This window comes from Mitsuaria sp. GD03876 (assembly GCF_029840635.1).
Lineage (GTDB): Bacteria > Pseudomonadota > Gammaproteobacteria > Burkholderiales > Burkholderiaceae_C > Roseateles.
Genome location: NZ_JAOCCU010000025.1, coordinates 1 through 56,062, shown reverse-complemented (window position 1 = coordinate 56,062; position 56,062 = coordinate 1). Strand labels below are relative to the sequence as shown.

Below are 56,062 nucleotides of genomic sequence, written 5' to 3'. Positions count from 1 at the left end.
CGCGCGTGCCCGGGACTTCCTGTCCACGCTGCGCGCCGACACGGCCGAGACCTTCGCCCGCCGTTCGCCGCTGGATCGCGACCGCCCCGCCTCGGGCCTGGCCGCCAGCCTGATCGCCGAACAGGCCGAAGCGCTCGTCCCCTGGCTCGCGCGGCATCGCAGCGCGCGCTGGCGGGTGATGCTGGTGCCGCCGCTGATCGCCGTCGCGGTCGCCGGCCTGTCGTGGACCGCGGCGCTGATCCTGGTGGTGGCGATGCCGCTGATCCCGGTGTTCATGGCGCTGATCGGCTGGCGCGCGCAGGCGGCGAGCGAGGCCCATCTGGTCGAGCTCGGCCAGATGAACGCGTTCCTGCTCGACCGGCTGCGCGGGTTGTCGACGATCCGGTCGCTCGATGCCGTCGACGCCACCGCGCGTCGGCTGCGCGGCTCGGCCGAGTCGCTGCGCGAGCGCGCGATGCGCGTGCTGCGCATCGCCTTCCTGTCGTCGGCGGCGCTGGAACTGTTCTCGGCGCTGGCGGTCGCGCTGGTGGCGGTCTACATCGGCTTTCACCTGCTGGGTCCCTTGAGCGGCACCGGCGCCTGGGGCGGCCGGCTGAGCCTGGGGGAAGGCCTGTTCATCCTGATGCTGGCGCCGGCGTTCTTCGAGCCGATGCGCGAGCTCGCCGCGGTGTGGCACGACAAGGCGGCCGGGGAAGCGGCGCTCACGCTGCTGGCGCGGTATCGCGAGACCGGGATGCCGCTGGTCGGCACGTTGACTGCGCCTGACATCGCCAGGACCGCGCGCGCCGCCCACCCCGCCGGCACGGCGAGCGCCTCGACGGGGCCCGACACCGAGGACCTCCCCACCGCGCGACCGGGCGGCACCGGCATCCTCGTGCGGGACCTGGCCTTCGCGCATGGCCACGAGGCGCCGGTGTTCGACGGCTTCTCGCTGCATGTCCGCGCTGGCGAGCATGTCGCGCTGGTCGGCCCCAGCGGCGCCGGCAAGTCGACGCTGCTGGCGCTGATCGCGGGCCTGCTGCCCGCCTCCGCCGGCGAGATCCGGTTCGACGGCGTCCGACTCGACGACGCGCAGGCCGACGCGCTGCGCCAGAGCATTGCCTGGATCGGACAGCGGCCGCACGTCTTCGCCGGACCGGTGCATCGCAACGTCGGCCTGGACCGTCCCGGCGTGCGCCGCGCCGACATCGTCGAGGCCCTCGCGATCGCGGCGCTCGACGGCGTGGCCAACGCGTTGCCGGAAGGCACGCTCGGCGAGCAAGGCGGCGGCCTGTCCGGCGGCGAGCAGGTGCGGCTGGCGCTGGCCCGCGCGGCCGCGCATCCCGGCGCGACGCTGCTGCTGGTGGACGAACCGACCGCGCACCTCGATCCGGCCACCGCCGCCTCGGTCATCGACGCGCTGCTGCGGCTCGCGCGGGGTCGCACGCTGATCGTCGCCACCCACGACCCCGCACTGATCGCCCGCCTGGACCGGTCGATCGCGCTGCTGCCGGTGGCTGCTTCGCACACCTCAGCGCCATCGGACCACTCGGAGACGGAGCCCGTCTCGTGGCCCGACCCATCGCCCGCCCCATCGCCCGCCCCATCGCTCGCCCCATCGCTCGCCCAAGCGATCGCCTCTGCGCCCGGCGACCCGTCCGCCAACCGCCTCGCCGCCTTGTCCGCCCCGGACGCTCCCCGGCGCGAAGGGAGCCCCGCATGACCCGCCGCGACACCGGATCGACGACGATCGCGCGCCTGTTCCTCGCCACCGCCGGGCGCCGCCTGCTGCTGGGCGCGCTGCTCGCGGTGTTGACGGTGCTGGCCGGCATCGCGCTGCTGGGCCTGTCGGGCTGGTTCATCACCGCGGCCGGCCTGGCCGGGCTGACCGCCGGCGCGCTCGCGTTCAATGTCTTCGCGCCGAGCGCCGGCGTGCGCCTGCTCGCGCTCGCGCGCACCGCCGGCCGCTACGGCGAACGCGTGATCACGCACGACGCGACGCTGGCCGCGCTGGCCGCGTTGCGCGAGCGGCTGTTCCGAGGCTGGGCCCGTCCCGGCGCCGCGCGGCGGCTGCTGCGCCGTCCGGCGCGGCTGCTGTTCCGGCTGACCGCCGACATCGACGCGCTCGAATCCCTCTACCTGCGCGTGGGCGTGCCGGTCGCCGCGGCGGCGGGCGCCGCGCTGCTCGCGGGCGTGGTGCTCGGCGCGCTCGATGCAGCGCTGGGCCTCGCGATCGCCGTGTGGCTGATGCTCGTCGGCCTGGGCGTGACGCGCCGCGTCGCGCGACGCGCCCGGCCCCTGGCGCTGCGCCGCGCCGCCGCGCTCGAACGGCTGCGCGAGCAGGCCGTGGACCTGGTCGCCGGCCAGACCGACCTCGCGATGGCCGGCCGGCTGCGCGCCCAGTGCGACGCGCTGCGCGCCACGGACGCCCGCCTGGCCCGCGCGGACCGCGCGCTGCAGCGGCTCGAGGCGCGCGCCGGCGCGACCTTCTCGATCGCCGGCAGCCTGACGCTGGCCGCGGTGCTGCTGGCCGCCGGCGCGCTGGTGGAGCGCGGCCGCATCGACGCGCCCGCCGCGGCGCTCGCGCTGCTGGTGGCGCTGGCCGCGATGGAGCCCTTCGCCGCGCTGCGCCGCGGCGCGATCGAAGCGGGCCGCGGCGCCCTCGCCGCGCGCCGCCTGGCGCCGGTCCTGCGCGAGGCGCCCGAGCCCGCGCCGGTGCTACCCGCCGAAGCCGACGATGCCGTCGCGCTGACCGGCGTGCGCGCCGCGCATGACGGCGCGAGCGGCTACGCGCTGCAGGCGCTCGACCTGCGCCTGCACCGAGGCGAGCGTGTCGCCGTCATCGGCCCGAGCGGCTCGGGCAAGTCGACGCTGCTGTCGCTGATCGCGGGCGAGCTCGCCCCGCTCGCCGGCACGGTGCGCGCGCCGGCAGCCTCGTGGCTGACGCAGCGCGTCGAGCTGTTCCAGGACAGCCTGGCGGACAACCTGCGCCTGGCCGACCCCGCCGCCCCCGACGACCGGCTGCGCGCGGTCCTGCGCGCCGCGGGCCTCCAGGCCGAGGTCGATCGGCTGGCCCGCGGACTGGACACCCCACTGGGCGAAGGCGGCCTGGGTTTGTCGGGCGGCCAGGCGCGGCGACTCGCGCTGGCCCGCTTGCTGCTGCGCCCGACCCGGCTGTGGCTGCTCGACGAACCGACCGAATCGCTCGACGCCGACACCGCGCGCGACGTGCTGGCCCGCCTGGCCGCACAGGCCGGCGACCGCACGCTGCTGATCGCCACCCATTTGCGCCGCGAGGCCGCGCTCGCCGACCGACTACTGGTGCTCTCGCACGGGCGCCTGGTCGCCGACCTGCGCCGCGGCACGCCCGACTTCGACCGCGCGCTGCACGCGCTGCGCGGCGACCGTCCCTTCATTTCCGTCGCAGGCACCGCCTGATCTTCCCCACATCAACCACAACATCCTCAGGAGGAACCCACCATGGAGCTCGACGTCGTCGGTCTCTCGCGACTGCAGTTCGCGATGACCGCCCTGTACCACTTCCTGTTCGTGCCGCTCACGCTCGGCCTGTCCATCATCCTGGCCATCATGGAGACGGTCTACGTGATGACGGGCCGGCCCATCTGGAAACAGATGACTAAGTTCTGGGGCGTGCTGTTCGGCATCAATTTCGCGCTGGGCGTGTCCACCGGCATCGTGATGGAGTTCCAGTTCGGCATGAACTGGAGCTACTACAGCCACTATGTCGGCGACATCTTCGGCGCGCCGCTGGCGATCGAGGGCCTGATGGCCTTCTTCCTGGAGGCGACCTTCGTCGGCATGTTCTTCTTCGGCTGGGAACGGATGTCGCGCCGCGCGCACTGCATCGTGACCTGGCTGACGGCGCTGGGCACCAACTTCTCGGCGCTGTGGATCCTGATCGCCAACGGCTGGATGCAGAACCCGGTCGGCGCGAAGCTCAATCCGCAGACGATGCGCATGGAGGTCACCAACTTCGCCGAGGTGCTGTTCAACCCGGTCGCGCAGGCCAAGTTCGTGCACACCGTGTCGGCGGGCTACGTGGTGGCGGCGCTGTTCGTGCTGGGCGTGTCGGCGTGGTACCTGCTCAAGGGCCGGCACGTCGACCTGGCCAGGCGTTCGATGACGGCGGCCGCGTCCTTCGGCCTGGCCTCGGCGCTGTCGGTGGTCGTGCTCGGCGACGAGAGCGGCTACCTGTCCTCCGAGCACCAGAAGATGAAGCTCGCCGCGATCGAGGCGATGTGGCACACCGAACCCGCGCCCGCGGCCTTCACCGCCTTCGGCCTGCCCGACCAGGACGCGCGCGAGACCCACTACGCGATCCAGATCCCGTGGGTGATGGGCCTGATCGGCACGCGCTCGCTGACCGAGCAGATCCCCGGCATCCTGGACCTGGTGAAGCTGGCCGAGCGCCGCATCCGCGAGGGCCAGCAGGCCTACGACACGCTGGAGAAGATCCGCGCGCTGCCGCCGGGCACCGCCGTGCCCGCCGAGCTGTCCACGGCCTTCGACGCGCAGAGCCCGTCGCTGGGCTACGCGCTGCTGCTCAAGCGCTACGTCGACGACCCGCGCCAAGCCACCGACGCGCAGGTCCAGAAGGCCGCGTGGGACACGGTGCCGCAGGTCGCGCCGCTGTACTGGTCGTTCCGGATCATGGTCGGCCTGGGCATGTTCTTCATCCTGCTGACCGGCGTGTTCTTCGTGCTGTCGGCGCGCCGGACGCTGGACAAGCACCGCTGGCTGCTGAAGGTCGCGGTGTGGTCGATCCCGCTGCCGTGGATCGCCGCGGAATGCGGCTGGATCGTGGCCGAGCTCGGTCGCCAGCCCTGGGCCGTCGAAGGCGTGCTGCCGACGGCGGTGGCGGTGTCGCACCTGGGCATCGAGACGGTGCTGTTCACGCTGCTGGGCTTCGTGGCGATCTACACCGTGCTGATCGTGGTGGAGATGAAGCTGATGCTCGCGGCGATCCGCAAGGGCCCGCAGGACGAGCCCGCGCCGTCCGCCACGCCGGACGTGCCGCTGGTGGGCAAGGTCCGCGCGGCCTGAAGAACGCATGAACAAGGCATGAGGAGAAACACATGATCCTTCACACCCTGCTGGACTACGACGTGCTGCGCGTCATCTGGTGGCTGCTGCTCGGCGTGCTGCTGATCGGCTTCGCCGTCACCGACGGCTTCGACCTGGGCGTGGGCACGCTGCTGCCCTTCGTCGCGCGCGAGGACGTCGAGCGCCGCGTCGTCATCAACACCATCGGCCCGATCTGGGAAGGCAACCAGGTCTGGCTGGTGCTGGGCGGCGGCGCGATCTTCGCGGCCTGGCCCCACATCTACGCGATGTCGTTCTCGGGCTTCTACCTGGCGATGTTCGCGGCGCTGTTCGCGCTGATCCTGCGGCCGGTCGGCTTCAAGTACCGCAGCAAGAAGGACAGCCCGGCCTGGCGCTCGACCTGGGACTGGTGCCTGTTCATCGGCGGTTTCGTGCCGTCGCTGATCTTCGGCGTCGCCATCGGCAACGTGCTGCAGGGCGTGCCCTACCACTTCACGCCCGACATGCGCATGATCTACGAGGGCTCGTTCCTCGCGCTGCTGAACCCGTTCGCGATCCTGTGCGGCCTGGTGTCGGTGGCGATGCTGGTGATGCACGGCGGCGCCTGGCTGACGACCCGCACCGAAGGCGCCGTCGCCGAGCGCGCGCGCGGCTTCGCGAGCGCGGCCGCGCTGGCGACGATCGTGCTGTATGCCCTGGCCGGCGTGCTGCTGTGGCAGCTCGTCGGCGGTTACGCGTGGACCAGCCCGCATGCGGGCAACGGGCCGTCGAATCCGCTGATGAAGACGGTGCAGGCCGGCATCGCCGGCGGCTGGCTCAGCAACTACGCCAACCACCCGTGGACGATCGCGGCGCCGGTGCTCGGCTTCGCCGGCGCGCTACTGGCCTTGCTGGGCTTGCGCGCGCGCTGGGGCGGCCCGACGGTGATCGTCAGCGGGCTGTCGATCGCCGGGATCATCCTGAGCGTGGGCGCGTCGATGTTCCCGTTCATCGTGCCGTCGTCGACCCACCTGCCCTCGGCGCTGACGGTCTGGGACGCGTCGTCCAGCCACCTGACCCTGTTCATCATGCTGGTGTGCGCCGTGATCTTCGTGCCGATCATCCTGGCCTACACGGCCTGGGTGTACAGCGTCATCTGGGGCAAGGTCCGGCCGCGCGACATCACGCACGGCGACCACGCCTATTGACCGATTTGCCGACGACTTCGAAGGGAACGGCATTTCCCGTTCCCGTTCAACGACTTGAAAGGAACACCTCATGTGGTACTTCGCCTGGCTCCTGGGCCTGCCGCTGGCGGCGGGCTTCGCCGTGCTGAACGCGATGTGGTTCGAGCTGATGGACGACGAGGCGCAACGCGCACGCGTACGCCAGGGCGGCGACGACTGACCGCCTGCCGAGCACGTCCGGCACGAATGCGCAAACGGGGGTGTGGAATCCCCTGAATCGGCGGTCGGACACCGCCAGCCGCGATTGCGGCGGGCCCGGGGACAGGTCTAGTATCGATCGCTCCCCCCCGGCACTTCGAGGCCCGCAGGCCTCGCGTCGGGAGCCCGCCGCGACGCGGCACCGTCAGCAGGAGCACCCCATGCTTGAACTGATCGGCGCGATTCTCGTGGGCGCGTTCGCGCTCACCTTCGGGGTCCTGTGCATCGGCCCCATGATGCTCAAGTCCGACGACCTGTGACCCGGTGACGGGCATCCGGCTTGCCACACCGGCAAGCCATGAAGGTCACCGTCCTCACCGTCAATCTGCACAAGGGCTTCGGCTTCTTCAATCGCCGCTTCATCCTGCACGAGTTGCGTGAAGCGGTCCGGGCCGTATCGGCGGACATCGTCTTCCTGCAGGAAGTGCTCGGCGAACACGAGTTGCACGCGGCCCGCATCCCCACCTGGCCGCAGGCGCCCCACTACGAGTTCCTGGCGGACAGCCTCTGGAGCGACTTCGCGTACGGCCGCAACGCGGTCTATCCGCAGGGGCATCACGGCAACGCGTTGCTGTCGAAGTTCGCGATCGCGCATCACACCAACCACGACGTCTCGATGGAGGGCCCGGAGCGCCGCGGCCTGCTGCACAGCGTGCTCCAGCTCGCGGACGGCCGCCAGTTGCATGCGATCTGCGTGCACCTGGGCCTGCGCGAATCGCATCGCCAGCGCCAGGTCGAGCGCCTGTGCCAGCTGATCGACAGCCTGCCGCCGGAGGACCCGGTGATCGTCGCCGGCGACTTCAACGACTGGCGCCAGCGCGCGCACCGGATGCTGAGCCGTTGCGCGGGGCTGGGCGAGGTCTTCGTGAAGGCCTACGGCGCGGCGGCGCGGACCTTCCCGTCGCGTTTCCCGCTGCTGGCGCTGGACCGCATCTACGTGCGCGGCGCGTCGGTGCAGCATCCGATCGTGCTGCCGCGCCGGCCCTGGTCGCACCTGTCGGACCATGCGCCGCTGGCGGCGGAGATCCGGCTGTGAAGCGACCTCACTGGACCGCGGGCAACCGCATCGAGCTGCTGGAGAACGGCGAGGAGTTCTTCCCCGCCGTCTTCGACGCGATCGAGTCCGCGCGGCACGAGGTGCTGGTCGAGACCTTCATCCTCTTCGAGGACAAGATCGGCATGGCGCTACGCGAGGTGCTGATCGCCGCGGCGCGGCGCGGCGTGCGCGTCGACATGACGGTGGACGGCTTCGGCTCGCCGACGCTGTCGGCGGATTTCGTGAGCGGGCTCACCGACGCGGGCGTGCGGCTGCATGTCTTCGATCCGCCGCCCAAGCTGTCGCGGCGGCTGCGGCCGTTCCGACGGCTGCATCGCAAGATCGTCGTCGTCGACGGCGGGACGGGCTTCATCGGCGGGATCAACTTCTCGGCCGACCACCTGATCGACTTCGGCCCCGAGGCCAAGCAGGACTACGCGGTGCGCGTGCGCGGCCCGGTGGTCGCGCAGCTGCGGCGCACGGCGCGCGAGATCCTCGCCACCGCGACGGTGGACGCGGCGCCGGCGAAGACGCCGATCGCCGCGGCGACCTCGCACCGCCGCTGGTGGGCGGGACGCGGAACCGCGGCGGCGCCGGACGCCGCCGGCGTCAACGACACGCCCTCGCCCGCCGGACATGCGAAGGCGGTGGTCGTCACGCGCGACAACCATCGGCACCGCGACGACATCGAACGCATGTACCGCCTGGCGCTGCATGCGGCGCGGCATGAGGTGATCATCGCCAACGCCTATTTCTTCCCCGGCTTCCTGCTGCTGCGCAGCCTGCAGCGTGCGGCGCGGCGCGGCGTCACGGTGCGGCTGATCCTGCAGGGCCAGCCCGACATCGCCTGGGCGCGCTGGGCGGCGCGCATGGTCTACGGCCAGTTGATGCGCGCGGGCGTGCAGATCCACGAGTACTGCGAGCGCCCGATGCACGGCAAGGTGGCGCTGGTGGACGACGCCTGGGCGACGGTGGGATCGAGCAACCTCGATCCGCTGAGCCTGTCGCTGAACCTGGAGGCCAACCTGATCGTCGAGGACCGCGCCTTCAACCGCGCGATGCGCGAGAAGCTCCAGCCGCTGATGCGCGACCGCTGCCGGCAGCTGACGCTCGAGGAGACGGCCGCGCAGCGCTGGTGGTGGCGGCTGGGCGTGGGGGCCTTGGTCTTCCACGTGCTGCGTCACTTCCCGCGCTGGCTGGCACGGCTGCCGCGCCAGGCGCAGCCGCTGATGCCGGCGGCGCAGACGCCGGTGGTGGTCAGCGCGCCGCCGACGGCGCCCGCGGAGGCCTGGCAATGGCACGCCGACAAGCGCTTGAGCAAGGAAACCGCGGAGTGAGCGCCGCGCGCGACGGCGACGCCGCCCGCCGGGACGGCCGCCGCCGCTGGGGCCGCTGGCTGAGCGGCGTCTTCGCGGTCGCGGTGGTCGCGCTGCTGGCCTGGGCCGCGCACAAGGTCGATTGGGACGAGGTCGGCGCGGCCTTGCGGCAACTGCCCGTGGGCGTGCTGGCGGGCGGCGCGGCGCTGTGCCTGCTCAGCCACCTGATCTACAGCGGCTACGACCTGATCGGCAAGCGCTGGACGCATCACGCGGTGCCGACGCGGCGGGTGATGCTGATCACCTTCGTCAGCTACGCGTTCAACCTGAACCTGGGCTCGCTGGTCGGGGGCATCGCGATGCGGCTGCGGCTGTACGCGCGCGAGGGCCTGAAGCATCCGGTGCCGGCGCAGGTGCTCGCGCTGAGCATGGCGTCGAACTGGCTCGGCTACGGGCTGCTGGCGGGCGGGCTGTTCCTGTTCGGATGGCTGGCGCCGCCGGCCGACTGGAAGATCGGCGGCGCGGCGCTGCGCGGACTCGGCGGGCTGATGTGGGTGCTGGTGGCGGCCTACCTGGCGCTGTGCGCGTTCTCGACGCGGCGCGAGTTCACGCTGCGCGGCCACGACTTCTTCGTGCCGAGCCTGCGCATCGCGCTGATGCAGTTGGTCATCTCGGCGGCCAACTGGCTGACGATGGGCGCGGTGCTGTGGGTGCTGCTGCAACGCGGCACGGACTACGGCCACACGCTGGCCGTGCTGCTGGTGGCGGCGGTGGCCGGCGTGGTGACGCATGTGCCGGCGGGGCTGGGCGTGCTGGAAGGCGTGTTCGTCGCCTTCCTCGGCCCGGTGCTGGGCCACGGCCAGGTGCTGGCCGCGCTGATCGCGTACCGCGCGCTGTACTACCTCGCGCCGCTCAGCGTCGCGGCGGTGGCGTACTTCATGCTGGAAGCGAAGGCGCGGCGCTGAGGCCGCGCGGGGTCATTCCAGACCGGGCGTCACCAGCATGATGTAGCTGGGTCCGGGCGCGGCGCCGTAGGCCGGCAGCTGATGGCAAGCGGGCGCCTCCGGGTACTGCACGGTGACGGTCAGGCCGGCGGCCACGGCGGCCTTCGCGGTGGCGAGCCAGCTCTTGCAGATCGACGGCGTGACGCCGTTCCAGGCGACCTCGGAGTTGCAGATCTGGGTCCAGTCGTTGCGGTAGGACGTGTAGAGGTGGACGGTGCCGTCCTTGTCCTGGAGCACGCGTTGGGCCTTGCCGGTGCACCACTGGGGCGCGGCCGACGCGGCCTGGACGACGACGAGCAGCGCCAGCGCGGCGCAGCGGAGGAAGGGACGATGCAAGGGCATGGGATCGGTTCCGGTTGAGGTGAGCGGGACGCGCCTGCGTCCCCGGCCCCGGAACGGCCATGCGGCACGCCGCGCCCTCGTAGGTGCGCGACGCGCGGCGGTGGATCCTCCCTGGGTGCCGGTGACTCCGGCTCGTTGTTATCGGCGTCGCCTGTCGACGCGCCGTCGCGACGATACGTCAAGTCGGAAGGCGCGGGCCATCCGAATCCCGTGACAGCCGCGTTCGGGCATCCCCCTTGCTCACGCACCCGCTGAGCATCTCCCGATGCCGCTCCACTCCGACAAGGACGCCGCCATGCGCCATTCCCTTCCCATCGCCGCGCTGAGCGCGTTGCTGCTCGCGCTGCCCCTGGCCCGTGCCGCCGACGACACCGGCAAGGGCACCGGCAACGAGCAGCCCAGCAAGTTCAAGACCGCCATCGCCAAGGGCATGGGCCAGATCCGGCTGGACGGCGACATGCTCGCGCTGCTGAAGGCGCACGAGGGTCTGAAGCCCAAGGCGATCGAGAAGATCGACGTGCCGGCCGCGCGCGCCAACCCGACCATCGCCGACGCCGTCAACGCGCTGCTGCGCCAGAACAACCGGAGCACCGATCCGGCACAACTCGTCCCCGGCGTCACCAGCGTCGACGGCACCGCGCAAGGCGCCGCCGGCGTGCTGCCCGCGCGCTTCTTCACGCCGGACGGCCCGGGGCCCTTCCCCGTCGTCGTCTACTTCCACGGCGGCGGCTGGGTGATCGCCGACAAGCAGGTCTACGACGCCAGCGCCCGCGCCCTGGCCAAGCAGGCGCAGGCCGTCGTCGTCTCCGTCGACTACCGCCGCGCGCCCGAAGCCAAGTTCCCCGCCGCCTGGGACGACGCGCTCGCCGCCTACCGCTGGACCATCGCGAACGCCGCGCGCTTCAAGGGCGACGCCAGCCGCGTCGCGCTGGCCGGCGAAAGCGCCGGCGGCAACCTCGCGCTGGCCACCGCGATCGCGGCGCGCGACGCCGGGCTGCAGAAGCCCGCCCACGTGCTCGCGATCTACCCGGTCACGCAGTCCAGCCTGAACACCGAGTCCTACCTCGAGAACGCCGTCGCGCAGCCGCTCAACCGCGCGATGGTCGAGTGGTTCATCGACAAGCTCCTCGACAACAAGGACCAGCTCAAGGACTGGCGGCTGAACCTGATCGACGCCAGGCTCGCCGGGCTGCCGCCGGTCACGCTGATCAGCGCGCGCGTCGACCCGCTGCGCTCCGACAGCGCCAAGATGGAGGACGCCTTGAAGAAGGCCGATGTCCTCGTCGAGCGCCGCGACTACGAGGGCGTCACCCACGAGTTCTTCGGCACGGCCGCCGTCGTCGAGAAGGCGCGCAACGCGCAAGCCTTCGCCGGCGAACGGCTGCGCAAGGCCTTCGGCGGTTGAGAGCCCCCCAGCCCCTCCCCGTCGAAGGCCCGCGCAACACTCGGTACGGGCGGCTACACCGCCCAGCGCAACATCGGCGCGGGCACCGGCACCTGCCAGTGCCCCGCCCCGTCGCGCGTCTCCAGCGCCTCCCGCTCGGGCGCGCTCAGCACGCGGTCGAGCAAGCGCTGCTCCAGCGCCGCGAACGCCGCGTCGCGTCGGCGCGGGCGCGGCAGATCCACCCGCAGGTCCAGCGCCAGGCGTCCGTCCTCGATCAGCAGCACGCGGTCGGCCAGCGCCACCGCCTCCGCCACGTCGTGCGTCACCAGCAGCGCGGTGAAGCGATGCCGCGCCCACAGCGTCTCGATCAGCCGCTGCATGTCGATGCGCGTCAGCGCGTCCAGCGCGCCCAGCGGCTCGTCCAGCAGCAACAGCCGCGGCGCATGCACCAGCGCCCGCGCCAGCGCGACCCGCTGCCGCTGGCCGCCGGACAGCCGCGCCGGCCATTCGTTGGCGCGATCGGCCAGGCCGACCTGCGCCAGCGCCTCGCGCGCCCGCTCCCGGCCCTCGGGACCCGACAGGCCGAGCGCGACGTTGTCCAGCACTCGCGCCCACGGCAGCAGCCGCGCGTCCTGGAACATGAAGCGCGTGTCCGCCGCGTCGCCGGCGTCGAGCACGCCGGCACTCGGCCGGTCCAGCCCCGCCAGCAGGCGCAGCAAGGTGCTCTTGCCGCAGCCGCTGCGTCCGATGACGGCGACGAACTCGCCGGGCGCGACCCGCAGGTCGATGTCGCGCAGGACCTGGCGGTCGCCGAAGGCCTTGCCCAGGCCCGACAACGTCACCCCGCTGCCGTCGAGTGCAGCCCCGGCGCCGGCGGTCGAGCCGCTCGCGGCATCGCGGCGGATCGCGGGGCCGCGGGCCGTCCTCGCCTCGGCCCGCGTCGAAGCCGACCCGCGCGCCCGTCCGCGTTCCTGGTCCCCGCCATGCGGCGACACCGCCGGCTGGGAGTCCTGCCAGTCGGTCAGGATGTCGATCTCGGTCACGCTCATCATGTCTGGTACCCCGGATGCCAGCGCAGCCAGGCGCGCTCCAGCGCCTGGGCCGCGACGTCGGCGAGCTTGCCCAGCAGCGCGTAGATCAGGATGCCGACCAGCACCACGTCGGTCTGCAGGAACTCGCGCGCGTTCATCGTCATGTAGCCGATGCCGCTCTGCGCCGAGATGGTCTCGGCCACGATCAGCAGCACCCACATCAGCCCCAGCGAGAAGCGCAGCCCGACCAGGATCGAGGCCGTCGCGCCGGGCAGGATCACCTGCCGGTACAGCGACCAGCCGCTCAGCCCGTAGGAGCGCGCCATCTCGATCAGGTCGCGGTCCACGCCGCGGATGCCGTGGAACGTGTTCAGGTAGACCGGGAAGAACACCCCCAGCGCCACCAGGAACAGCTTGGCCGTCTCGTCGATGCCGAACCACAGGATCACCAGCGGGATCAGCGCCAGCGGCGGAATGTTGCGCAGCATCTGCAGCGTCGTGTCCAACGCCGTCTCCGCCCAACGTTGCGAGCCGGTCAGCAGCCCCAGCAACAGGCCCAGCCCGCCGCCGATCGCGAAGCCGATGAAGGCGCGCCCGGTGCTCACCGCCAGGTGGCGCCAGAGCTCGCCCGACAGCGCGAGCTCCCACGCCGCCTTCGCCACCGCCGACGGCGCCGGCAGCACCCGCGTCGACAGCCAGCCGGCCTGCGCGCTCAGCTGCCACAGCGCGAGCACGGCCACCGGCACCAGCCACGGCACGAACCCCTGCCACAGGGTGTCGCGCGCGGCGCGCTTGATCGCGGCGGCGCCCATCTCAGCTCGCCGCGGCCAGCTTGGCCGGCCCCGGCACGTAGTTGTTGGCGACGATCTCGCCGAACGGTCCCGTCAGCTTCGGCGCGGCGAGTTTCTCCCGCAGGTCCAGCGGCAGCAGCGGGAACACCAGCTCGGCGAAGCGGTAGGCCTCCTCCAGGTGCGGATAGCCGCTGAGCACGAAGTACTCCAGCCCCAGCGCCGCGTACTCCTGGATCCGATCGGCGACCTGCCGCGGGTTGCCGACCAGCGCGGTCCCCGCGCCGCCGCGCACCAGGCCGACACCGGCCCACAGGTTGGGCGAGATCTCCAGGCCCGCGCGGATGTCGTTCCGGTCGAAGCGGCCCTGGTGGAGCTCGGCCATGCGGCGCTGCCCCACCGAGTCCATCGACGCGAACTTCGCCTGCGCCGCGGCGATGACGTCCTCGTCGAGGTGCTTGACCAGGTCGCCGGCGGCGGCCCAGGCCTCGTCCTCGGTCTCGCGGACGATGACATGCAGGCGGATCCCGTACTCGAGCTTCCGGCCCTTGGCTTCGGCCCGCACGCGCACCTCGTCGAGCTTCTCGGCGACGGCCGCGGGCGGCTCGCCCCAGGTCAGGTAGGTGTCGACCTGCTCGGCCGCCAGCTCGATCGCCGGTCCGGACGAACCGCCGAAGAACACCGGCGGATACGGCCGGCTGACCGGCGGGTACAGCAGCTTGCCGCCCTTGACGCGCAGCTGCTCGCCGTCGAAGTCGATGGCCTCACCGTCATGGCTGGCGCGCAGCACGTCGCGCCAAACGCTCAGGAACTCGGTGGACAGCGCGTAGCGCTCCTCGTGCGGCAGGAACAGGCCGTCGCCGGCGAGCTCGTCCGGATCGCCGCCGGTCACCAGGTTCACCAACAGCCGACCGCCGGAGAGCCGGTCCAGCGTCGCCGCCATGCGCGCCGACTGCACCGGCTGCACCAGCCCCGGCCGCAGCGCGACCAGGAACTTCAGGCGGCGCGTCGCCTCGATCAGGCTGGCCGCGACGATCCAGCTGTCCTCGCAGCTGCGCCCGGTGGGCAGCAGCACGCCTTCGTAGCCAAGGCTGTCGGCCGCGATCGCGACCTGGCGGTAGTAGTCGAAGTCCGCGACCCGCGCGCCCTTGGAGGTGCCGAGGTAACGCGAGTCGCCGTGCGTGGGGATGAACCAGAGGATCTTCATCGCGAGTCCCTCACTTCGCGGCGGTGCGGACCGACTTCGGCAGCGCGTCGGCGATGCGGATCGGCTTGGGGATCAGCTTCAGCGCGTGGAAGGCATCGGCGATCTTCTGCTGCTCGGCGGCGATGGCCGGCGTGATCGGCTGGATGCCGTAGGCGAAGCGCGCGGCGGCGAGCTCGGTCGTCGCGACGTCCAGCCCGATCTGCGGCGCCAGCAGCGTCGCCACGGCCTGCGTGTTGCTCTCGGACCAGCGGTCCAGCTTCGCCAGTTCGTCGACGATCGCCTGCACGACCTGCGGGTGCTTCTCCGCGTAGCCGCGCGCGGCCAGGTAGAACTGGTGGTTGGCGACGACGCCCTTGCCGTCGGCCACGACGCGCGCGCCAAGCTGGCGTTCCGCGGCGGCCAGGAACGGATCCCAGATCACCCAGGCGTCGACCGCGCCGCGCTCGAAGGCGGCGCGCGCATCGGCCGGCGGCAGGTAGACGACGTTGATGTCGCCGTACTTCAGGCCCTGCTTCTCCAGCAGCTTGACCAGCAGGTAGTGGACGTTGGAGCCCTTGTTCAGCGCGATCTTCTTGCCCTTCAGGTCGGCCAGCGACTTGATCGGCGAATCCTTGGGCACGACCAACGCCTCGGCGGCGGGCGCGGGCGGCTGGTTGGCGACGTAGACGAGGTCGGCGCCGGCAGCCTGGGCAAAGATCGGCGGGGCCTCGCCGACGGTGCCGAAGTCGATCGAGCCGACGTTCAGGCCTTCGAGCAGCTGCGGGCCGGCGGGGAACTCGGTCCACTTGACGGCGATGCCCAGCGGCGCGAGGCGCTTCTCCAGGTCGCCCTTGGCCTTCAGCACGGTCAGCGTGCCGTACTTCTGGAAGCCGATGCGGAGTTCGGTGGGATTCGCGGGCGACTGGGCCCGGGCGGCGCCGGCGGCCAGGCCCAGCGAGGCGGTCAAGGCGGCGGCCAGCGTGGCCAGGCGCGCGAGCGCCCCGCGGCGATCGAGGAAGTGCGTCATGGTGGGATCTCGAAGAAGGAATTGGGGATCAGAGGACCAGCGCGGGCCGCGTGGCGGAGGCCGCGCGCACGGGCGCCGGCACGCGCTCGAGCACCTGCGCGGCGCCGGCCAGCAGGCGGCGGCCGATGTCGTCGGCGACGCGGTACTCGCCGGCGGCGTCCTTGGGAATCTGCGCGTCGCTGGCGTAGACGCCGTCGATGTGCGCGCGGGCGCCGAGCGCGGACAGCACCGGCAGCAGGCCGTAGTCCAGCGCCAGCAGGTGCGCGAGGCTGCCACCGGTGGCAAGCGTCCAGACCGGCTTGCCGGCCAGGCCGTCCTGCGGCAGCAGGTCGAGGAAGACCTTCAGCAGGCCGCTGTAGGCCGCCTTGTAGATGGGGGTGGCGAGCACGACCACGCGGGCCTCGGCCACGGCGGCGAGGGCGTCCCGAATCGCGGGATCGTCGACGTCGGCATGCAGCAGCGATTGCGCCGGCAGCTCGCGCAGGCGGAGCGTGCGGGTCGACAGGCCGTGGTGATGAAGCCGCTCGGCGGCGCCGGCGAGCAGTGCGCCGGAGCGCGATCGGAGGCTGGGACTCGCTGCGATCAGCAGCACCGGCGGGGTCGTGGAGGTGGTCATGGCGGGGGGCGAGGCAGGAATCAGGACAGGCTCATTCTGCGAATCGGCCGCCCTTCCCCGAACGAAGCAGAACGTCGATGGATAGGCGCAAAACGGCTATTCGTGAGGCTCGGTGACTGCGACGGCCCCCTCCGCAAGACCGATCCGGTGCCTCATGGCTCCCTCTCCCGCACTGCGGGAGAGGGCGGGGGGTGAGGGAAAGGCCGTCGCCCTGCCCCAGCGACTGAATCAACTCAGCCGCTCCAGTTCCGCCAGGACCTGCCCCCGGAACTCGGCGACTTCGGCGCTGCCGCGGCCGCGCGGATGGATGAGCGGCACGTCGATGCGCCGCACGATCCGTCCTGGCGTCGCGCCCAGCACCAGCACGCGGTCGGCCAGCAACACCGCTTCCTCGACGTCGTGCGTGACCAGGACGAGGCTGGTGCCGTGCTTCGCGGCGACCTCGCGCACCAGATCCTGCAGCCGCATCCGCGTGAACGCGTCGAGCGCCGAGAACGGCTCGTCCAGCAGCAGCACCCGCGGCCGCGTGTACAGCGCCCGGGCGATCGCCGCGCGCTGCGCCTGGCCACCGGACAGCTGGCGCGGCAACGCGTCGCCGAGCTCGGCCAGCCCGACCTCGCGCAGCAGCGTGGCCACCCAGGCCTGGTCGTGGCCCTGGCCGAGGTCGAAGCCGACGTTCTCCGCCACCGTGAGCCAGGGGAACAGCCGCGGTTCCTGGAACACCACGCCGATCTCTCGATCCGGCCCGTGCCGGGCATGCCCACCGAGCCGCACCTCGCCGTGGAAATCGGGATCGAGCCCCGCCACGATGCGCAGCAAGGTGCTCTTGCCGCAGCCGCTCGCGCCGACCAGCCCCAGCACCTCGCCCGCCCTCAGGTCGAAGTGGACGTCCTGCAGCACCGGCGCGCGCTCGTGCTTCCCATCGCCGCGTTCGTCGCCCCGCGCGAAGCGCTTGGACCGCACCGTCACCGTCAGCAGGCTCATGCCGCGCCTCCAAAGCTGTCGCGCCAATGCAGCGCGCGTCGTTCCAGCGCGGCCATGCCGCCGTCGCTGAGCTTGCCCAGCAGCGCCAGCAGCACGATGGCCGCCAGCACCAGGTCCGCGCGCCCGGTCTCGCGGCCGTCGGTCAGCAGATAACCCAGGCCGCGACTGGCGGCGATCAACTCGGCCGCCACCATGAACATCCAGGCCAGGCTCAGCCCGTTGCGCAACCCGGTCAGCAACGCCGGCAACGCGGCTGGCAGCAGCACCCGTCGCGCCAGCGTGGCGCCACCGAGGCCGCGCAGCCGCGCCACCTCCACCAGCTTGCGGTCGACGTCGCGGAAGCCCGACGCCACGCCCATGTAGACCGGGAAGAAGGCGCCGATCGCGATCAACGCGAGCTTGGACGCCTCGTCGATGCCCAGCCACAGCAGCAGCAAGGGCACCCAGGCCAGCGACGGGATCGCCCGCAGCGCCTGGAAGCTCGGCGTCAGCAGTGCCGCCGCGGTGGCGGACAGGCCGACCAGCGCGCCGGACAGCACGGCCAGCGCCGCGCCCAGCGCGAAGCCGCCGGCCACGCGCAGCGTGCTCGCCAGCACGTGCTGCGCCAGCTGGCCATCGCGGACCATCGCCGCGAGCGCGGCGGCCACATCGCTCGGCGCCGGCAACAGGTGCGGCGCGATCCAGCCCAGGCGCACCGCCGCTTCCGCCAGCGCGAGCACCACCAGCGGCGGCAGCGCGCCAAGCAGCCACGCCGGCCATCGCCTTGCCCACGCGGCGGCGAAGGCACCGCCCGCCGCGGCCGCCGCAGCCGCCGCAGCCGCCGCAGCCGCCGACGGTCGCCGAGCCGCGCTTGCCGCATCGCGCCCGACGACGCCATCTTCTGGCGAGCCGGACGGCAGCGGCTGCTCAGGCAACACGGGCCCGAGCGAGGCGATCGCCCGCGCGATCAGGTCGGGATCGGCGCTCATCGCTCCGTCAGGCCTTGATCAGTCCGGTGGCGAAACGGGTGTCGACCAGCTCCGCGATCGTCCGATTCAGGTCGGCGCCCGGCCGCACCAGCTGCTCAGCGCTCAGGATCGGTGCCGCCGCCTGCAGCGCCTTCACATGCTCGTCCGACGGCTGCGGGTGCGAGAAGTCGCTGCGCAGCTTCACCTGCAGCAGCGCCACCGGCAGGCTGACCTTCGCCTCCTCCGACAGGATCTTCGCGGCGTCCGACGGATTCGCCAGCGTCCAGGCCCGCGCGCGCTCGTACGCCGCGATCACGCGCCGCACGATCTGCGGGTGACGGGTCAGGAACTCCTCGCGCACGTTCAGGAAGCCATAGGTGTTGAAACCGACATTGCGGTAGAGCAGCTTGGACCCCGCATCGAGCTCGCTCGCCGCCATCAGCGGATCCAGCCCCGCCCAGGCATCGACGCGCCCCTGCTCGAGCGCCACGCGACCGTCGGCGTGCTGGAGCGCGACATGCTCGATGTCGCCGCGCTTCAGGCCCACGGTGTGCAGCGCTCGCAGCAGGAACAGATAGGGATCGGTGCCCTTGGTCGCCGCGATCTTGCGGCCCTTGAGGTCCGCGAGCGACCGGATGCCCGAGTCGCCCCGCACCACCAGCGCGGTCCATTCCGGTCTGGAGAAGATGTACGGCGCGCGGATCGGATTGCCGTTCGCGCGGGCCAGCAGCGCGGCCAGGCCCGCGGTCGATCCGATGTCGATGCTGCCGGCGTTCAGGTACTCGAGCGCCCGGTTGCTGCCCGCGCTCAGCACCCAGCGCACGGGGATGCCGTCCTTGCCGAGGTCCTCCTCCAGCCAGCCGAAACGCCGCAGCACCAGGCTGGTCGGCGAGTAGTAGGCGTAGTCCAGGCGCAGCTCCTTGGGCGCGCCGCCGGACTGGGCCCGCGCGCCGCCGGCGACGACGCCCGCCGCGAGGCCGACGCCCAGCGCCAGCGCGTCACGGCGCGTCGGCAGGAGCGCTTGCGCGGCCCGCGCGTCGCGCCGTTCATGCCGTTCATGCCATTCATGCCGGTCATGCCGATCGGTCCGCTCGAACCCATCGCTCCGGACGGTCTCGCCGCTCGCGCGCGACAAGGGGCTGGTGATGTGCTTCTGCTTCGCGCTCATGCGACGGGCTCCGTCAAGGGAATGGTCAAGGTGGTGGGACCGGGCGCGGGCGGGCCGGACGAAGCGCCCAATCCGTCCGCGGCGGTCGCGGAGGCCGGCGCGGTCGCGGAGGCCGGCGCGCCCAGGCGCACCTGGCGGCCGGCATGCGTCGGCCGCAGCCGGTCGCCGTCACCGAACAGGCGCGCGCGCAGCGTCCGGGGGGCGCCGTCGTCGTCGGCGCCCTCGCCCGCTTCGGGCCGATAGCGACCGCGTCGCCGCAACGCCGGCACCACCAGGTCGACGACATCGCGGAAGGTCTCGTGCGCCAGCGCGTAGGCCAGGTTGAAGCCGTCCAGCCCGGTGGCGTCCTGCCACGCGATCAGCTGATCGGCGACCTCCGCCGGATCGCCGACGAAGACGGGGCCACGCCCGCCCAGGCCGATGAAGCGCGCGGCCTCGCCCACCGTCCAGCGCCGCGTCGGATCGGCGCTGCTGAACGACGCCAGCGCGGTGCGTCCCGCCTGCGTGTCGAGGTAGTCGATCGTCGCGTCCAGCGGATAACGGCTGAAGTCCACGCCGGTCCAGCCCGACAGCAGCACCAGCGACGCCTCGACATCGACGTGGCGCAGCAGGTCCTCGTGTTTCTCGCGCGCTTCGGCCGCGGTCGGCGCGGTGACGACCAGCGCCTGGCCGTAGATCAGCACCTCGTCGCGCGCACGGCCCTGCGCGGCGACCGCGTCGCGCAGCCCGTCGACGTAGCCCTTCACCACCGCGACGCTGGGGCCGCTGACGAAGACGCATTCGGCATGGCGGCCCGCGAAGGCGCGTCCGCGGCTCGACGTGCCAGCCTGGAACAGCACCGGCGTGCGCTGCGGCGACGGCTCGCTCAGGTGGATGCCGGGCACGCGGTAGTGCTCGCCGCGATGGCCGATCGCATGGACCTTCGCCGGATCGGCGAACACGCGGCCCGCCTTGTCGCGCAGCACCGCGCCGTCCTCCCAGCTCAGCTCCCACAGCTTGTAGACGACGTCCAGGTACTCGTCGGCCAGGTCGTAGCGCTCGTCGTGCCCGCGCTGCGACTCGTGGCCGAGGTTGCGCGCCGCGCTGTCGAGGTAGCCGGTGACGATGTTCCAGCCCAGGCGCCCGCGGGTCAGGTGGTCCAGCGTCGAGAGCCGCCGCGCGAAGCTGTACGGCGGCTCGTAGGTCAGCGCCGCCGTGACGCCGAAGCCCAGGTGCTTCGTCACCGCCGCCATCAGCGGCACCAGCGCCAGCGGGTCGTTCAGCGGCACCTGCACCGCGTGGCGCAGCGCCGCGTCGGGCGTGCCGCCGTGGACGTCGTAGACGCCCAGCACGTCGGCCAGGAACACGCTGTCGAAGCCGCCGCGCTCCAGCAGCCGCGCCAGATCGATCCAGTAGTCGGGGTCGGTATAGCGGTGCGACTCGTCACGCGGATGCGTCCACAGCCCCGGGGACTGGTGACCGACCGTGTTCATCGCGAAGGCGTTGAAGCGCACCGGTTTCGGCGCCCGCTGCGGACCGGCGCTCATTGCAGGAAGGCCGGCCGCGCGTAGCCGGGGAACTTCTGGTCCAGCACCGTCTTGAACTCCGGCGCGCGGAAGGCCTCGGCGATCGCGCGCGTCCAGGGCTGTTCCTTGTCCTGGCGCTTGACCGCGACGACCAGCAGGTAGTGGTCGGGCGTCTTCTCCAGCACCAGCGCGTCGGTCAGCTTCAACCCGCTGGAGATCGCGAAGTTGCCGTTGACGATCGCGTACTCCGCGTCGTCGAGCGTGCGCGGGATCTGCGCGGCCTCGATCGGCTGCAGCTTCAGGTTGAGCGGGTTGGCCGCGATGTCCTTCTCGGTGACGCGGATCGGGTCGGCGCCGGGCTTGAGCGTCAGCAGCTTCTGGTCGGCCAGCAGCGCCAGGCCATGCGCGAGGTTGGCCGGATCGTTGGCCAGCGTGATGCGGTCGCCGGGCTTGACCTCCGCCAGGCTCTTGCGCTTCTTCGAATAGATGCCGAACGGCGCCATCGGCCCCTGCACCACGTCCACCAGGTCGAGCTTGCGGTCCTCGCGGAAGCGGTTGAGGTAGATGATGTGCTGGAAGAAGTTGGCGTCCAGCGCGCCCTGCGCCAGCGCGATGTTGGGCTGCACGTAGTCGTTGAACTCGACCAGCTTGACCTTGTAGCCGCGCTTCTCCAGCAGCGGCTTGATGCCCAGGCGCAGCACCTCGATGTTGGAGCCGGCGGTGGCGCCGATCGTGAGTTCCTTCTTGTCCTGCGCCTGGACGGCGGGCGCGGACAGCGCGGAGGCGGCGAGCGCGAGGGCCAGCAGCGTGCGACGGGCAACGGTCATCGGGAGTGTTCCTTGGAGGGAGAGGAAGAAGGACAGGGAGAGGGAGAGGGGGGAAAAGGGGAAGCTCAGCGCTTGTCGAGCCGCCGCGCGACGCGGTGCCCGGCGAACTGGATCAGCTGCACCAGCGCGACGAGGATCGCGACGGTGAACACCATCACGTCGGTCTGGAAGCGGTAGTAGCCGTAGCGGATCGCGAGGTCGCCGATGCCGCCGCCCCCGACCACGCCGGCCACCGCCGAGTACGACAGGAAGCTGATGGCCAGCACCGTCAGCGCGCCGACCAGGCCGGCGCGCGCCTCGCGCACCAGCACGCGCAGCACGATCTGCGACTGCGACGCGCCCATCGCCTGCGCCGCCTCGATGACGCCGCGCGGCACCTCGCGCAGGCATTGCTCGACCAGCCGCGCGAAGTACGGGATCGCCGCGAAGGACAGCGGCACCGCCGCGGCCAGCGGGCCGATGGAGGTGCCGGCGATCACGCGCGTGACCGGCACCAGCGCGACCAGCAGGATGATGAACGGGAAGCTGCGCACGGTGTTCACCACCGCGTTGATCAGCCGATGCGCGATGGCCGCGCCGCGATGGCCCGACAGCGACTGGCCCGGGCTCAGCAGGAACAGCAGCACGCCCAGCGGGCCGCCCAGCAGCACCGCCGCGCCCAGCCCGATCGCCAGCATCAGCGCGGTCTGCCCGAGCGCGACGCCGATCTCCGGCAGCAACTCGACGAGGTTCTCAAGCATGGCGGACCTCCCGGCGTCCGATCGAGGCGATGACCGCCGAGGTCGCGGCGGCCGAGGCCTCCAGCGCGGCCAGGCTCGCCTCGCGCCGTTGCAGCCGGGCCAGCTCCAGGCCGAGCGGCGAGCGCGCCTGGCGCGACGCGTCGGCCACGTCGAACTGCTCGACCAGCGCGCCGTCGGCCAGGACCGCCGCGCGCCGGCACAGCGCCTGCACGACGTCCAGCTCATGCGTGACAATCACGATCGTGACGCCGAGCCGCGCGTTGATGTCGGCCAGCGTCGCGAGCAGCTCGCGGGTGGTCTCGGCGTCGAGCGCGGAGGTCGGCTCGTCGCACAGCAGCACGTCGGGCTGCGGCGCCAGCGCCCGCGCGATCGCCACGCGCTGCTTCTGGCCGCCGCTGAGTTGCGCCGGGTAGTGGTCGGCCTTGTCGGCCAGCCCGACCAGCGCCAGGCAGTCGGCGACCCGCGCGGCGATCTCGCGCCGCGAGCGGCCCGGATGAAGCCGCAGCGGGAAGGCGACGTTCTCCGCCGCGGTGGCGTTCTGCAGCAGGTTGAACTGCTGGAAGATCATCCCGAGGCCCTGGCGCGCGCGGCGCAGTTCGGCCGGGCCGAGCGCGGTCAGGTCGCGGCCCGCCAGCTCGACGCGGCCCGCGTCGGGGCGCTCCAGCAGGTTGATCAGCCGCAGCAGCGTGGACTTGCCCGCGCCGCTCTTGCCGATCAGGCCGAGGATCTCGCCCGCGTGCACGGACAGGCTGAGTTCGCGCACCGCGTCGAAGCGCCGGCCGTCGGGCAGCGCGAAGGACTTGGACACGCCGTCGAGGCGGATCAAGGGATCGCTCATCGGTGCCTCCGCGCTCAGGAGTAGGCCGTCGGATCAGGGATCCGGCCGTCGAGCTGGAAGCGCCCGATGTCGCGCAGCTTGTAGTCGACCGGGTCATGCAGCGTGTGCACCCGCGCGTTGCGCCAGAAGCGGTCCAGGCCGAACTCGGCCGAGGTGCTGCGCGCGCCGGTCAGCTCGAACAGCTGGCTGCTGACCTCGACGCCGGCGCGGTGCGCCAGCACCTTGGCCTCGGCGCCGGCCACCGCGACCTCGCCGCGTTCGCGCGCCGTCAGCGCCTCGCCGCGATCGAGCGCGCGGCGCAGCTGCTCGACCGCGTCGGCCGCCACCGCCTGCGCGGCGCGCACCTTCAGCCGCAGGTCGCCATAGCGGTGCTGCACCAGCGGATCGTCGACCGCGCGCTCGACGCCCGAGGCGAACCACGGCCGGCCGCGCGTCGCGGTGTAGCGGCGCGCCTCGTCGAACGCGCCCTCGGCGATGCCCAGGTACAGATGGGTCATGATCAGTTGCGCGATCTGCGAGCGCAGCGTCGCGCGCGGCGTCGGCGCCTGGCCGGGCACCTGCAGCAGTTCGTCGTCGTCCAGCCGCACCGCGTCGAAGCGCACGGTGCCGCTGTCGGTCTGGCGCTGGCCGAAGGCGTCCCAGTCCTGCTCCACGCGCACGCCGTCGCGGCGCGTGGGCACGATGCCGATCAGGAAACCGCCGTCCGGCGTCGTCGCCGACACCGTCAGCCGGTCCGAGCCGAGCGCGCCCGAGCAGAAGCTCTTCACGCCCGCCAGGCGCCAGCCGGCGCCGTCGCGCGTCGCGCCCAGCCGGGTGTCGGCCGGGTTCAGCGCGTTGCCCCAGAACAGGCGCTGCTCGGCGGTCTCGCGCAGGTGGCGCGCGCCATGGGCCGTCGCGGCCGGCCCGCCGTACAACGACACGCCGTAGAGCTGGAGGTGGTGGAAGGCCAGCACATGGGCGAGCGCGCTGTCGACGCGGGCCAGCCGCCGCACGACCTCGTAGAACTCGGAAAGACCGCCGCCCAGCCCGCCGTGGGCCGCGGGGATCGTCAGCGCCAGCAGGCCGCTGGCGCGGATCAGCTCGCGCTGCTCGGCGGCATGGCCGCCCTCGCGGTCGCGGCGCACCGCGGTGGCGGCGAGTTGTTCCACCACGTGGTCCAGCCCCGGGCCCAGGACCTGGGACAAGGACGGCGGCGAGTGGAGATCGGGGGAAGCGTCGTCGGGACGCAGCAGCGCGGAAGCGGTCATCGGGAAGACAGGACTCGAGCGCCCGGAAGCGCGATGGCGCCGAGTGTTCCCGTCCGCCCGCGCGGATCGAAGCGAGATATTCGTCTGTGCTTATGCGGCCGACGCCGCAGTGGCCGCGGTGGCCGCGGCGGGCGGGCGTGCCGCCGTCAGCCTTCCTTCAACCAGGTCGTCGCGTTCTTGGCCGCCTGCGCGTTGCTCTGGATGCCGACCTCATGCGTGAGCCCGCGCAGCACCCGCGCGCATTGCTCGACGTGGCGCTTGTCGGGATGCCACGGTCCCACCGCGCTCCCGCCGCTCTGCAGGTTCGCGTTCTTGGTGTAGACGACGCGCCACAGCGTCTGTTTGAGGTCCGCGGCATTCATGCGGCCGGATTGTTCCGAGCCGCCCCCGGACCGCGCGAGAGGCCGTTGCCGCCAGCCCGCGTGGTGCATCGCCCTACATCGGCGCGCCGCGTGCGGAACTGCCGCCCCGGGCTTGCCCCAGGGCAGTGCGCGGCACCGCCCTGTTAATCTGCCATTCATGAACCTGCTGCTCGCCGAAGACGACGCGATCCTGGCCGACGCCCTGTGCGAACAGATGCGCGCCAGCGGCTTCACCGTGGAGCACGCGCCCAACGGCGCCGTCGCGCAGTACCTGCTCGCGAAGCAGCAATTCGAGGTGGTCGTGCTCGACCTCGGGCTGCCGATGGTGGGCGGGCTCGAGGTGCTGCGGCAGCTGCGCCAGACCGATGCCTCGCTGCCGGTGCTCATCCTGACGGCGCTGGACAGCCTGGAGGACCGCGTCGCCGGCCTCAACGCGGGCGCCGACGACTACCTGACCAAGCCCTTCGACTTCCCCGAGTTGGAAGCCCGGCTGCGCGCGCTGCTGCGCCGCAGCCGCGCCTCCAAGGCCAGCACCGAGCTGGGCCAGCTCAGCATGCAGCGCGAGACCCGCAGCGCGCAGGTCCGCGGCGAGATGCTGGAGCTCAGCCCGCGCGAGTTCGACCTGCTCGACCTGCTGCTCACCCACCAGGGCCGCGTGATCACGAAGGAGCAGATCAACCAGGCCTGGTCGGGCGACCGCTCCGGCGCCGGCATCGCCGACGGCGGCGCCGCGACCAACGCGGTGGAGGTCTACATCCACCGCCTGCGCCGCAAGCTCGAGGGCGCGCAGGTGGCGATCCGCACGGTGCGCGGCCTGGGCTACCTGCTGGAGCTGGAGCGGGCCTGAGGCCCGGCGCCTCGCGTCCGCGCGCGCCCCGCTCCCCACCCGCCCTCGCCTGACCCGCTCCGCCTGAACCGACCGCCATGGGCCCGTCCCGCTTCTCGCTCAAGCGCCAGCTGCTGCTGTGGCTGCTGCTGCCGCAGGTCGTGCTGTGGCTGGCCGGCGCGGTCTTCAGCTACCGGCTCGCCGGCCGCTACGCCAACGAGGCGGTCGACGCCGCGCTGCTGCAGGCCACGCGCTCGCTGGCGCGCCAGGTCAAGCCGATGGGCAACGGGCTGCTGATCGACTTCCCCCGCGCCGCGCAGGCGGTGCTCGAGGCCGACCCGAGCGACAAGCTGCTCTACACCGTCAGCTCGCCGCCGGGCCAGTTCATCCTGGGCAACCAGAACCTGCCCAGCCCGCCCGCGATGCCGGCCAGCCCGCCGCTGGGCCAGGCGCAGTTCTACGACGGCGAGGTCGACGCCGGCGACGGCCATGCGCCCTCGCCGGTGCGCGTGGCCGCGCTGTACCTGCAGTTCGGCGAGAACCCCAAGGCGCAGCAGACGATGGTGGTGCAGGTCGCGCGCTCCAGCGCCAACCGCGAACTGCTCGCCCGCCGGCTGCTGATCGACACGATGCTGCCGCTGTCGCTGCTGATCGTGCTGATGAGCATGATCGTGTGGGCCGGCGTCGGCGCGGGGCTGGCGCCGATCACGCGGCTGCGCCGGCTGGTCGAGGGCCGCAAGCCCAACGACCTGCGGCCGATCGAGCTGGACGCCGCGCCGCAGGAACTGCGCTCGCTGGCGCAGGCGATCAACGACCTGCTCGAGGCGGTGCGCCACAACGTGCAGGGCCAGCGCCGCTTCATCAGCGACGCCGCGCACCAGCTGCGCACGCCGCTGGCCGGGCTCAAGAGCCAGAGCGAGCTGGCGCTGGCCGAGGCGCCGCCCGGCCCGCTGACGATGCGCCTGGCCCGCGTGCACGAGAGCGCCACCCGCAGCGCCCACCTGGTCAACCAGCTGCTGGCGCTGGCGCGCACCGAGCCCGAGTCCGTCACGCGCCAGACGCCGGTGCGGGTGGACCTGGGACGGCTGGCCCGCGAGGTCACCGCCGAACTGGTGCCACGCGCGCTGCAGCAGAACGTCGACCTCGGCTACGACGGGCCGGACGGCGATCCCGACTGCGCCTCCGCGTCGCAGCTGGAGGAGCGTTCCGCCGGACGGGACGAACGAGTCGGTGACGGCGGCGCCGACGCGCGCGAGGGCGACAACGAGGGCGACGGCGATGGCGACGAAGACCCGGAGCGCCCGGTCGAGATCGTCGGCATCCCGCTGCTGCTGCGCGAGGCGCTGGTCAACCTGGTCGACAACGCGTTGCGCTACGCGGGCCGCGGCGCCCGCGTAACCGTGCAGGTGCACGGCGCGCGCGACCATGCCGAGCTGGTCGTCACCGACAACGGCCCCGGCATCCCGCCGGACCTGCGCGAGCAGGTCTTCGAACGCTTCTTCCGCGCCACCCACGAGGGCAACGGGTGCGGACTGGGCCTGGCGATCGTCAAGGAGATCGTCGAGCGCCACGGCGGCCGCATCGCGCTGGCCGCCGCCCAGCCGCGCGGCCTGCGCGTCTCGATCCAGCTGCCGCTGGCGACAGCCTGAAGCCGCCCTCGGACCCGTGCGGCCCGCCGGCCTCGTCCGGCCCGGCACGGCCGCGTGCCCTGGCCGGCCGCGCTGGCGCTCTCCGCCCTTCCCGTCCCCGTCTCCGCGACCTGGCGCACCAAGCCCGGGACAGCCGCGCGCCTGTCGCCCGGAAAGCCGCTTCGTGCGCACCACGGCGGTAGTGGTAAGCACCAATATAGTTTCATTAATGGATTATTAAAGTTCAGCCCGCATGCAAGAAAGATAAACGTCCGATTAACGGCGGCACGCCAGGAGCGCCGTTGAGCGGATCACCACCGGAGACTGAACATGACCCGCACCTCGCGCCTCGGCGCAACGTTCTCGACGGCCGCCGGCCTGCTGCTGGCCGCCGGATCCGCCCAGGCCGTCGACTTCACCGGCTACTTCCGCGCCGGCCCCGGCGGCACCACCGACGGCGGCGTCAGCCGCGCCTGCTACGCCCTCCAAGGCGGCACCAGCGGCATGAAGTACCGCCTCGGCAACGAGTGCGACATCTACGGCGAGTTCCAGCTCGCGCAGGGCTTCAAGAAGGACGGCATCGACTACAAGGTCGTGCTGATGACGGACTACTGGAACCCGCATTCCGACGCGGACGACGCCAAGCACATGCGCCTGGCGCAGATGTACGCCGAGGCCAAGGGCTTCGACATCGCCCCCGAGGCCACCATCTGGGCCGGCAAGGAACGCGGCCGCCGCGGCGACGTCCACATCGTCGACACCTACTTCACCGAGATGGCCGGCATCGGCGCCGGCTTCAAGGGCCTGAACGTCGGCCCGGGCAAGCTCGGCGTCGCGTACTACACCAACGACAAGGACAACAACCAGCGTCCGGCCCACCGCGGCAACGTCGAGTACGTCGACATCAACTCCAACCCCGACGGCACGCTGGCGTTCTTCGGCACCGTCACCAAGTCGCAGTTCGCGGGCGGCACCAACGGCTGGGGCCTGACCGCCAAGCATGTGCAGAACAAGCTGTTCGGCTCCGCCTTCAACAACGTGCTGTGGCTGCAGTACGCGCAGGGCTCGGCCGGGCTGAACTCCAACTTTGGCAACCAGACCGACACGTCGGCGGCCAAGAAGTTCCGCGTCGTCGAATCGGTCAACTTCCAGCAAGGCGCCTGGGGCGGCATGGGCATGCTGCTGTGGGCGAACGAGAAGGACAACGCCGGCAAGGCCACGGTGTCCACCTCGGTGGGCGGTCGCGTGTCCTACGCGGTCACCCGCAACTTCAAGCTGCTCACCGAGGCCGGCGTCTCGCAGTACAAGCCCGATGGCGGTCAGCGCACCCGCCTGACCAAGGTGACCTTCGCGCCGACGCTGTCCACCGGCCCGGCCCTGATGGACCGACCCGAGTTCCGCCTTTACGTCACCCACGCCAAGTGGAACCGTGCCGCCGGCAACGTCACCGGCGAGGCCGGCTACGACGGCCAGACCTCCGGCACCAGCTTCGGCGCCCAGGTCGAGGTCTGGTTCTGACGCCTCGCGGATGCGCGCCGACGGGGCGCTTCCCGCCCCGTCTCGTCCGACATCCCATGACAACATTCGCTCCAACTTCCCGACGACACGGAGACAACGGAATGATCCAGCTCAAGCAACTTTCCCAGGCCGCGGCGCTGTGCGCGCTGATGGCGGCCGGCGCGGCGCACGCCGGCGAGGTCGAGGTCCTGCACTGGTGGACCAGCGGCGGCGAGGCCAAGGCCGCCACCGCGCTCAAGGCCACGCTGCAGAAGCAGGGCCACACCTGGAAGGACTTCGCGGTGGCCGGCGGCGGCGGCGATTCCGCGATGACGGTGCTGAAGTCGCGCGTGGTCTCGGGCAACGCCCCGGCCGCGGCCCAGATCAAGGGCCCGTCGCTGCAGGAATGGGCCGCCGAGGGCGTGCTGACCAACGTCGACGCCGTCGCCAAGGCCGGCAAGTGGGACGAGGTGATCCCGCCGGTGGTGGCCAGCATCATGAAGTACCAGGGCCACTACATCGCCGCGCCGGTCAACGTGCACCGCGTCAACTGGCTGTGGGTCAACCCCGAGGCGCTGAAGAAGGCCGGCGCCAAGCTGCCCACGACCTGGGACGAGTTCTTCGTCACCGCCGAGGCGCTGAAGAAGGCCGGCATCATCCCGGTCGCGCACGGCGGCCAGAACTGGCAGGACTTCACCACCTTCGAATCGGTCGCGCTGGGCGTGGGCGGCACGGACTTCTACAAGAAGGCGCTGGTGCAGCTCGACCCCGCCACGCTGACCGGCCCGCAGATGCAGAAGGTGCTCGAGACCTTCAAGCGCATCAAGGACTACACCGACAAGAACGCCGCCGGCCGTGACTGGAACCTGGCCACCGCGATGGTGATCAAGGGCGAGGCCGGCATGCAGCTGATGGGCGACTGGGCCAAGGGCGAGTTCGTCGCCGCCGGCAAGACGCCGGGCAAGGACTTCCTGTGCGTGGCAGCCCCCGGCACGCAGAAGGCGTTCACCTTCAACATCGACTCGTTCGCGCTGTTCAAGCTCAAGAACGCCGCCAACGAGAAGGCGCAGCAGGACCTGGCCACCGCGATCATGTCGCCGGAGTTCCAGGAGCTGTTCAACCTGAACAAGGGCTCGATCCCGGTGCGCACCGGCATGAAGATGGACAAGTTCGACGACTGCGCCAAGCAGTCGGCCGCGGACTTCGCCGCCGACGCCAAGACCGGCACGCTGGTGCCGTCGATCGCGCACGGCATGGCCGTCCCGGCCGCGGCCGAGGGCGCGATGAAGGACGTCGTCAGCCAGTTCTGGAACAGCGACAAGATGACGGCCAAGGAAGCGCAGACGCGCCTGGCCGCCGCTGCCAAGACGAAGTAAGCGGCCCCGGGGACGGGCCCGCGCGGTCCCGTCCCCCGTCCCGCGCCGTCACCGCCTCGCCCCGTCCCGTAGTTCCCCGACGCGCCGCCCCCGGCGCCTCACCGCAGGCCCGCTCCGCATGTCCGCTTCCCGCGCCCCGCGCAGTCCCTGGCTTCCCAAGCTGGTGGTCGCGCCGACCTTCCTGGTCTCGTTCCTCTTCATCTATGGCCTGATGGCCTGGAACGGCTACCTCTCGCTGTCCGCGTCGCGGCTGCTTCCCAACTACGAGTTCGTCGGCCTGGCGCAGTACCGCGCGCTGTTCGACAGCGAGCGCTGGTGGCTGGCCCTGACCAACCTGGGCATCTTCGGCGCGCTGTTCATCGGCGGCGCGATGGCCGTGGGCCTGCTGCTGGCGATCCTGCTGGACCAGAAGATCCGCGGCGAAGGCGTGCTGCGCACGGTGTACCTGTACCCGATGGCGCTGTCGTTCATCGTCACCGGCACGGCCTGGAAGTGGATCCTCAACCCGGGCCTCGGGATCGAGCACCTGATGCAGCAATGGGGCTTCGAGGGCTTCACCTTCGGCTGGCTGGTCGACCCGGACATGGCGATCTACTGCATCGTCATCGCCGGCGTGTGGCAGTCGGCGGGCTTCGTGATGGCGCTGTTCCTGGCGGGACTGCGCGGCATCGACGACTCGATCATCAAGGCCGCGCAGGTCGACGGCGCGTCGCTGCCGCGGATCTACTGGCGCATCATCATCCCGACGCTGCGCCCGGTGTTCTTCTCGACGCTGATGGTCGTGGCGCACATCGCGATCAAGAGCTTCGACCTGGTGATGGCGCTGACCGCGGGCGGCCCCGGCTACGCGACCGACCTGCCGGCGACCTTCATGTACACGATGGCGTTCTCGCGCGGCCAGATCGGCCTGGGCGCCGCCAGCGCCACGGTGATGCTGGCCACGATCGCCGCCATCGTCGTCCCCTACCTCTATTCCGAGCTCCGCTCGAAGCGATGAGCGCGAGGTCCGCGACATGAGTTCCCTTTCCTCTCCTTCCCGGGCCCGGAGCCTGACCGCGCAGCGCGTGCTGCTGTGGGCGGTGCTGCTGGTCTTCGCCTTCTTCTTCCTGCTGCCGCTGTACGTGATGGTCAGCACCTCGCTCAAGGGCATGGACGAGGTGCGCAACGGCACGCTGCTGTCCGTGCCGATGAGCCCCTCGCTGGACGCCTGGTCCAAGGCCTGGACCAGCGCCTGCACCGGCACCGACTGCGGCGGGCTGAAGCCCTTCTTCATGAACTCGGTGCTGATGGTCGTGCCGGCGGTGCTGATCTCCACGGCGCTGGGCGCGATCAACGGCTACGTGCTGACCAAGTGGCGCTTCCGCGGCAGCGAGCTGCTGTTCGGGCTGCTGCTGTTCGGCGTGTTCATGCCGATGCAGGTCGTGCTGCTGCCGATGAGCCAGGTGCTGGGCACGCTGGGCATCGCCAGCTCGGTGTGGGGCCTGATCCTGGTCCACATCCTGGCCGGCATGCCGTCCACGACGCTGTTCTTCCGCAACTACTACGCCGGGCTGCCCGACGAGCTGATCAAGGCGGCGACGCTGGACGGCGCGTCGTTCTGGCAGATCTTCTGGCGCATCGTGGTGCCGCTGTCCACGCCGATCCTCGTGGTGACGCTGATCTGGCAGTTCACCTCGATCTGGAACGACTTCCTGTACGGGGTGGTGTTCTCCGGGGCCGACAGCAAGCCGATCACGGTCGGGCTGAACAACCTGGCCAACACGTCCAGCTCGGTCAAGGAATACAACGTGGACATGGCGGCCGCGCTGATCGCGGCGCTGCCGACGCTGGTGGTCTACGTGGTCGCCGGCAAGTATTTCGTGCGCGGGCTCACCGCCGGCGCCGTCAAGGGTTAAGAGGAGTCACACGCATGGGCGCGCTCACCATTTCTCAAGTCCGCAAGAGCTACGGCGCGGCGGACATCCTCAAGGGCATCGACCTGTCGATCGAGGCCGGCGAGTTCCTGATCCTGGTCGGCCCGTCGGGCTGCGGCAAGTCCACGCTGCTGGCGATGATCGCCGGGCTGGAGCACCCGACCTCAGGCGCCATCCACATCGGCGACCGCGACGTCACCTACCTGCCGAGCAAGGACCGCGACATCGCGATGGTGTTCCAGAGCTACGCGCTCTACCCCAACATGAACGTCGCGCAGAACATCGCCTTCGGGCTGGAGATGCGCAAGGTGCCCAAGGCCCAGCGCGAGGCGACGGTCCAGCGCGTGGCCAAGATGCTGCAGATCGACCACCTGCTCGACCGCAAGCCCGGCCAGCTCTCCGGCGGCCAGCGCCAGCGCGTGGCGATGGGGCGCGCGCTGGCGCGCGATCCCAAGCTGTTCCTGTTCGACGAGCCGCTGTCCAACCTCGACGCCAAGCTGCGCATCGAGATGCGGGCCGAGATCAAGCTGCTGCACCAGCGCACGAAGACCACCACCGTCTACGTCACCCACGACCAGGTCGAGGCGATGACGCTGGGCGACCGGATCGCGGTGATGCGCGACGGGCTGGTGCAGCAGTTCGGCACGCCCGAGGAGATCTACACGCGCCCCGCCAACCGCTTCGTGGCCGAGTTCATCGGCTCGCCGACGATGAACTTCGTCAGCGCCACGCGCAGCGCCGACGGGCTGAGCGCGCAAGGCGTCGCGCTGCCGGTCAACGCCGCGCAGCAGTCGACGCTGCCGGGCGACGGCGTGCTCTACGGCCTGCGGCCCGAGCACATCCGGCTGGGCGACGACGGCGTGCCGGGCAAGCTCAAGATGATCGAGCCGACCGGCCCGGAAACCTACCTGCTGGTGGACACGTCGATCGGCCCGGTCACGGCGCGCGTGGCGGGCAATCCGCACCTCAACGTCGGTGACCCGGTCCGGCTGCAATGGGCGGCGGAGTCCGCCCACCTGTTCGACGCGAAGGACGAGCGCCGCCTGGCGTGAGGCCGTCGTCCGGCCGGAGCGGCCCGCCCGGGCGCATCCGCAGCCAGACCGTCTGCGCGGCGAGCACGGCGGCCAGGGCCAGCGCGATCCAGGCCGAGCCGCGCGCGCCGCTCATCGGCGACGCGTCCTGCTTCAGGTAGACGCCGACCAGCCCCCACACCGCCGCGCCGGCGTATCCCAGCGCCGCCGCGCCGGTGCCCGGCGCGTGCAGCCGGGCGTTGGCCACCAGCAGCAGCAAGGCCGCGAGCGCCCACAGCACCAGCGTCCAGGGCAACTGGTCGACAGTCGGCAGCAGCTGCTGCGCGACCACGACCTGCGCGGTGTTCAGGAACGCCGCCAGCGACAGCCATCCAGCATGCAGCGCCAGCGGCAGCACCGCCAGCCAGGACTGCGCCCCGCGCGGCACCGCGCGCGCCAGCAGCATCAGCGCCCACAGCAGGCAGGCCAGCGACAGCCAGATGATCGCCAGCGCCAGCCAGAACCACTGCTGCGAGAACACGATCATCCAGCTGGCCGTCAACGCGAAGCCGGCGACGACCAGCCAGTGGCAGCGATGGGAATCGCGATGGCCCTCGCGGTCCGGCACCGGGCGCTGGCCGCGCAGCAGCCAGGCCGCGAAGACCAGGTCGAGCAGGAAGATCACGCCCCAGATCGAGAAGGCGTAGCCGTCGGCGACCAGCAGCGTGGGGAAGCGGTCCGAGATCGTGCCGTTGTCGGGGCCGAAGGTGCCGCGCTGGGACAGCCAGGCCACCAGGGGCATGGCCAGCGCGCTGAGGATGACGAGGACTTGGAGCATGACCCGGGCCGGCAATTCACATGCCCCCTTCTACGCCGGCGCGGGTGCGTGGTTCACTGTTTTTGCATACAGCTATGATCCCGCCCCATGCCCGCCGATGCCCTTGCCGACGCCCCTGATGCCGTGGACGCCGCCGACGTCCTCGCCGATCTCAACCCCGAGCAGCGCTCGGCGGTCGAGCACGGCCGGGGCCCGCTGCTGGTCATCGCCGGCGCGGGCTCGGGCAAGACCAAGACGCTCGCGGCCCGGGTCGCCCATCTCATCCAGTCCGGCGCCGACCCGCAGCGCCTGCTGCTGCTGACCTTCTCCCGCCGCGCCGCCGGCGAGATGGAACGCCGCGCCGGCCGGGTGCTGCACCGCGCGCTCGGCCTCAGGACCACGCAGGCGCCGCCCCGCTTCCCCTGGTCGGGCACCTTCCACAGCGTCGGCGCGCGGCTGCTGCGCGAATATGCCCATCGCATCGGACTGGCGCCCAACTTCACCATCCTCGACCGCGCCGATGCCGAGGACCTGATGGGCCTGCAGCGCCAGGCGCTCGGCCTGGCGGAAACGACCGAGCGCTTTCCGCTGAAGGCGACCTGCCTGACGATCTATTCGCGGGTCGTCAACAGCGAGGCGCGCCTGGACCAGGTGCTGCAGGACCACTTCCCCTGGTGCTTCCCGGCGCACGACGCGCTCAAGCGGCTGTTCAAGGCCTACGTCGAGGACAAGCAGCGCCAGCAGCTGCTCGACTACGACGACCTGCTGCTCTACTGGGCCGAGCTGATGAGCGACGACGCCCTGGCCGCCGAGCTCGGCGAGCGCTTCCAGCACGTGCTCGTCGACGAGTACCAGGACACCAACCGGCTGCAGGCGACGATCCTGAGACGGCTCAAGCCGCGCGGCGACCGGCTGACCGTGGTGGGCGACGACGCGCAGGCGATCTATTCCTTCCGCGCGGCGGAGGTGCGCAACATCCTCGAGTTCCCGGCGCAGTTCGAGCCGCCCGCGCGGGTGATCGCGCTGGAGCGCAACTACCGCTCGACGCAACCGATCCTGGACGCGTCGAACGCGGTGATCGCGATGGCGCGCGAGCGCCACGACAAGCGCCTGTGGACCGACAAGATGTCCAGCGAGCGGCCGCAGCTGGTGACCGTCGACGACGAGGCGCGCCAGGCGCGGTGGGTCGCGGACAAGGTGCTGGAGCGCCGCGAGCAGGGCCTGAAGCTCAAGCGCCAGGCGGTGCTGTTCCGGACCTCGAGCCACGGCGCGCCGCTGGAGCTGGAACTGACGCGGCGCAACATCCCGTTCGTGAAGTTCGGCGGGCTGAAATTCCTGGAGAGCACGCATGTGAAGGACGTGCTCAGCGTGCTGCGCTGGGCGGAGAACCCGCGCGGGCGCCTGTCCGGCTTCCGGGTGGCGCAGCTGCTGCCGGGTTTCGGTCCGGCGAGCGCGCGCCGCCTGCTCGACGCGATGGCGCCGGCGGCCGATCCGCTCCAGGCGCTGCGCGCGTTCGAGCCGCCGCGCGCGGCCGCCGCGTCCTGGGCCGTGTTGCGGGACCTGCTGCTGCGGCTGATCGCCGCCTCCGAGTGGCCGATGGACCTGGAGGACGTGGTCGCGTGGTACGCGCCGCACCTGGAGCGGCTGCATGACGACGCGCCGGTGCGGCTGGCCGACCTGGAGCAGGTGGCGCGGATCGCGCAGGGCTACGGCTCGCGGGAGCGTTTCCTGACGGAGCTGACGCTGGACCCGCCGGAGGCGAGCAGCGACGAATCCGGCGTCCCCCTGAAGGACGAGGACTACCTGATCCTGTCGACGATCCATTCGGCCAAGGGGCAGGAGTGGAACGCGGTGTACCTGCTGAACTGCGTGGACGGCTGCATGCCGTCGGACCTGAGCACGGGGGCGCAGGCGCAGATCGAGGAGGAGCGGCGGCTGCTGTACGTGGCGATGACGCGGGCGAAAGATCACCTGGCGGTGATGGTGCCGCAGCGCTTCTACGTGACGCAGCAGACGCGGCACGGCGACCGCCACCTGTACGCGAGCGTGTCGCGGTTCCTGCCCGGAAAGGTGGTGCGCCATTTCGACAAGGTGGGACCGGCCAACCAGGCGCAGGCGCCGTTGCCGGAACTGGCGAGGCCGGCGTTGGACGTGGCGGCGAAGCTGCGCAAGGCCTGGGACTGAGATCCCCCGCCGCAGCCTGCGCAATCCCTCATCGGTGCCCCCCCGCCGCGTTCGTCGCACGACTGCAACTCGGTGGCCGACGGCTCGCCGCGGCGCTCCTAGCATGGGCGCATGCAGTTGCTCCTCGCCGCCACCGCGGCTGCCGCCCTCGCGGCGGCCTGCCCGCCGAGCCTGATCCCCGTCTGGATCCAGGACCTCAACACGCTCGCGGGTCTGATCAGCTTCGCGATCACGGTCGGCGTGTGGTGGCAGGTGAGGAACGTGCGGTTGGCATTTCGCTCGAAAGCGCGCCTGCCGATGCTCGCCATCGAGCTGGGCATCGCTCGCGAGTCGCTGGACAAGGCATTGAGGAGCACGCCCGTCTCCCTCCTTGAACTGCACAAGATCCTGGGCCAAGCGGCCGCGCTCCTGGCCTCCGCCAAGGGCCTGGGGCCGTTGGACTCGAGCGTGCATATCCGGGAGGCCATGGGAGCCGTACAGCGCGCACGGGACCGACTGACCCGGTCACTTCCCTATGACGCTGGCGCGCTCAGCGCTGCCCTCGGAGCGCTCAAGGCCGCGGAGACCGGCCTCGAGCAGAGTTCTCAAGATTTGGAATGGAAGTGAACATGTATCCAGATGACATGACGCAGGCTTTCATCGATACGCTTCGGCGCCCCACGCGGATCGGGTCCGTCGATTGGCGCATCGCCGAGCCGGCGGACGCGGTGCCTGTCGCCCCGCCACCATTGCGCTTTGAAGCGACGCACAAGGGCGTCCGGATCACGCTCTATCGCGAACGGGCGACCGCTCTGCCGCGAGGGCGCGTTGGCGGTGACGACGAGGAGTCGTATGTCCTTGCCATCCAGGATGTCCACGGCCTCGAGGTCTGGCGCGCCGAACGAGTGCCCCATGAAGTCAGGTCGCTGTATCGCCTGGTGCGAGAACGGCTGACCAACATCGACGACACGCTGACGCGCCTCATCGACCCCGAAACCCTGGCGTCTTACGTTTCCGCGAGGGAAGCAAGGGTTCAAGACCTGCTCGATGGCGACGGACTGCTGGGCTGGCTGCGCCGCCAACGACGCGCCATGAGGGATCGGCTCTTCGCGCCCAGGCACGCGTAACGCACGTTACGGCAACCCCGCATGTCCGGCCGGCGCGAAGAAACTAAACTCCGCTGCAGTCAAAACATGACCCTGCCCGGCGGCCCCGCGCCGCCGCACCGACTGCCGTGACGATCCGCGACACCGTTTTCCGCACCCTCGCCCACACCAACTGGCGCCTCGCGCTGCCCGCGCTGGCCCTGACCTGCGGCAGCCTGATCGTGCAGGCCGCCAGCGAGGACCCCGAGGTCGTCGTCCCCACCGCCTCGCCGACCACCGCCGCGATCAGCCCGTCCGGCGTCGTGACGCCCGCGCCGCCGGCCGCGTCCGTGCCCGCCCCGGCGGCGTCGTTCCCGCCGGTGGCCCAGTCGCCGACCGCGATCCCGCCGCTGCCCGTGCCCGCGCCGTCCGAGACCCCGCTGATGAAGCTGCCGGTCAACGCGCGCCACATGCTGGTCATCGACGACACCGGCCGCGTGCTGATGGCCAAGGACGCCGACGCGGTCGTGCCGATCGCGTCGCTGACCAAGCTGATGACGGCGATGGTGGTGCTCGACGCCAGGCAGGACATGCGCGAGGAGATCCGCATCGACGACGCCGACGTGGACCGCCTCAAGCACAGCCGCTCGCGCGTGCGGGTCGGCGCGACGATGAGCCGCGAAGCGGCGCTGGAGCTGGCGCTGATCTCGTCCGAGAACCGCGCCGCCTCGGCGCTGGCCCGCCACTTCCCGGGCGGCCTGCCGGCCTACGAGGCCGCGGTGGCCGCCAAGATCCGCGCGCTGGGCCTGGCCCACACCGCGCTGGCCGATCCGACCGGCCTGTCGCCCAACAACACCTCGACCGCCGCCGAGGTCGCCCGCATCGCCGCGGCGGCCGCGCGTTATCCGGCGATCGCCCGCATCAGCAGCGACAAGTCCAGCGAGGTCGAGGTCAACGGCCGGCCGCGCGAGCTGCGCAACACCAACCACCTGGTCGGCGCCAAGGGCTGGGACATCCGCCTGTCCAAGACCGGCTACACCGAGGAAGCCGGCCGCTGCCTGGCGATGCGGATGAAGAGCGGCGGCCAGACGATCACCGTCGTGCTGCTGGACGCCGACGGCTCGGCGCAGCGCCTGCGCGACGCCGCGGCGATCCGCAAGTCGCTGGCGAAGCTGACCTGACGCGCTGAATGCGGGCGGACCGCCGTCGCGGTCGATCGCCCTTCCCCCGGCCCCGGGCCGGTGACACGAGGAGTTCCCGATGAACCGCCGTCACTGGCTCGGCGCCGCGAGCGCCTGCGCCGCCGCATGGCCGCTTGCCGGCCGCGCCCAATCGACCGATCCGGCGGATGCCGCCGCTCGCGCGGCGCCCCTGCCCTTCGCGGCCCCGCCGCGCCCCGCCCGGATGCGGGTCTCGGCCGACCGCATCGTCGACATCACCGTCTGCACCCGCCCGTTCCGCGCGCAAGGCCCGCGCATCGAGGCGCAGCGGCTGCATGGCAAGACGGTCATCCACCACTACGGCCACGGCGGCGCGGGCTGGTCGCTGTCCTGGGGCTCGGCGACGCTCGGCGCGCTGCCGTTGATCCGCGCGACCGGCGCCCGGCGCATCGCCGTGATCGGCTGCGGCGCCATCGGCCTCACGACGGCGCGCGTCGCGCAGCGCGCCGGCCTGAAGGTCCGCATCTACTGTCGCGAGCGGCCGCCGGAAGTGGCCTCGACCTTCGCCACCGGCATGTGGTCGCCGGAATCGCGCATCGTCACGGCCGATCACGCCACGCCCGCGTTCAACGCGATGTGGGAAGGCATGGCGCGCCACAGTTTCCGCGCCTGGCAGGACCTGCTGGGGTTGACCGGCTCGCCGGTCGAATGGCGCGACGGCTACGTGCTGTCGGACACGCCGTTCGACCAGCCCTTGCCCTACGCCAATGCACACGGCAGTTCGACGGAGCCGGACTATCCCGACCTGCTCGATCGCATCCCCGACCTGCATCCGCGCTCCAGGGCGCTGGCCCCGTCGGAACATCCGTTCCCGGTCCCGCACGCCCGCCGCTTCACGCAGATGACCTTCAACATCCGGCCCTACCAACGGCTGCTGCTGGAGGACTTCTTCCGCGAGGGCGGCGAGATCGTCACCCGCGATTTCGCCCACGCCCGTGAACTGGCCGCGCTGCCGGAACGCACGATCGTCAACTGCACCGGCTACGGCGCGAGGGCGCTGTTCGGCGACGACTCGCTGATCCCGGTGCGCGGCCAGATCGCGCGATTGGTGCCGCAGCCGGAGGTCGACTACATGGTGGCCTGGCGCGGCCACAACCTGATGGTGGTGCCGCGCCGCGACGGCCTGCTGGTGCAGGCACAGGGGGAGCACGACTTCAACAACCCCGACCGCGGCATCGACCGGGCGATGAGCGAGGCCGCGGTGGCCCGTCTCGCCACGCTGTTCGAATGACCCTGTTCCCGTCGTGTTCCCGCGGGTGAGCACGCGCCGTCGAATCCATTGAGGCTGGTCAAACACCCGATGAATTCAGCAGCCGTGCAACGCCATGCATGTCGGGGGACTCCTAGCATTCGCGGCTCCCCTCAACGCATGTCCAGGAGTCGACGCATGCAGCCTCACGCTTCACAGACCACGATCCTTCCGCCGCTGTCGCACGCGCAGCCCGATCTCACCGTGCTCATGTATCGGATCGACCAGAACGCCTCCGAAACGCATCGGCTCCGCCAGGAAATGCAGGAAGGCTTCGGACTGATCCGAGAAGACATCCAAGCCATCCGCAAGGACCAGGAAGCGTTCAGGAAAGAGCTCAACGACCAACGTCTGGAGTTCAAGCAGGCGCTTGCCGACAACCGACTCGAGTTCAAGCAGGCCCTTGCCGACTGTCGCCTCGAGTTCAAGACCGAACTGCAGAACCTGCGCGCCGAATCGCTGGCCGCGATGGAGGCGCATCGCGTCGCGGCCCGGCAGGACTTCGACGCCATGATCGAACGCACGAAGGGTGACATGAAGGAACTCGTCGCGTCCGTGGTGGCGACCGTCGACGACCGCATCAAGGCCAGCGGCCAGGCCTCGGACCTGCGGATGCTCAAGTGGTGCGCCGGCTCGGCGGCGGGTTCCTCCGCCGCGACCGGTGGCCTCGCGTACATCGTCTCGAAACTGATGCCGTGAGCCGGCCGGCGAGGAGCCCCGCGCACGCGTGTTCCTCCTTCATCGCCGGTAGGCGCCGTCCTACCCGTCCCATGATCCGCCGGAGCTACCGTCGAGCCATCTCGGCAGACCGCGTCCGGCCTCCATGGTTCATCCCTCCTCCTCCGCGACGGACCTGCCGCCGTCCGCCGCCTCCGGCAAGCCCGCGTCGTCCACCACGCCGCCCGCCGCGCCCAAGCGCAAGCCGCGCCGGCGCCGCCCGCCGCGTCTCTCGGCCGCCGCGTGGCGCCAGTTCCTGCAGATCGCCAAGCCCTACTGGCTGGGCGACCAGCGCAAGGCCGCCTGGGGCCTGCTGCTCCTGCTGATCGTGCTGATGCTCTGCGAGACCCAACTCGCGGTGCTGCTCAACGACAAGACCGGCGAGATGACCTCCGCCCTGGCCGAACGCAACCACGCCCGCTTCTGGCTCGCCGTGCGCGACAGCCTGCTCGTGCTGGCCTTCGCCGTGCCGGTCTACGCCTTCTACTACTACATGCGCGACGCCTTCTCCAACCACTGGCGCCGCTGGCTCACCGGCCGCTTCCTCGACGGCTACCTCGACGGCCGCAAGTACTACGAGATCGCCGGCGGCGGCGGCCCCGCCGGCGGCGCCGACATCGACAACCCCGACCAGCGCATCTCCGAGGACATCAACACCTTCACCGGCCGCTCCACCCACTTCTCGCTGCTGATGCTGGGCTCGGTCATGCAGCTGGTGGCCTTCTCCGCGGTGCTGTGGTCGCTGTCCAAGCTGCTCGTCGCGTTCCTGGCCGTGTACGCCACCGTCGGCACCTTCCTGGCGCTGCACGTCTTCGGCTCGCCGCTGATCCAGCTGAACTTCTGGCAGCTGCGCCGCGAGGCCGATTTCCGCTTCGGCCTGATGCGCCTGCGCGAGAACGCCGAGTCCATCGCCTTCTATCGCGGCGAACCGCAGGAACGCGCCCACATCGAGCACCGCTTCGACGCCGTCTACGAAAACTACTGGAAGCTGATCCGCAAGCAGCGCGCGCTCAACCTGTTCCAGCGCGGCTTCAGCCAGCTCACGTTGGTCGTGCCCAGCGTGATCCTGGCCGAGCGCGTGCTCTCCGGCCACCTCGAGGTCGGCGCCGCCGTGCAGGCCGCCGGCGCCTTCGCCGCGGTGCTGGCCGCCGTCTCGCTGATCGTGGACAACTTCGAGAGCCTGAGCCGCTTCGTCGCCGGCATCGACCGGCTGCATGCGCTCTCCGACGCCATGCACCGCCGCAAGCCCCGCGACGAGCGCGCCCGCGAGCGCATCGAGACCGCGCACGCCGAGCAGTTCGCGCTGCGCGACCTGACGCTGTACACGCCGCAGTTCGACCGGCTGCTGGTGGAGAAGCTCAACGTCGCGCTCCAGCCCGGCGAGAGCCTGCTGATCACCGGCGCCAGCGGCTGCGGCAAGAGCTCGCTGCTGCGCGCCATCGCCGGCCTGTGGCGCTGCGGCGAAGGCCGCATCGAGCACCCGCCGATGCAGGACGTGTTCTTCCTGCCGCAGCGCCCCTACCTGCAGCCCGGCACGCTGCGCAGCCAGATGATCTATCCCGACACCCGCACCGACCTCGACGACGACGCGCTGCGCGCGATCCTCGCCGACGTCTGCCTGCCCGAGCTCGCCGGGCGCGTCGGCGGCCTGGACGCGGTGCAGGACTGGGAGAAGCTGCTGTCGATGGGCGAGCAGCAGCGGCTGGCCTTCGCGCGGGTGCTGGTGCGCACGCCCCGGATGGTCATCCTCGACGAGGCCACCAGCGCGCTGGACAGCTGCAACGAACGCCGCCTCTACGAGCGCCTGTGCCGCGACGGCGTCACGCTGGTCAGCATCGCGCACCGCCGCGGCGTCCTGCGCCACCACACGCACGTGCTGCGGCTCACCGGCGACGGCGGCTGGGAGCTGCACCCCGCCGACGGCTACGATTTCGATGCCGTCGAGGAGGCGGAGGAGGACAACCCACCATGATCATCGCCAGCCTGACGACCCCCGCCACCGCCAACGCGGCTGCCGCGGCGACGCATTGGACCGACGCCGTCGTCGCCACGCTGCGCTCGGAGTTCTCCGACATCCCCGACGTCGAGCAGATCACCCGCATCACCGTGCGCCTGCTGCTGGCCGCGGTGCTCGGCGGCATCCTCGGCTACCAGCGCGAGCACCACGGCAAGGCCGCGGGCATGCGCACCCACATGCTGGTGTCGCTGGGCGCGGCGCTGTTCGTGCTGGTGCCGCAGCAAGGCGGCATGCACCTGTCGGACATGAGCCGCGTGCTGCAGGGCGTCATCGCCGGCATCGGTTTCCTGGGCGCCGGCGCGATCCTGAAGCTGGAGAACGAGGAGCAGGTCCACGGCCTGACCACCGCCGCCGGCATCTGGATGACCGCGGCGATCGGCATCGCCTGCGGCCTGGGCCGCGAGGCGACGGCGGTGCTCAGCATGCTGCTGGCGCTGGCCATCCTGGAGCTGCTGCCCAAGTTCGCGCGCAAGCGCCGGCGCCATCACCGCCCGCCGGCCGCGGCTCAGGCCGAGACGCGCGACGAACCCCGGCTCGACTGATCGATCGCGCCGCCGTCCCGCCCGGCCGAGGGCATGCCCGGCTGCGCGGTCCCGCGCGCGCCGGGCCGCTCCGGCAGCTTCATCGCATGCGGCACCGGCCGGGGGCGCTGGGTCAGCGCGGTGCCGAGCCGCGTGCTCAGTGTCATCCGGTTGTTGATGGCCCAGCCGCTGGCGTCCAGGATCGGGCCGAGGCTGCGCTGGCGCAGCTTGAGCCAGGCGATCAGCATGCTGGGGCCGGAGATGGACAGCACGATGCCCAGCATCCCCAGCGGAATCCACCAGCCCAGGTCGACGAAGCGGCCGAACAGGCCGACGATCACCGTGCTGATGCTGCCCAGCGCCACGCCCAGCGCCGCGACCGTGCCCACGTCGACGCGACGCGCCGGCACGCCGGGCGGCAACGGCGCGCCCGGTGCGGCGGGAGTCAGGGCCGACGCGGTCCCCGGCTGGTCGGCCGTGGCGATCTTCCCGGCCCAGTTGCCCAGCCGCCCCTGCTGCGCCGTGTCGCCGGCGGCGGCGCGCTTGGCGACCTGCTCCTCGACCAGGCGCACCAGCTTCTTGTACGGCGACAGGAAGGCCTGGCCGACGCTGATCGGGTTCTCGATCACCTTGACGATGCGCGCGTCCCAGTCGTGGCCGTCGCGGTCGTAGAACAGCCCGTTGCGGCCGACGAAGAGGAAGTCCACGTCGCCCGCGCTGACGACCGCCACGACGGTGCGCTTCTGGTTCAATCGCACGCACTCGCAGTAGGCGAGGTAGGCCTTGGCCAGGCCCGCGATCGGTGCGTGCCGGGCGGGGTCGGCCACCTCGACCGTCAACTCGCAGGCGCGCCCATCGACGTATAGCGTGCCAGCCTGGAACACCGCGCCGCGGCCTTCGTAGAAGTCCTCGAAGGACACGAAGTTGCGCGCCAGCCGCAGCAGGTCGCGCTGCAGCAGCACCAGCTTCTCCAGGTCGTTGAGCGCCGCGTGACGCGGCGCCGCGGCGCGGTCGTCCGCGACCCGCCGGAGCAGCCGCGCGCGTGCCTCGTCCGGCCGCTCGCCCGCCAACGCGGCGACGGCGTCGACGCCCAACGCCGCCACCGGTCCGGCCGGCTGCTGCGCGAGCCATGCCCGGCAGGCCTGGACCTGGTCCTTGAGCGCGTGCCAGTCGGCCTCGCCGAGCTCGGCCGCGTCGCGTCCCAGCAGCGGCCGCACCGCCTGCTCGCGCAGCGTCGCCAGCGCGGCGCGCCAGGCCGGGTTCGCGCGCTCGTCCAGCGGCAGCTGCGCGCCGGCGGCCACCGGCGCCGCCGGCAGCTGCTTCAGCGGTCCGCCGTCCAGCGACAGCAGCGTCGCCGCGAGCGGCTTGAGCTGCTCCGGATCGGTCGCGTTGAGCGTCGCCGCGGCCGTGGCGTCGTAGCTCGCGAGCCGGCAGCGGGCGAAGAAGTCCTCCACCTTGTCGTGCACCGCCTGCACCGCCATCGCCGCGGCGCGCTTGCCGGCGCAGCCGGCCTCGCCTTCGCCGTGCCAGGCCAGCAGCGTCGCCGCCTGGTCGAAGAACGCGGCGATGCGGGTCTCGTCGATGCCGGGTTCGCCGCCGGCGTCCGCGACGGTGCCGAACGCTTCGCCGATGCGCTGCGCCAGCGCGCGCTCCGTGGCGTCCTCGATGGCCGCGATCGGCACGATGCCGTCGCCGTTGTGCCGTTCGGCGGCCAGGTGCGACTGGCGCTCGCGGATCTCGTCCAGGCCGATGTCGGCCTGCGCGTCGTGGCCGGCCAGCGCCAGCGTGCGGCGCAGTTCGTCCGCGAGCGCGCGTCCCTCGTCGGTATCGGCCAAGGAGGCGATCGCGAGCCGCGCCTCGCCGCGCAGCAGCGGCTGCCAGTCGCGCAGCCGCGCGCCGGTCCATTCACAGGCGGCGATCAGCTCCGGCGCGCGGATGCGGCCGTCGCGATCGAGGTCGATCAGGTCCAGGGTGCGTTCGTCGAATTCGAGCCCGCGGGTCGGGCACGCCAGCGCGACCCAGCGCTTCTGGTCGAGGTCGCGGAGATGCAGGAGGTCGTCGGCGGTGTCGATGCGCGCCTGATCCGCGCCGCCCGCCCTGAAGAATCGCCAGGGATGTGTCATAGGGTGCGCATGCTGCGGCAAGCGACATGCCGCCGCGGCCGATGGATCGCGCGCCGGTGCGAGTGCCGGACCGTCCCCCCCATCCGCGACGCGGGCATGACAGTTGCCGCCAGGTGCGCTACGGTGAGCGCTGGGGAGGCGCTCCGGAGCTCAGCATGGATCTCGACACCGTGTCCTATGTATTCCAGAGCCTGGACGGCACGTTCACAATCAAGCCGCGCCTGTCGCGGCGCTGGCGCGTGAAACACGACAGCATGCCGTGGGGCGATTCGTTCGCGACCGCCGAGGACGCGGCACGGGCCCTGTCCGAGCGCTTCGCGGTGCCGGCCGACCTGCGCGAATGGACCGAGGTCGGCGACTTCCACACCGACGTCGGCGGCTTCACGATCTGACGGACGACCCCGGCGCGGCCCAGACCGCGCCGCCGCCGACCGCGTGGCAGCGCGCGCCCGGCGGCAGGCCCGCCAGCGTGGTGCCGGTGAACGCGCCGAACGCCGGCAGGATCAGGAGCCCCTCGGATTCGCAGAAGCACGGCAGCCGCTGATGCTCATGCGCGCGTCCGCGCAACGTCGTCGCCGGATGCAGATGCCCGGCCAGCGCGTACGCCCCCGGGACGGCTTGCGGATGGTGGCAGGCCGCGAACGGCCCGAGCCGGTGCGGCTCGTCGACGACCTCGATCCGCAGCGACGCCGGCGGATCGCCGGCGCGGCTGTCGTGGTTGCCGCGGACCAGCAGGCACTCGACCTCCCCATGCCGCTCGCGCCACCGATGCACCGGATCGAGCACCCGCGGCTGCTGCGCCGCCGCGGCGTGGAGGAAATCGCCCAGCACCACCAGGCGCCGGGCGGCCACGCTGTCGACCAGCGCGGTGAGCCGGTCCAGGTTGTCCCGCGTCGTGCCCGACGGCACCGGCTGGCCCAGCGCGCGGAAACTCGCCGCCTTGCCCAGGTGCACGTCGGCCACGAACACGGTCCGCGCGCACGGCCACCACAGCGCCGGCGCGGGCAGCAGCCAGACGCGTTCGTCGGCAAGGGTCATCGCCAGCGCGCCGCGAGGCGGTTCGATGTCGGCCGGGTCGTCGGTCAGCACGGTCATCGCGCGATCATCGCTCCGCCACGTTGCCGAATGGTTCCGCGCCGGCCCCGCACACAGCGGCCCTTCCGACCTTCACCCCCTGCCGACGATCCCGATGCTCCCGACCTCGACCCCACCCGCCGCGGACGCACCACGCGCCGGCGCCCTGCCCGCGTTCTCCGCGTTCCTCGATCACCCGGCCGGCCGCCTGCTGCACGACTTCCGCGACATCGCCGGTCCCTGGGCCCGCGCCCGCCGGGACAACGACCTCCCGCGGGCCGAAGCCATGCTGCAGGCCCTGCGCGCGGCGCTGGACCAGGGCGCCATCGACGCCACGCGCCTGGGCCGGCTGCTGGAGGACGTCGGCGGGTCCGGCGCGTCGCTCCGCCTGATCGACGACGCGCTGACCGGCGGGTCGACGGCGCTGCTGGCGCTGACGGCCCGCCACCTGGCGCGCCTGGTCACCGCCGGCCATCTGGACGTCCGGAGCTTCGGTTGCCAGCTCAACGCCGACGGCGTCGACCGACAGCACCAGCGGGTCTACCAGGCGCCCTTGACGAGCGCCCTGATGCGCGGCGACGGCCCCAAGGTCATGGCGCTGTGCCAGGCGCTGCTCGACGAGGTGGACGGCCGGCGTCTGACGCTGGACGACGTGGCCGACATCTTCGACCAGCATGTGCACGCGGACCGGAACGACAGCCGGGCGACGATGCTGAAGCTCGTCGAGGACGAACGGATCGCCGGCATCTCGATCCTCGACGCGTGCGCGCGCCTCATGGCCACGCGGGGCATGCCGGTGCATCGCGTCAGGCGGCTCTACATGGTGGATCCGGGACCGCCGCTGCATGCGCTGACCCTGCTGCGGAACCGGCCGCCCACGGGGGGCCTGCCCCTCGCGCTGGCCGCCTACGACGACGCGGTCAAGCGCGCCCACGCCGACGGGCTCCTGTCCGGGGCGGGCGCTTCGTCGTCTCGCCGCGTGTCTCCAGCGCCAGCGACTCGTTGACGGTCTCGATCGCCCATTGCGGCGAGTCCTTCCTCGCGAACACCCCGAGCGCGCGTTCGGCCGGTTCGTGCGCGGTGCCGACGGCCTCGCCGCCGGCGCTGCGTTCCAGTTCGGAGACCATGCGCGCGATGCGCTCGCCGAGCGATTCGTTGCTGAGCTTCTCGCGAAAGCGCTCGACCATCAGCGGGAACGCCAGCGGCGTGGGCCGGCGCGGCGCATGCACCCGCAGCGTCTGGCGCCCCATGCGCGCCAGCGAGGCCGCGAGCTGCCGCACGTCCAGTTCCTGCGTCAGCAGTTCCTGCTCCGCCTGCGTCAGCAGCCGGTTCGCCGGGTCGTACTGCTGGAAGACCTCGAAGAACAGCGTCGCCGACGCCTGCAGCTGCCGGTTGCCGCGTCGCTCGCCCGGGTGGCTCTGGAAGATCAGGCCCGCGATGCGCGCGATCTCGCGGAAGCGCCGCCGCGCCAGCTCGGTCGCGTTCAGGCTGGCCAGCACCTCGCGCAGCAGCGTCTCGTGCGGCGGCAGCGCCAGCAGCCCGGGCAGCCGCTCGGCCCAGTCGATCGGCTTGGCGCTGAGCAGCTCGAAGCCGTAGTCGTTCAGCGCGATCGAGAAGGTGCCGGTGTCCGGCTGCGCGGCGCGCCACGCGATCAGGCCCGCCAGCCCCAGGTGCACCTGGCGGCCGGCGAAGGGGAACAGGAACAGGTGCCAGCCCTCGCGTGTCTTCAGCGTCTCGGCCACCAGCACGTCGGGCGCGGGCACGCCGGACCAGCGGCGCTGGATGTCGATCAGCGGGCGCACGCACTGCATCTCCGGCGACTCGAAGTGGCCGGCGTCAGCCGCGGCCAGCTCGCGCAGCACGGCGTCGGCCAGCGTGCTCGACAAGGGCATGCGCGAGCCGTTCCAGCGCGGCAGCGCGGCGCGGCCGGCGGTGGCGCGTCGCACCAGCGCCGTCATCTGCTCCACGCGCACCAGCTCCAACAGCCGGCCGCTGAACATGAACGCGTCGCCGGGGCGCAGCCGCGCGATGAAGCTCTCCTCGACCGAGCCGAGCTTGCCGCCGCCCAGGTACTGCACGCTGATCGACGCGTCGCTGACGATGGTGCCGATGTTGACCCGGTGCCGGCGCGCGAGCCGCGCGTCCGACACGCGCCAGACGCCGTCCTCGTCGGGCACGACGCGGTGGTAGTCCGGGTAGGCGGCCAGCGACGGCCCGCCCTGGCGCACGAAGTCCAGCGCCCAGGCCCAGGCCTCGTCGCCGAGCGATTCGTAGGCGACGGTGCCGCGGATCTCCGCCCGCAGCTCGTCGGGCCGGAAGCCGCCGCCCAGCGCGACGGTCACCAGGTGCTGCACCAGCACGTCCAGCGGCTCGAGCGGGCCGTGGCGGGACTCGATCTGTCCGGCGCGGACGGCGTCGCGCGCGGCGGCGGCCTCGACCAGTTCGAGGCTGTGGGTCGGCACCAGCGTGATCCGCGACGGCCGGCCCGGGGCGTGGCCGGAACGCCCGGCACGCTGCACCAGCCGCGCCACGCCCTTGGCCGAACCGATCTGCAGCACCCGGTCCACCGGCAGGAAGTCCACGCCCAGGTCCAGGCTGGAGGTGCAGACGGCGGCCTTGATGCGGCCCTCCTTGAGGCCGAGTTCCACCCACTCCCGCACCTCGCGGTCGAGCGAGCCGTGATGCAGGGCCAGCACGCCGGCCCAGTCGGGCCGGGCCTCCAGCAACGCGCGGTACCAGCGCTCGGCCTGCGAGCGCATGTTGGTGAAGACCAGGCAGCTCGCGCTGGCGTCGATCGCCTCGACCACCTGCGGCAGCATGCGCAGGCCCATGTGGCCGGCCCAGGCGAAGCGCTCGGCGGTCTCCGGCAGCAGCGTGTCGATGACCAGCGTCTTGTCGGTTTCGCCGCGGACGATGACGCCGCGCGCGTGATCGGCCGAGGCGCCGATCGAGGTCGTGGAGGGGTCGACCGGCTTGTCGGCCGGGTCGGTGCCCAGCAGCGTGCGCAGCGCCTCGTCGAGGTTGCCCAGCGTCGCTGAGAGTCCCCAGGTCATCAACGGACGCGGCGTCTCGGCTCCCTCTCCCGCACCGCGGGAGAGGGCGGGGGGTGAGGGCCGCGCGCCGCGCTCCCGGCGGAAGGTCCGCAACCGCGCCAGCGCCAGCTGCGTCTGCACGCCGCGCTTGTTGCCCATCAGCTCATGCCACTCGTCGACGACGGCCAGCCGCACCCGGCCGAGCTGCTCGCGGGCCTCGGCGCGCGAGAGCAGCAGCGACAGGCTCTCCGGCGTCGTCACCAGCACCGTCGGCAGGCGCCGCTCCTGCGCGGCGCGCTCGGAAGAAGTCGTGTCGCCGCTGCGCAGCGCGGCGGTCCATCCCGGGCACAAGGCCGCCATCGGTCCCTGCAGCGCGCGCAAGGTATCGGCGGCCAGCGCCCGCATCGGGGTGATCCACAGCACGGTCAGCGGCGGCGCGAGCGGCTTGCCGCGCAAGGTGCCGCCCTCGCCGACCTCGTCGCGCAACGCGGCCAGCGCGCCCAGCCACACGGCCAGCGTCTTGCCGCTGCCGGTGCTGGAATGCAGCAGCCCGCTGCGCCCCCGCGCGATCTCGGCCCAGACCTCGCGCTGGAACGGAAACGCCGTCCAGCCGCGCTCGTCGATCCAGGCCTCGACCGCCGCCACGCTCATCGCGCAAGTCCTTCGTCAGAACGATTCGTCCCGCCATCCACCGGAACCGCATCGCCGGATTCGCCGGATTCGCCGGATTCGCCGGAGTCGGCAGAGTCGGCAGAGTCGACCGGGTCGACCGGGTCGACCGGGTCGGCCGGGTCGCTAGGGTCGCTAGGGTCGTTAGGGTCGGCGGGGTCGCCGGGGTCATCCGGTCCTGCCTGCCCCCCAACCGGCAGCAACGCCTGCAGCGACTGCAGCGTGTCGGCCTCCTCGACCGGCTTGTCCTCGCGGCGACGCAGCATCCGCGGGAAGCGCACCGCGATGCCGCTCTTGTGGCGGCCGCTGCGCGCGATGCCCTCGAAGCCGAGCTCGAACACCATCGTCGGCGTGACGCTGCGCACCGGGCCGAAGCTCTCGACGGTGGTCTTGCGGATCGCGGCGTCGACCTCGCGGATCTCCGCGTCCGTCAGCCCGGAATAGGCCTTGGCGAAGGGCACCAGCTGCCGCGCCGGATCGTCCTGCGGGCCGTTCCAGACGGCGAAGGTGTAGTCGGTATACAGGCTCGCGCGCCGCCCGTGGCCGCGCTGCGCGTAGATCAGCACCGCGTCGACGGACAACGGGTCGATCTTCCACTTCCACCAGACACCGACATCCTTCGTGCGCCCGACGCCGTAGCGGGCGTCCAGCCGCTTGAGCATCATTCCCTCGACGCCGAGCGCCCTGGCCTGCTCGCGTTGCCGCGCGAGGTCCCGCCAGTCCGCGCCGTCGACCAGCGGGCTCAGCTCGAGGCCGGGCAGCGGATGCGCCGCGACCAGCCGCTCCAGCCGCGCGCGGCGCTCATGCTGCGGACGGTCGCGCAGGTCGGCGCCGTCTTCCTCGAGCAGGTCGTAGACGCACAGCGCCACCGGCAGCTCGCGCAGCAGCTTCGGGCCGAGCGTCTTGCGTCCGATGCGCCGCTGCAGCTCCGCGAACGGCATCGCGCGGCCGTCGCGCCAGACCAGGATCTCGCCGTCGAGCACCGTGTCGTCGGGCAGCGCCTCGCCCATCGCGCGCAGTTCGGGGAAGCGGTCGGTCACCAGTTCCTCGCCGCGCGACCAGATCGCGACCTCGCCGCCGCGGCGCACCAGTTGCGCGCGGATGCCGTCCCATTTCCATTCGACCAGCCAGTCCGCCGACGGCCCGAGCACCGCGTCGAACTGCTCGACCGGCAGGTTCTGCGGATGCGCGAGGAAGAACGGATACGGCTGCAGGCCGCGGGTCGCGCCGCCCTCGCCGTCGGGCCCGGGCGGCGCGATCAGCGCGGCGTAGTCGGCCGCGGTCGGCCGCGCGCCGATGTGCGTGTAGCCCATCAGCCGCTGCGCGACGAGCTTGGCGTCGACGCCGCCCACCGCGGCCAGCGCCTGCGTGACCTGCAGCTTGGACACGCCGACGCGGAACGCGCCGGTGATCAGCTTGAAGTAGGTGAAGCGCTGGTCGACCGCGAGCGAGGCCCACTGGCTCTGCAGCGCGAGCGCGAGCGCCTCCGGCGGCTGGCCGCGCAGCGGCAGCAGTTGCTCCGTCATCCAGTCCGACAGCGGACGCTCGACGGCCTCGGCCGGGTCCGGCAGCAGCAGCGAGATCGTCTCCGCGAGATCGCCGACGGCTTCGTAGCTCTCGTCGAAGAGCCACTCCGGCAGGCCCGCGGCCACGCGCGCCTGCTCGCGCAGCAGCTTGGTCGGCACCAGCTGCCGCGGCTTGCCGCCGGCCAGGAAGTAGACGGCCCAGGCCGCGTCTTGCGGCGGCGCCTGGCGCAGGTAGGCCTGCAGCGCCGCCTGCTTCGCCAGGTTGGAGGTCGAGGCGTCCAGCTCGCGGTACAGCGCGGCGAAGGCCTTCATGAGGCGGCCTCGTCGCGTCGATCGCGTGGATCGCCTGGATCGCCTTGATCGCCTTGATCGCCTCGACGGGCTGGATCTGAGGCGCCCACGGCGTCGGCGGCGCCAGCGGCCTCGACAGGGGCGGCCGCGGCCTCCGGCGTGTCGTCCTCGCGGCCGTACTCCGTCTCGAAGGCCTGCGCCCGCAGCCCCTGCTCCGCGAGCCATCGCACCATCACCGGCACGCTGCCGTGGGTGACGAAGACGCGCTCCGCGCCGGTGCCGAAGATCGCCGCCATCAGCCCGGGCCAGTCGGCATGGTCCGAGACGACGAAGCCCCGGTCGACGCCGCGCCGGCGCCGCGTGCCGCGCAGCTGCATCCAGCCGCTGGCGAAGGCGTCCGCCGGATCCGCGCCGAAGCGTCGGATCCACGGCGAGCGCGCGGCCGACGGCGGCGCGATCACCAGCGCGCGCGACAGCGCCGCCTTGTCCAGCGCCGGATCCTGCGCATGGAAGGTCGGCGGCAACGCCACGCCGGCGTCGCGGTAGACGGCGTTCAGCGGCTCGACCGCGCCATGCGCCACGATCGGCCCGATCGACGCGTCCACGCCGTGCAGCAGCCGCTGCGCCTTGCCCAGCGCGTAGGCGTAGAGCACCGACGCGCGCCCCGCCGCCGCGTTGCGGCGCCACCATGCGTCGATCTCGGCGAATAGCGCGGCCTGCGACGGCCAGCGGTAGATCGGCAGCCCGAAGGTCGATTCGGTGATGAAGGTGTCGCAGCGCACCGGCTCGAACGGCGCGCAGGTGCCGTCGGCCTCGAGCTTGTAGTCGCCCGACGCGACCCAGACCCGGCCGCCGTGCTCGAGCCGCACCTGCGCCGAACCCAGCACGTGGCCGGCCGGATGCAGCGACACGCGCACGCCGCGATGCTCGATCGCCTCGCCGTAGCCCAGCGTCTGCAGCGTGATGTCGTCGCCGAGCCGGCGCCGCAGGATCGCCGCGCTGTCGCGGTGCGCCAGGTAGTGCGCGTGGCCGACGCGGGCGTGATCGCTGTGGCCGTGCGTGATCACGGCGCGGTCGACCGGCCGCCACGGATCGATGTAGAAGTCCCCCGGCGGGCAGTACAGGCCCTCCGGCCGCGCGACGACGAGGTCGTCCGATGCCGCGCCGTCCGACCGCCGGTCCGAAGGATTCGCCGTGCCCATGGCGACCGATGCTAGTCGGGCCCGCCCGGCGCCGCTGTAGGACGAGTCCGCGTCCCGGACCCGGCCGTCGACGGCGGGCCGTCGCAGGTCGCGGCGCCGAGCCGTTCGCCATCCGTCGCCTGAACCAGGGCCCGGCCCGCCGGGACCAAGCGGCCCTTGCAGCCTTCCGCCACCGCCATGTTCCCTTCCCACGCCCTCCCCGACCCGGGTTACGACAGCTTCACCAGCCTGCCCGCCGATGCCGAGGCACCGGACGACGGCTCCCTCTCCGGCCGCCTGCGCGCGGGCATCGTCGACGTCTCGGCGGACCAGGTCCGTGCGGCCCTGGACGCCTTGATCCACCGCCGTCCTCCGCTGCCGTCCGCGGCGCTGTGCGCGGCGCTGGCGGCCGCCTCGCGCGACGGCGACACGATGCTGCATGCCGCCGCCGCGCCCGGTCGCAAGGTCGTGCTCGACGTGCTGCTGGACGGCATCGGCACGCTCGCCCGCGCCGGGCGGATCGACCCGGCCGACCTCCGCCGCCTGCTGTGCGCCGTCAACGGCGAACAGGAGTCGGCGCTGCACCTGCTGGCCCACGCGCCGGGCGCGCCCGGCCTGCCCGGGTTCCGCGACCTGCTGATGCGGCTGCATGACGACCGCCGCCTGCCGCGCGACGACGTGGCCGCGGTGGTCCTGCAGGACAGCTTTGGCGAGACCCCGTTGCAGATGGCCCTGCGGCACGGCGGCCCCGTGGCGATCGACCGGACCTTGCGGCTCTTCGCCGAGGCCTTGACCCGCGACGCCATCACGCCGAGGCAGGTCGTCGCGGCCCTGACCGCGTCCCGGACGCCGGATCGGGGGGCGATGCGCCGCCCGCCGCCGCTGCACCCGCCGTTCATGCTGCCGGAGATCGCCTGCATCCAGGCCATCGTGGCCGGCGTCGACGCGCTGCAGCGCACGGGCCGGATGTCCGCGGCCGACCTGCGCAGCGGCATGGCGGCGGCGCTGGACCGGGGCGACGACGACGCGCTCGACAGCATGGACGTGATGGCGGACCGCGGCCGGGCGCGAGCGCTGGTGCAGGCCGCTCGCCAGCGCTGGTTCGACGACCCGGCGCCCTGAGCGCGCCGCCCCTGCGCAAAGCCGCGCAATCGCCCTACACTGCCCCGGCGTTCATCCATCAACAGCCCGGCGGCCGCCGACCGGGTTTTCCGGGGAGGGAAAGGGATGGGTCGTGTGTCCGACTGGCTGCTGGGACATCGCCGGATCGCGTGGCTGCTGGCCGCCGCGCTCGCGCTTGCATTGGGCATCGCCGCGAGCGAGACGCACCGCCGTTCGCTCGAGCACGACTTCCGGCATGCCCTGGCCAACGCCGCCCAGCGCGAGGCGCTGGCCCTGCAAGGCCTGACGCTGACCGGCAAGGGCATGGGCGCGGTCGTGCTGGCCGGCCAGCTCAACCCCGCGCTCAAGGCCGCCGCCGAGCTCACCGACACCGAGGCCGCCCGCCTCGCCCGCCCGGCCAGCGAGACGCTGGAAGTGGTGGGCAGCAGCGTCGGCGCGCAGCTGGCGTACGTCGTCAACGCGCGCGGCCGCATCATCGCGGGCTGGGACGACGAGGGCAATCCGCCGATCGGCCTGGACGTCAGCTTCCGCCAGTACTACCGCCAGGCGATGCGCGGCCAGCCCAACGTCTTCGCCGGCATCAGCATCTCCACCGGCCAGCGCGCCTACTGGCTGGCCGCGCCGGTCTACCGCCGCCCCGGCCAGAGCGGCGAGATCGCCGGCGTGGTCGCCGCGCGGCTGTACGCCGACGCGCTCGACCGCTTCCTGGACACCCGCAGCTACGCCGGCGCGCTGCTGGTCTCGCCGCAGGGCGTGGTGATCGCCGCCAGCCGCCCGGACTGGCGCATGGGACTGGACGGCGCGGTCACGCCGGAGCGCTCCAAGGCGCTGACCGCCGGTGGCCAGTTCGGCAAGCTGTTCGAAGACCCCGCCCGCGTGCACCGCCTGCCGTTCGCGCTGGGCGCGGAGACCGCCGAGGTCGAGGGCACCCGCCACGCGGTGGCGCAGGCCGAGGTCGCCTGGAACGACGCCAGCGGCCCCTGGCGGCTGGTGCTGCTGGGCGACCTGGACGCGCTCGAGCCGCGCCGGACCTGGCTGGCGATCGCGGCGCTGGTCGCGCTGCTGGCCTTCGGGCTGCTGGCGGCCTCGCTGCGCAGCCTGGCCCACGGCCGCGCGCGCGACCGCAAGGACCTCGAGCTGCAGGCCCAGCACCGCCAGCTGCAGGCGCTGCTGGAGGAGCGCGGACGCGCCCAGGACGCGCTGCAGCGGGCCAAGGAGGATGCCGAGGACGCCACCCGCGCCAAGTCCGACTTCCTGGCCAACATGAGCCACGAGATCCGCACCCCGATGAACGCGATCATCGGCATGTCGCACCTGGCGCTGCAGACCGGGCTGGACGCGCGCCAGCGCAACTACATCGAGAAGGTGCACCGCTCGGCCGAGAACCTGCTCGGCGTGATCGACGACATCCTGGACTTCAGCCGCATCGAGGCCGGCAAGCTGAGCCTGGAATGCGTGCCCTTCCGGATGGAGGACGTGCTCGACCACCTGGTCAACCTCATCGGCTTCCGCGTCGAGGACAAGGGCCTGGAGCTGCTGCTCAACGTGCCGGCCGACCTGCCCACCGCGCTGGTGGGCGATCCGCTGCGGCTCGGGCAGGTGCTGGTCAACCTGGGCAACAACGCCGCCAAGTTCACCGACCACGGCGAGATCATCATCGGCATCGAGGCGGTCGCCGTCTCCGGCCGCGACGACGCGGCCGCGCTGGACACGACCTGCACGCCCGAGGTCGAGCTGCATTTCCGCGTCCGCGACACCGGCATCGGCATGACGCCCGACCAGCAGGCGCGGCTGTTCAAGAGCTTCAGCCAGGCCGACAGCTCGACCACGCGCAAGTACGGCGGCAGCGGCCTGGGCCTGGCGATCTGCAAGCAGTTGGTGGAGATGATGGGCGGGCGCATCTGGCTGGAATCGGCGCCGGGCCAGGGCTCGACCTTCCACTTCACCGCCCGCTTCGCGCTGCAGCCCGAGGGCTCCGACCTGCCCGCGCGCCGCGCGCTGATGGCCCACGAGCTGGCGCGGCTGCGCACGCTGGTCGTCGACGACAACCGCGCCGCGCGCGAGATCCTGTCGACGCTGGGCGCGAGCTTCGGGCTGGACGTGAGCACCGCCGCCGACGGCGCCGAGGCGGTCCGCGACGCCGAGCGCGCGCAGGCCGACGGCCGGCCCTACGCGCTGGTGCTGATGGAC

At 72.0% G+C, this 56,062-nt stretch carries 49 protein-coding genes (1 of these 49 cut by a window edge); 28 read left to right on the top strand and 21 right to left on the bottom strand.

Annotated elements, in window-relative coordinates; translation table 11 throughout:
• From cydD to N5D62_RS16640, 8 genes are all read left to right on the top strand, one after another.
• Positions 1-1,702 carry the 3' portion of a thiol reductant ABC exporter subunit CydD gene (cydD, locus tag N5D62_RS16675; protein WP_347881818.1) on the top strand. Its footprint begins 251 nt before the window's first position, so 1,702 of the gene's 1,953 nt are visible here — the last part of the coding sequence; its start codon lies off the left edge, out of view; its stop codon occupies positions 1,700-1,702.
• Positions 1,699-3,417: a thiol reductant ABC exporter subunit CydC gene (gene cydC / locus N5D62_RS16670; protein WP_279758980.1), complete on the top strand. Its 1,719-nt coding sequence runs from the start codon at positions 1,699-1,701 to the stop codon at positions 3,415-3,417. Before cydD ends, cydC begins: the two co-directional genes overlap by 4 nt.
• 42 nt (positions 3,418-3,459) lie before the next feature.
• On the top strand, positions 3,460-5,043 hold the full coding sequence (locus N5D62_RS16665; protein WP_279758979.1) for a cytochrome ubiquinol oxidase subunit I: 1,584 nt from the start codon (positions 3,460-3,462) through the stop codon (positions 5,041-5,043).
• Between the two features lie 32 nt (positions 5,044-5,075).
• Entirely contained in the window at positions 5,076-6,230 is a 1,155-nt protein-coding gene (cydB, locus tag N5D62_RS16660) for a cytochrome d ubiquinol oxidase subunit II (RefSeq protein WP_279758978.1), read from the top strand.
• Between the two features lie 70 nt (positions 6,231-6,300).
• Positions 6,301-6,429 carry a cytochrome bd-I oxidase subunit CydX gene (gene cydX, locus N5D62_RS16655; protein ID WP_279758977.1) on the top strand — a complete coding sequence of 43 codons (129 nt, stop codon included), beginning with the start codon at positions 6,301-6,303 and terminating at the stop codon, positions 6,427-6,429.
• A 336-nt stretch (positions 6,430-6,765) separates the two neighbouring features.
• A complete protein-coding gene (locus N5D62_RS16650) occupies positions 6,766-7,503 on the top strand; it encodes an endonuclease/exonuclease/phosphatase family protein (protein WP_279758975.1) in 738 nt (245 codons plus the stop codon).
• On the top strand, positions 7,500-8,840 hold the full coding sequence (clsB, locus tag N5D62_RS16645) for a cardiolipin synthase ClsB (RefSeq protein ID WP_279758974.1): 1,341 nt from the start codon (positions 7,500-7,502) through the stop codon (positions 8,838-8,840). The genes N5D62_RS16650 and clsB overlap by 4 nt, the downstream gene beginning before the upstream one ends.
• A complete protein-coding gene (locus N5D62_RS16640; RefSeq protein ID WP_279758973.1) occupies positions 8,837-9,784 on the top strand; it encodes a lysylphosphatidylglycerol synthase domain-containing protein in 948 nt (315 codons plus the stop codon). Before clsB ends, N5D62_RS16640 begins: the two co-directional genes overlap by 4 nt.
• A gap of 12 nt (positions 9,785-9,796) precedes the next feature.
• Here the strand turns inward: N5D62_RS16640 and N5D62_RS16635 are convergent, their stop codons facing one another.
• Positions 9,797-10,165, bottom strand: a complete 369-nt coding sequence (locus tag N5D62_RS16635) for a hypothetical protein (protein WP_279758972.1) — start codon at positions 10,163-10,165, stop codon at positions 9,797-9,799.
• 295 nt (positions 10,166-10,460) lie between these two features.
• On the opposite strand from N5D62_RS16635, the gene N5D62_RS16630 reads away from it, so the two are divergent.
• A complete protein-coding gene (locus tag N5D62_RS16630; protein WP_279758971.1) occupies positions 10,461-11,570 on the top strand; it encodes an alpha/beta hydrolase in 1,110 nt (369 codons plus the stop codon).
• Positions 11,571-11,623: 53 nt separating this feature from the next.
• Here N5D62_RS16630 and N5D62_RS16625 read toward each other — a convergent pair whose 3' ends face one another.
• From N5D62_RS16625 to N5D62_RS16560, 14 genes are all read right to left on the bottom strand, one after another.
• A complete protein-coding gene (locus N5D62_RS16625) occupies positions 11,624-12,598 on the bottom strand; it encodes an ATP-binding cassette domain-containing protein (protein ID WP_279758970.1) in 975 nt (324 codons plus the stop codon).
• Complete coding sequence (gene ssuC / locus N5D62_RS16620; protein ID WP_279758969.1) at positions 12,598-13,392, bottom strand: aliphatic sulfonate ABC transporter permease SsuC; 795 nt, start codon at positions 13,390-13,392, stop codon at positions 12,598-12,600. Before ssuC ends, N5D62_RS16625 begins: the two co-directional genes overlap by 1 nt.
• 1 nt (position 13,393) lies before the next feature.
• On the bottom strand, positions 13,394-14,575 hold the full coding sequence (gene ssuD, locus N5D62_RS16615) for an FMNH2-dependent alkanesulfonate monooxygenase (RefSeq protein WP_279758968.1): 1,182 nt from the start codon (positions 14,573-14,575) through the stop codon (positions 13,394-13,396).
• A 10-nt stretch (positions 14,576-14,585) separates the two neighbouring features.
• The gene (locus tag N5D62_RS16610) at positions 14,586-15,581 is read right to left on the bottom strand and encodes a sulfonate ABC transporter substrate-binding protein (protein ID WP_279758967.1); all 996 of its coding nucleotides are present in this window, start codon (positions 15,579-15,581) and stop codon (positions 14,586-14,588) included.
• A gap of 28 nt (positions 15,582-15,609) precedes the next feature.
• Positions 15,610-16,197 carry an NADPH-dependent FMN reductase gene (ssuE, locus tag N5D62_RS16605; RefSeq protein ID WP_279758966.1) on the bottom strand — a complete coding sequence of 196 codons (588 nt, stop codon included), beginning with the start codon at positions 16,195-16,197 and terminating at the stop codon, positions 15,610-15,612.
• Between the two features lie 228 nt (positions 16,198-16,425).
• Positions 16,426-17,181 carry an ABC transporter ATP-binding protein gene (locus N5D62_RS16600; protein ID WP_279758965.1) on the bottom strand — a complete coding sequence of 252 codons (756 nt, stop codon included), beginning with the start codon at positions 17,179-17,181 and terminating at the stop codon, positions 16,426-16,428.
• Entirely contained in the window at positions 17,178-18,149 is a 972-nt protein-coding gene (locus N5D62_RS16595; protein WP_279758964.1) for an ABC transporter permease, read from the bottom strand. Before N5D62_RS16595 ends, N5D62_RS16600 begins: the two co-directional genes overlap by 4 nt.
• A 7-nt stretch (positions 18,150-18,156) precedes the next feature.
• Positions 18,157-19,296, bottom strand: a complete 1,140-nt coding sequence (locus N5D62_RS16590) for an aliphatic sulfonate ABC transporter substrate-binding protein (protein WP_279758963.1) — start codon at positions 19,294-19,296, stop codon at positions 18,157-18,159.
• Complete coding sequence (locus N5D62_RS16585) at positions 19,293-20,822, bottom strand: LLM class flavin-dependent oxidoreductase (protein ID WP_279758962.1); 1,530 nt, start codon at positions 20,820-20,822, stop codon at positions 19,293-19,295. Before N5D62_RS16585 ends, N5D62_RS16590 begins: the two co-directional genes overlap by 4 nt.
• Entirely contained in the window at positions 20,819-21,628 is an 810-nt protein-coding gene (locus tag N5D62_RS16580) for a MetQ/NlpA family ABC transporter substrate-binding protein (RefSeq protein ID WP_279758961.1), read from the bottom strand. The genes N5D62_RS16585 and N5D62_RS16580 overlap by 4 nt, the downstream gene beginning before the upstream one ends.
• A 65-nt stretch (positions 21,629-21,693) precedes the next feature.
• Positions 21,694-22,368, bottom strand: a complete 675-nt coding sequence (locus tag N5D62_RS16575) for an ABC transporter permease (RefSeq protein ID WP_279758960.1) — start codon at positions 22,366-22,368, stop codon at positions 21,694-21,696.
• The gene (locus N5D62_RS16570; RefSeq protein ID WP_279758959.1) at positions 22,361-23,206 is read right to left on the bottom strand and encodes a methionine ABC transporter ATP-binding protein; all 846 of its coding nucleotides are present in this window, start codon (positions 23,204-23,206) and stop codon (positions 22,361-22,363) included. The genes N5D62_RS16575 and N5D62_RS16570 overlap by 8 nt, the downstream gene beginning before the upstream one ends.
• 14 nt (positions 23,207-23,220) lie before the next feature.
• Positions 23,221-24,453 carry an acyl-CoA dehydrogenase family protein gene (locus N5D62_RS16565; protein WP_279758958.1) on the bottom strand — a complete coding sequence of 411 codons (1,233 nt, stop codon included), beginning with the start codon at positions 24,451-24,453 and terminating at the stop codon, positions 23,221-23,223.
• Between the two features lie 146 nt (positions 24,454-24,599).
• Positions 24,600-24,815 (bottom strand): hypothetical protein, encoded by a 216-nt coding sequence (locus tag N5D62_RS16560; RefSeq protein ID WP_279758957.1) that lies wholly within the window; start codon positions 24,813-24,815, stop codon positions 24,600-24,602.
• Between the two features lie 157 nt (positions 24,816-24,972).
• On the opposite strand from N5D62_RS16560, the gene N5D62_RS16555 reads away from it, so the two are divergent.
• The 7 genes from N5D62_RS16555 to N5D62_RS16525 all read left to right on the top strand — a co-directional run bounded on the left by N5D62_RS16555 (position 24,973) and on the right by N5D62_RS16525 (position 33,107).
• Positions 24,973-25,662: a response regulator transcription factor gene (locus tag N5D62_RS16555; RefSeq protein ID WP_279758956.1), complete on the top strand. Its 690-nt coding sequence runs from the start codon at positions 24,973-24,975 to the stop codon at positions 25,660-25,662.
• Positions 25,663-25,739: 77 nt separating this feature from the next.
• The gene (locus N5D62_RS16550; RefSeq protein WP_279758955.1) at positions 25,740-27,290 is read left to right on the top strand and encodes a sensor histidine kinase; all 1,551 of its coding nucleotides are present in this window, start codon (positions 25,740-25,742) and stop codon (positions 27,288-27,290) included.
• 309 nt (positions 27,291-27,599) lie between these two features.
• Positions 27,600-28,787, top strand: a complete 1,188-nt coding sequence (locus N5D62_RS16545) for a carbohydrate porin (RefSeq protein WP_279758954.1) — start codon at positions 27,600-27,602, stop codon at positions 28,785-28,787.
• Positions 28,788-28,936: 149 nt separating this feature from the next.
• Positions 28,937-30,142 carry an ABC transporter substrate-binding protein gene (locus tag N5D62_RS16540; protein ID WP_279759007.1) on the top strand — a complete coding sequence of 402 codons (1,206 nt, stop codon included), beginning with the start codon at positions 28,937-28,939 and terminating at the stop codon, positions 30,140-30,142.
• 118 nt (positions 30,143-30,260) lie between these two features.
• Positions 30,261-31,139, top strand: coding sequence for a sugar ABC transporter permease (locus N5D62_RS16535; protein WP_279758953.1), 879 nt, complete (start codon positions 30,261-30,263; stop codon positions 31,137-31,139).
• Positions 31,140-31,155: 16 nt separating this feature from the next.
• Positions 31,156-32,037, top strand: a complete 882-nt coding sequence (locus N5D62_RS16530; RefSeq protein ID WP_279758952.1) for a carbohydrate ABC transporter permease — start codon at positions 31,156-31,158, stop codon at positions 32,035-32,037.
• 14 nt (positions 32,038-32,051) lie between these two features.
• Positions 32,052-33,107, top strand: a complete 1,056-nt coding sequence (locus N5D62_RS16525) for an ABC transporter ATP-binding protein (RefSeq protein ID WP_279758951.1) — start codon at positions 32,052-32,054, stop codon at positions 33,105-33,107.
• Here the strand turns inward: N5D62_RS16525 and N5D62_RS16520 are convergent.
• Positions 33,022-33,903 carry a hypothetical protein gene (locus tag N5D62_RS16520; RefSeq protein ID WP_279758950.1) on the bottom strand — a complete coding sequence of 294 codons (882 nt, stop codon included), beginning with the start codon at positions 33,901-33,903 and terminating at the stop codon, positions 33,022-33,024. The genes N5D62_RS16525 and N5D62_RS16520 overlap by 86 nt on opposite strands.
• Positions 33,904-33,990: 87 nt before the next feature.
• Here N5D62_RS16520 and N5D62_RS16515 point away from each other — a divergent pair, with 87 nt between their 5' ends.
• From N5D62_RS16515 to N5D62_RS16480, 8 genes are all read left to right on the top strand, one after another.
• Positions 33,991-36,066 carry an ATP-dependent helicase gene (locus N5D62_RS16515; RefSeq protein ID WP_279758949.1) on the top strand — a complete coding sequence of 692 codons (2,076 nt, stop codon included), beginning with the start codon at positions 33,991-33,993 and terminating at the stop codon, positions 36,064-36,066.
• 111 nt (positions 36,067-36,177) lie between these two features.
• Entirely contained in the window at positions 36,178-36,672 is a 495-nt protein-coding gene (locus tag N5D62_RS16510; RefSeq protein ID WP_279758948.1) for a hypothetical protein, read from the top strand.
• On the top strand, positions 36,663-37,172 hold the full coding sequence (locus N5D62_RS16505; RefSeq protein ID WP_279758947.1) for a hypothetical protein: 510 nt from the start codon (positions 36,663-36,665) through the stop codon (positions 37,170-37,172). Before N5D62_RS16510 ends, N5D62_RS16505 begins: the two co-directional genes overlap by 10 nt.
• A 107-nt stretch (positions 37,173-37,279) precedes the next feature.
• Positions 37,280-38,311 carry a serine hydrolase gene (locus N5D62_RS16500; protein ID WP_279758946.1) on the top strand — a complete coding sequence of 344 codons (1,032 nt, stop codon included), beginning with the start codon at positions 37,280-37,282 and terminating at the stop codon, positions 38,309-38,311.
• Between the two features lie 79 nt (positions 38,312-38,390).
• Positions 38,391-39,581, top strand: coding sequence for an FAD-dependent oxidoreductase (locus N5D62_RS16495; protein ID WP_279758945.1), 1,191 nt, complete (start codon positions 38,391-38,393; stop codon positions 39,579-39,581).
• 156 nt (positions 39,582-39,737) lie between these two features.
• A complete protein-coding gene (locus N5D62_RS16490; protein ID WP_279758944.1) occupies positions 39,738-40,298 on the top strand; it encodes a hypothetical protein in 561 nt (186 codons plus the stop codon).
• Positions 40,299-40,422: 124 nt separating this feature from the next.
• Positions 40,423-42,288 (top strand): ABC transporter ATP-binding protein/permease, encoded by a 1,866-nt coding sequence (locus N5D62_RS16485; protein WP_279758942.1) that lies wholly within the window; start codon positions 40,423-40,425, stop codon positions 42,286-42,288.
• Entirely contained in the window at positions 42,285-42,875 is a 591-nt protein-coding gene (locus N5D62_RS16480; protein WP_279758941.1) for an MgtC/SapB family protein, read from the top strand. The genes N5D62_RS16485 and N5D62_RS16480 overlap by 4 nt, the downstream gene beginning before the upstream one ends.
• Here N5D62_RS16480 and N5D62_RS16475 read toward each other — a convergent pair.
• Complete coding sequence (locus tag N5D62_RS16475) at positions 42,839-44,977, bottom strand: hypothetical protein (protein WP_279758940.1); 2,139 nt, start codon at positions 44,975-44,977, stop codon at positions 42,839-42,841. The two genes, N5D62_RS16480 and N5D62_RS16475, sit on opposite strands and share 37 nt — an antisense overlap.
• 155 nt (positions 44,978-45,132) lie before the next feature.
• On the opposite strand from N5D62_RS16475, the gene N5D62_RS16470 reads away from it, so the two are divergent.
• A complete protein-coding gene (locus N5D62_RS16470; RefSeq protein ID WP_279758939.1) occupies positions 45,133-45,369 on the top strand; it encodes a hypothetical protein in 237 nt (78 codons plus the stop codon).
• On the opposite strand, the gene pdeM is transcribed toward N5D62_RS16470, so the two are convergent.
• On the bottom strand, positions 45,359-46,072 hold the full coding sequence (pdeM, locus tag N5D62_RS16465) for a ligase-associated DNA damage response endonuclease PdeM (protein WP_279758938.1): 714 nt from the start codon (positions 46,070-46,072) through the stop codon (positions 45,359-45,361). The two genes, N5D62_RS16470 and pdeM, sit on opposite strands and share 11 nt — an antisense overlap.
• A 94-nt stretch (positions 46,073-46,166) precedes the next feature.
• Here pdeM and N5D62_RS16460 point away from each other — a divergent pair, with 94 nt between their 5' ends.
• Positions 46,167-47,057, top strand: a complete 891-nt coding sequence (locus N5D62_RS16460; RefSeq protein WP_279758937.1) for a hypothetical protein — start codon at positions 46,167-46,169, stop codon at positions 47,055-47,057.
• Here N5D62_RS16460 and N5D62_RS16455 read toward each other — a convergent pair.
• Genes N5D62_RS16455 through N5D62_RS16445 form a run of 3 tightly spaced genes read right to left on the bottom strand, consistent with a single transcriptional unit; the run spans position 46,972 to position 52,771 of the window.
• Positions 46,972-49,734: a ligase-associated DNA damage response DEXH box helicase gene (locus tag N5D62_RS16455; RefSeq protein WP_279758936.1), complete on the bottom strand. Its 2,763-nt coding sequence runs from the start codon at positions 49,732-49,734 to the stop codon at positions 46,972-46,974. The genes N5D62_RS16460 and N5D62_RS16455 overlap by 86 nt on opposite strands.
• Complete coding sequence (locus N5D62_RS16450; RefSeq protein WP_279758935.1) at positions 49,731-51,590, bottom strand: ATP-dependent DNA ligase; 1,860 nt, start codon at positions 51,588-51,590, stop codon at positions 49,731-49,733. Before N5D62_RS16450 ends, N5D62_RS16455 begins: the two co-directional genes overlap by 4 nt.
• Positions 51,587-52,771 (bottom strand): ligase-associated DNA damage response exonuclease, encoded by a 1,185-nt coding sequence (locus tag N5D62_RS16445; RefSeq protein ID WP_279758934.1) that lies wholly within the window; start codon positions 52,769-52,771, stop codon positions 51,587-51,589. Before N5D62_RS16445 ends, N5D62_RS16450 begins: the two co-directional genes overlap by 4 nt.
• Positions 52,772-52,948: 177 nt before the next feature.
• On the opposite strand from N5D62_RS16445, the gene N5D62_RS16440 reads away from it, so the two are divergent.
• Together N5D62_RS16440 and N5D62_RS16435 are read left to right on the top strand one after the other, a co-directional pair.
• Positions 52,949-53,872: a hypothetical protein gene (locus N5D62_RS16440; protein WP_279758933.1), complete on the top strand. Its 924-nt coding sequence runs from the start codon at positions 52,949-52,951 to the stop codon at positions 53,870-53,872.
• Between the two features lie 105 nt (positions 53,873-53,977).
• Positions 53,978-56,062, top strand: a 2,085-nt coding sequence (locus N5D62_RS16435; RefSeq protein ID WP_279758932.1) for an ATP-binding protein, incomplete at its 3' end; no start/stop codon positions are given.

What these genes read in the sequence shown, in the direction of transcription:
- N5D62_RS16455 (WP_279758936.1), bottom strand. Translation starts at nt 49,734, where the DNA reads ATGAGCGTGGCGGCGGTCGAGGCCTGGATCGACGAGCGCGGCTGGACG.
- N5D62_RS16480 (WP_279758941.1), top strand. Translation starts at nt 42,285, where the DNA reads ATGATCATCGCCAGCCTGACGACCCCCGCCACCGCCAACGCGGCTGCC.
- N5D62_RS16505 (WP_279758947.1), top strand. Translation starts at nt 36,663, where the DNA reads ATGGAAGTGAACATGTATCCAGATGACATGACGCAGGCTTTCATCGAT.
- N5D62_RS16650 (WP_279758975.1), top strand. Translation starts at nt 6,766, where the DNA reads ATGAAGGTCACCGTCCTCACCGTCAATCTGCACAAGGGCTTCGGCTTC.
- N5D62_RS16530 (WP_279758952.1), top strand. Translation starts at nt 31,156, where the DNA reads ATGAGTTCCCTTTCCTCTCCTTCCCGGGCCCGGAGCCTGACCGCGCAG.
- cydC (WP_279758980.1), top strand. Translation starts at nt 1,699, where the DNA reads ATGACCCGCCGCGACACCGGATCGACGACGATCGCGCGCCTGTTCCTC.
- cydX (WP_279758977.1), top strand. Translation starts at nt 6,301, where the DNA reads ATGTGGTACTTCGCCTGGCTCCTGGGCCTGCCGCTGGCGGCGGGCTTC.
- N5D62_RS16570 (WP_279758959.1), bottom strand. Translation starts at nt 23,206, where the DNA reads ATGAGCGATCCCTTGATCCGCCTCGACGGCGTGTCCAAGTCCTTCGCG.
- N5D62_RS16485 (WP_279758942.1), top strand. Translation starts at nt 40,423, where the DNA reads ATGGTTCATCCCTCCTCCTCCGCGACGGACCTGCCGCCGTCCGCCGCC.
- N5D62_RS16535 (WP_279758953.1), top strand. Translation starts at nt 30,261, where the DNA reads ATGTCCGCTTCCCGCGCCCCGCGCAGTCCCTGGCTTCCCAAGCTGGTG.
- N5D62_RS16440 (WP_279758933.1), top strand. Translation starts at nt 52,949, where the DNA reads ATGTTCCCTTCCCACGCCCTCCCCGACCCGGGTTACGACAGCTTCACC.
- N5D62_RS16445 (WP_279758934.1), bottom strand. Translation starts at nt 52,771, where the DNA reads ATGGGCACGGCGAATCCTTCGGACCGGCGGTCGGACGGCGCGGCATCG.
- cydB (WP_279758978.1), top strand. Translation starts at nt 5,076, where the DNA reads ATGATCCTTCACACCCTGCTGGACTACGACGTGCTGCGCGTCATCTGG.
- N5D62_RS16665 (WP_279758979.1), top strand. Translation starts at nt 3,460, where the DNA reads ATGGAGCTCGACGTCGTCGGTCTCTCGCGACTGCAGTTCGCGATGACC.
- N5D62_RS16555 (WP_279758956.1), top strand. Translation starts at nt 24,973, where the DNA reads ATGAACCTGCTGCTCGCCGAAGACGACGCGATCCTGGCCGACGCCCTG.
- ssuC (WP_279758969.1), bottom strand. Translation starts at nt 13,392, where the DNA reads ATGGGCGCCGCCGCGATCAAGCGCGCCGCGCGCGACACCCTGTGGCAG.
- N5D62_RS16600 (WP_279758965.1), bottom strand. Translation starts at nt 17,181, where the DNA reads ATGAGCCTGCTGACGGTGACGGTGCGGTCCAAGCGCTTCGCGCGGGGC.
- N5D62_RS16510 (WP_279758948.1), top strand. Translation starts at nt 36,178, where the DNA reads ATGCAGTTGCTCCTCGCCGCCACCGCGGCTGCCGCCCTCGCGGCGGCC.
- N5D62_RS16520 (WP_279758950.1), bottom strand. Translation starts at nt 33,903, where the DNA reads ATGCTCCAAGTCCTCGTCATCCTCAGCGCGCTGGCCATGCCCCTGGTG.
- N5D62_RS16460 (WP_279758937.1), top strand. Translation starts at nt 46,167, where the DNA reads ATGCTCCCGACCTCGACCCCACCCGCCGCGGACGCACCACGCGCCGGC.
- N5D62_RS16635 (WP_279758972.1), bottom strand. Translation starts at nt 10,165, where the DNA reads ATGCCCTTGCATCGTCCCTTCCTCCGCTGCGCCGCGCTGGCGCTGCTC.
- N5D62_RS16475 (WP_279758940.1), bottom strand. Translation starts at nt 44,977, where the DNA reads ATGACACATCCCTGGCGATTCTTCAGGGCGGGCGGCGCGGATCAGGCG.
- pdeM (WP_279758938.1), bottom strand. Translation starts at nt 46,072, where the DNA reads ATGACCGTGCTGACCGACGACCCGGCCGACATCGAACCGCCTCGCGGC.
- N5D62_RS16565 (WP_279758958.1), bottom strand. Translation starts at nt 24,453, where the DNA reads ATGACCGCTTCCGCGCTGCTGCGTCCCGACGACGCTTCCCCCGATCTC.
- N5D62_RS16580 (WP_279758961.1), bottom strand. Translation starts at nt 21,628, where the DNA reads ATGACCGTTGCCCGTCGCACGCTGCTGGCCCTCGCGCTCGCCGCCTCC.
- N5D62_RS16560 (WP_279758957.1), bottom strand. Translation starts at nt 24,815, where the DNA reads ATGAATGCCGCGGACCTCAAACAGACGCTGTGGCGCGTCGTCTACACC.
- N5D62_RS16610 (WP_279758967.1), bottom strand. Translation starts at nt 15,581, where the DNA reads ATGACGCACTTCCTCGATCGCCGCGGGGCGCTCGCGCGCCTGGCCACG.
- N5D62_RS16525 (WP_279758951.1), top strand. Translation starts at nt 32,052, where the DNA reads ATGGGCGCGCTCACCATTTCTCAAGTCCGCAAGAGCTACGGCGCGGCG.
- N5D62_RS16545 (WP_279758954.1), top strand. Translation starts at nt 27,600, where the DNA reads ATGACCCGCACCTCGCGCCTCGGCGCAACGTTCTCGACGGCCGCCGGC.
- N5D62_RS16450 (WP_279758935.1), bottom strand. Translation starts at nt 51,590, where the DNA reads ATGAAGGCCTTCGCCGCGCTGTACCGCGAGCTGGACGCCTCGACCTCC.
- N5D62_RS16550 (WP_279758955.1), top strand. Translation starts at nt 25,740, where the DNA reads ATGGGCCCGTCCCGCTTCTCGCTCAAGCGCCAGCTGCTGCTGTGGCTG.
- N5D62_RS16625 (WP_279758970.1), bottom strand. Translation starts at nt 12,598, where the DNA reads ATGAGCGTGACCGAGATCGACATCCTGACCGACTGGCAGGACTCCCAG.
- ssuE (WP_279758966.1), bottom strand. Translation starts at nt 16,197, where the DNA reads ATGACCACCTCCACGACCCCGCCGGTGCTGCTGATCGCAGCGAGTCCC.
- N5D62_RS16495 (WP_279758945.1), top strand. Translation starts at nt 38,391, where the DNA reads ATGAACCGCCGTCACTGGCTCGGCGCCGCGAGCGCCTGCGCCGCCGCA.
- N5D62_RS16590 (WP_279758963.1), bottom strand. Translation starts at nt 19,296, where the DNA reads ATGAGCGCGAAGCAGAAGCACATCACCAGCCCCTTGTCGCGCGCGAGC.
- N5D62_RS16515 (WP_279758949.1), top strand. Translation starts at nt 33,991, where the DNA reads ATGCCCGCCGATGCCCTTGCCGACGCCCCTGATGCCGTGGACGCCGCC.
- N5D62_RS16630 (WP_279758971.1), top strand. Translation starts at nt 10,461, where the DNA reads ATGCGCCATTCCCTTCCCATCGCCGCGCTGAGCGCGTTGCTGCTCGCG.
- N5D62_RS16470 (WP_279758939.1), top strand. Translation starts at nt 45,133, where the DNA reads ATGGATCTCGACACCGTGTCCTATGTATTCCAGAGCCTGGACGGCACG.
- N5D62_RS16575 (WP_279758960.1), bottom strand. Translation starts at nt 22,368, where the DNA reads ATGCTTGAGAACCTCGTCGAGTTGCTGCCGGAGATCGGCGTCGCGCTC.
- N5D62_RS16585 (WP_279758962.1), bottom strand. Translation starts at nt 20,822, where the DNA reads ATGAGCGCCGGTCCGCAGCGGGCGCCGAAACCGGTGCGCTTCAACGCC.
- ssuD (WP_279758968.1), bottom strand. Translation starts at nt 14,575, where the DNA reads ATGAAGATCCTCTGGTTCATCCCCACGCACGGCGACTCGCGTTACCTC.
- N5D62_RS16540 (WP_279759007.1), top strand. Translation starts at nt 28,937, where the DNA reads ATGGCGGCCGGCGCGGCGCACGCCGGCGAGGTCGAGGTCCTGCACTGG.
- N5D62_RS16490 (WP_279758944.1), top strand. Translation starts at nt 39,738, where the DNA reads ATGCAGCCTCACGCTTCACAGACCACGATCCTTCCGCCGCTGTCGCAC.
- N5D62_RS16595 (WP_279758964.1), bottom strand. Translation starts at nt 18,149, where the DNA reads ATGAGCGCCGATCCCGACCTGATCGCGCGGGCGATCGCCTCGCTCGGG.